The sequence below is a fragment of the Streptomyces flaveolus genome (assembly GCF_000716535.1).
In the GTDB taxonomy this organism is placed as follows: domain Bacteria; phylum Actinomycetota; class Actinomycetes; order Streptomycetales; family Streptomycetaceae; genus Streptomyces; species Streptomyces flaveolus_A.
In genome coordinates, this window is sequence record NZ_JNWV01000047.1 from 1 (window position 1) to 54355 (window position 54355).

At 71.4% G+C, this 54355-nt stretch carries 56 protein-coding genes; 29 read left to right on the top strand and 27 right to left on the bottom strand.

Annotated elements, in window-relative coordinates; all coding sequences use genetic code 11:
• The coding region (locus OO52_RS39180; protein WP_037630635.1) for a hypothetical protein at window positions 1-482 on the bottom strand (482 nt) is incomplete at its 3' end.
• 123 nt (window positions 483-605) lie between these two features.
• Window positions 606-2321, bottom strand: coding sequence for a chitinase (locus OO52_RS39185; RefSeq protein WP_030655474.1), 1716 nt, complete (start codon window positions 2319-2321; stop codon window positions 606-608).
• Between the two features lie 285 nt (window positions 2322-2606).
• Here OO52_RS39185 and OO52_RS39190 point away from each other — a divergent pair, with 285 nt between their 5' ends.
• From OO52_RS39190 to OO52_RS39255, 14 genes are all read left to right on the top strand, one after another.
• On the top strand, window positions 2607-3482 hold the full coding sequence (locus tag OO52_RS39190; protein ID WP_106972144.1) for a hypothetical protein: 876 nt from the start codon (window positions 2607-2609) through the stop codon (window positions 3480-3482).
• A gap of 58 nt (window positions 3483-3540) precedes the next feature.
• Window positions 3541-4245: a Flp pilus assembly protein CpaB gene (gene cpaB / locus OO52_RS39195; RefSeq protein WP_030655480.1), complete on the top strand. Its 705-nt coding sequence runs from the start codon at window positions 3541-3543 to the stop codon at window positions 4243-4245.
• A gap of 9 nt (window positions 4246-4254) precedes the next feature.
• Window positions 4255-5490 (top strand): AAA family ATPase, encoded by a 1236-nt coding sequence (locus OO52_RS39200; RefSeq protein WP_030655482.1) that lies wholly within the window; start codon window positions 4255-4257, stop codon window positions 5488-5490.
• A gap of 7 nt (window positions 5491-5497) precedes the next feature.
• Window positions 5498-5878 carry a TadE family protein gene (locus OO52_RS39205; protein ID WP_030655485.1) on the top strand — a complete coding sequence of 127 codons (381 nt, stop codon included), beginning with the start codon at window positions 5498-5500 and terminating at the stop codon, window positions 5876-5878.
• Window position 5879: 1 nt separating this feature from the next.
• Entirely contained in the window at window positions 5880-6227 is a 348-nt protein-coding gene (locus tag OO52_RS39210) for a TadE/TadG family type IV pilus assembly protein (RefSeq protein WP_030655488.1), read from the top strand.
• A gap of 18 nt (window positions 6228-6245) precedes the next feature.
• Window positions 6246-7583, top strand: a complete 1338-nt coding sequence (locus OO52_RS39215) for a CpaF family protein (RefSeq protein WP_030655493.1) — start codon at window positions 6246-6248, stop codon at window positions 7581-7583.
• A gap of 11 nt (window positions 7584-7594) precedes the next feature.
• Window positions 7595-8539, top strand: coding sequence for a type II secretion system F family protein (locus OO52_RS39220; protein WP_030655496.1), 945 nt, complete (start codon window positions 7595-7597; stop codon window positions 8537-8539).
• 13 nt (window positions 8540-8552) lie between these two features.
• The gene (locus OO52_RS39225; protein WP_030655499.1) at window positions 8553-9440 is read left to right on the top strand and encodes a DUF5936 domain-containing protein; all 888 of its coding nucleotides are present in this window, start codon (window positions 8553-8555) and stop codon (window positions 9438-9440) included.
• An 8-nt stretch (window positions 9441-9448) separates the two neighbouring features.
• A complete protein-coding gene (locus OO52_RS39230) occupies window positions 9449-10981 on the top strand; it encodes a sensor histidine kinase (RefSeq protein WP_030655502.1) in 1533 nt (510 codons plus the stop codon).
• Between the two features lie 10 nt (window positions 10982-10991).
• Complete coding sequence (locus OO52_RS39235) at window positions 10992-11750, top strand: response regulator (RefSeq protein WP_030655504.1); 759 nt, start codon at window positions 10992-10994, stop codon at window positions 11748-11750.
• Window positions 11751-11875: 125 nt separating this feature from the next.
• Complete coding sequence (locus OO52_RS39240; RefSeq protein WP_030655505.1) at window positions 11876-12061, top strand: membrane protein; 186 nt, start codon at window positions 11876-11878, stop codon at window positions 12059-12061.
• Window positions 12061-12654 (top strand): pilus assembly protein TadG-related protein, encoded by a 594-nt coding sequence (locus OO52_RS39245; protein ID WP_030655507.1) that lies wholly within the window; start codon window positions 12061-12063, stop codon window positions 12652-12654. The genes OO52_RS39240 and OO52_RS39245 overlap by 1 nt, the downstream gene beginning before the upstream one ends.
• 34 nt (window positions 12655-12688) lie before the next feature.
• Window positions 12689-13270, top strand: coding sequence for a hypothetical protein (locus OO52_RS39250; protein ID WP_030655510.1), 582 nt, complete (start codon window positions 12689-12691; stop codon window positions 13268-13270).
• Window positions 13271-13277: 7 nt separating this feature from the next.
• Window positions 13278-13901, top strand: a complete 624-nt coding sequence (locus tag OO52_RS39255; protein WP_030655513.1) for an OmpA family protein — start codon at window positions 13278-13280, stop codon at window positions 13899-13901.
• A gap of 12 nt (window positions 13902-13913) precedes the next feature.
• Here OO52_RS39255 and OO52_RS39260 read toward each other — a convergent pair whose 3' ends face one another.
• On the bottom strand, window positions 13914-14321 hold the full coding sequence (locus OO52_RS39260) for a DUF192 domain-containing protein (RefSeq protein ID WP_030655516.1): 408 nt from the start codon (window positions 14319-14321) through the stop codon (window positions 13914-13916).
• Between the two features lie 59 nt (window positions 14322-14380).
• Here OO52_RS39260 and OO52_RS39265 point away from each other — a divergent pair, with 59 nt between their 5' ends.
• From OO52_RS39265 to OO52_RS39295, 7 genes are all read left to right on the top strand, one after another.
• Complete coding sequence (locus OO52_RS39265) at window positions 14381-15289, top strand: LLM class flavin-dependent oxidoreductase (RefSeq protein ID WP_267885036.1); 909 nt, start codon at window positions 14381-14383, stop codon at window positions 15287-15289.
• Between the two features lie 71 nt (window positions 15290-15360).
• Window positions 15361-15888 (top strand): GNAT family N-acetyltransferase, encoded by a 528-nt coding sequence (locus OO52_RS39270; RefSeq protein WP_030655521.1) that lies wholly within the window; start codon window positions 15361-15363, stop codon window positions 15886-15888.
• A gap of 65 nt (window positions 15889-15953) precedes the next feature.
• Window positions 15954-16745 (top strand): class I SAM-dependent methyltransferase, encoded by a 792-nt coding sequence (locus tag OO52_RS39275; protein WP_030655523.1) that lies wholly within the window; start codon window positions 15954-15956, stop codon window positions 16743-16745.
• Between the two features lie 630 nt (window positions 16746-17375).
• The gene (locus OO52_RS39280; RefSeq protein WP_030655526.1) at window positions 17376-18149 is read left to right on the top strand and encodes an isoprenyl transferase; all 774 of its coding nucleotides are present in this window, start codon (window positions 17376-17378) and stop codon (window positions 18147-18149) included.
• A 348-nt stretch (window positions 18150-18497) separates the two neighbouring features.
• Entirely contained in the window at window positions 18498-19823 is a 1326-nt protein-coding gene (locus tag OO52_RS39285; RefSeq protein WP_030655529.1) for a PhoH family protein, read from the top strand.
• 390 nt (window positions 19824-20213) lie between these two features.
• A complete protein-coding gene (locus OO52_RS39290; protein WP_196944386.1) occupies window positions 20214-20930 on the top strand; it encodes a transglycosylase SLT domain-containing protein in 717 nt (238 codons plus the stop codon).
• A 161-nt stretch (window positions 20931-21091) separates the two neighbouring features.
• Window positions 21092-22426: an AI-2E family transporter gene (locus OO52_RS39295; RefSeq protein WP_030655535.1), complete on the top strand. Its 1335-nt coding sequence runs from the start codon at window positions 21092-21094 to the stop codon at window positions 22424-22426.
• Window positions 22427-22450: 24 nt separating this feature from the next.
• On the opposite strand, the gene OO52_RS39300 is transcribed toward OO52_RS39295, so the two are convergent.
• Window positions 22451-22984, bottom strand: coding sequence for an alkyl hydroperoxide reductase (locus OO52_RS39300; protein ID WP_030655538.1), 534 nt, complete (start codon window positions 22982-22984; stop codon window positions 22451-22453).
• A gap of 3 nt (window positions 22985-22987) precedes the next feature.
• Complete coding sequence (locus OO52_RS39305) at window positions 22988-23542, bottom strand: peroxiredoxin (protein WP_030655541.1); 555 nt, start codon at window positions 23540-23542, stop codon at window positions 22988-22990.
• Window positions 23543-23674: 132 nt separating this feature from the next.
• Here OO52_RS39305 and OO52_RS39310 point away from each other — a divergent pair, with 132 nt between their 5' ends.
• Window positions 23675-24622: a LysR substrate-binding domain-containing protein gene (locus tag OO52_RS39310; protein WP_048910595.1), complete on the top strand. Its 948-nt coding sequence runs from the start codon at window positions 23675-23677 to the stop codon at window positions 24620-24622.
• Between the two features lie 68 nt (window positions 24623-24690).
• Here the strand turns inward: OO52_RS39310 and OO52_RS39315 are convergent, their stop codons facing one another.
• From OO52_RS39315 to OO52_RS39335, 5 genes are all read right to left on the bottom strand, one after another.
• The gene (locus tag OO52_RS39315) at window positions 24691-27024 is read right to left on the bottom strand and encodes an ABC transporter permease (RefSeq protein ID WP_030655544.1); all 2334 of its coding nucleotides are present in this window, start codon (window positions 27022-27024) and stop codon (window positions 24691-24693) included.
• On the bottom strand, window positions 27021-27710 hold the full coding sequence (locus OO52_RS39320; protein WP_030655546.1) for an ABC transporter ATP-binding protein: 690 nt from the start codon (window positions 27708-27710) through the stop codon (window positions 27021-27023). Before OO52_RS39320 ends, OO52_RS39315 begins: the two co-directional genes overlap by 4 nt.
• Complete coding sequence (locus OO52_RS39325; RefSeq protein WP_030655549.1) at window positions 27707-28234, bottom strand: PadR family transcriptional regulator; 528 nt, start codon at window positions 28232-28234, stop codon at window positions 27707-27709. The genes OO52_RS39320 and OO52_RS39325 overlap by 4 nt, the downstream gene beginning before the upstream one ends.
• 93 nt (window positions 28235-28327) lie before the next feature.
• Complete coding sequence (locus OO52_RS39330; protein ID WP_030655551.1) at window positions 28328-28573, bottom strand: hypothetical protein; 246 nt, start codon at window positions 28571-28573, stop codon at window positions 28328-28330.
• Window positions 28570-29463, bottom strand: coding sequence for an SPFH domain-containing protein (locus tag OO52_RS39335; protein ID WP_106972146.1), 894 nt, complete (start codon window positions 29461-29463; stop codon window positions 28570-28572). The genes OO52_RS39330 and OO52_RS39335 overlap by 4 nt, the downstream gene beginning before the upstream one ends.
• 257 nt (window positions 29464-29720) lie before the next feature.
• Here OO52_RS39335 and OO52_RS39340 point away from each other — a divergent pair, with 257 nt between their 5' ends.
• The gene (locus tag OO52_RS39340) at window positions 29721-32060 is read left to right on the top strand and encodes a transglycosylase domain-containing protein (RefSeq protein WP_030655558.1); all 2340 of its coding nucleotides are present in this window, start codon (window positions 29721-29723) and stop codon (window positions 32058-32060) included.
• A gap of 78 nt (window positions 32061-32138) precedes the next feature.
• Here OO52_RS39340 and OO52_RS39345 read toward each other — a convergent pair whose 3' ends face one another.
• From OO52_RS39345 to OO52_RS39360, 4 genes are all read right to left on the bottom strand, one after another.
• Window positions 32139-34262, bottom strand: coding sequence for a SpoIIE family protein phosphatase (locus OO52_RS39345; RefSeq protein WP_030655561.1), 2124 nt, complete (start codon window positions 34260-34262; stop codon window positions 32139-32141).
• 325 nt (window positions 34263-34587) lie between these two features.
• Window positions 34588-35277 (bottom strand): cytidylyl-2-hydroxypropylphosphonate hydrolase, encoded by a 690-nt coding sequence (gene fomD / locus OO52_RS39350; RefSeq protein WP_030939804.1) that lies wholly within the window; start codon window positions 35275-35277, stop codon window positions 34588-34590.
• An 83-nt stretch (window positions 35278-35360) separates the two neighbouring features.
• Window positions 35361-36746 (bottom strand): class II fumarate hydratase, encoded by a 1386-nt coding sequence (locus OO52_RS39355; RefSeq protein ID WP_030655564.1) that lies wholly within the window; start codon window positions 36744-36746, stop codon window positions 35361-35363.
• A gap of 344 nt (window positions 36747-37090) precedes the next feature.
• Window positions 37091-38758 carry a fumarate hydratase gene (locus tag OO52_RS39360; RefSeq protein WP_030655566.1) on the bottom strand — a complete coding sequence of 556 codons (1668 nt, stop codon included), beginning with the start codon at window positions 38756-38758 and terminating at the stop codon, window positions 37091-37093.
• A gap of 145 nt (window positions 38759-38903) precedes the next feature.
• Here OO52_RS39360 and OO52_RS39365 point away from each other — a divergent pair, with 145 nt between their 5' ends.
• Window positions 38904-39593 carry a DUF1707 SHOCT-like domain-containing protein gene (locus OO52_RS39365; RefSeq protein WP_030655569.1) on the top strand — a complete coding sequence of 230 codons (690 nt, stop codon included), beginning with the start codon at window positions 38904-38906 and terminating at the stop codon, window positions 39591-39593.
• A 124-nt stretch (window positions 39594-39717) separates the two neighbouring features.
• On the top strand, window positions 39718-40092 hold the full coding sequence (locus OO52_RS39370; RefSeq protein WP_030989593.1) for a WhiB family transcriptional regulator: 375 nt from the start codon (window positions 39718-39720) through the stop codon (window positions 40090-40092).
• A gap of 139 nt (window positions 40093-40231) precedes the next feature.
• Here OO52_RS39370 and glpX read toward each other — a convergent pair whose 3' ends face one another.
• Window positions 40232-41266, bottom strand: a complete 1035-nt coding sequence (glpX, locus tag OO52_RS39375; RefSeq protein ID WP_030655575.1) for a class II fructose-bisphosphatase — start codon at window positions 41264-41266, stop codon at window positions 40232-40234.
• Between the two features lie 127 nt (window positions 41267-41393).
• On the opposite strand from glpX, the gene OO52_RS39380 reads away from it, so the two are divergent.
• On the top strand, window positions 41394-41921 hold the full coding sequence (locus OO52_RS39380) for a DUF4245 domain-containing protein (protein ID WP_030655577.1): 528 nt from the start codon (window positions 41394-41396) through the stop codon (window positions 41919-41921).
• A gap of 88 nt (window positions 41922-42009) precedes the next feature.
• Here the strand turns inward: OO52_RS39380 and OO52_RS39385 are convergent, their stop codons facing one another.
• The 4 genes from OO52_RS39385 to OO52_RS39400 all read right to left on the bottom strand — a co-directional run bounded on the left by OO52_RS39385 (window position 42010) and on the right by OO52_RS39400 (window position 45693).
• The gene (locus OO52_RS39385) at window positions 42010-42600 is read right to left on the bottom strand and encodes a malonic semialdehyde reductase (RefSeq protein ID WP_030655578.1); all 591 of its coding nucleotides are present in this window, start codon (window positions 42598-42600) and stop codon (window positions 42010-42012) included.
• A gap of 134 nt (window positions 42601-42734) precedes the next feature.
• Window positions 42735-42974, bottom strand: coding sequence for an exodeoxyribonuclease VII small subunit (locus OO52_RS39390; RefSeq protein ID WP_030655580.1), 240 nt, complete (start codon window positions 42972-42974; stop codon window positions 42735-42737).
• On the bottom strand, window positions 42971-44179 hold the full coding sequence (gene xseA, locus OO52_RS39395; protein ID WP_030655583.1) for an exodeoxyribonuclease VII large subunit: 1209 nt from the start codon (window positions 44177-44179) through the stop codon (window positions 42971-42973). Before xseA ends, OO52_RS39390 begins: the two co-directional genes overlap by 4 nt.
• A gap of 137 nt (window positions 44180-44316) precedes the next feature.
• Window positions 44317-45693 carry an APC family permease gene (locus OO52_RS39400; protein ID WP_030655584.1) on the bottom strand — a complete coding sequence of 459 codons (1377 nt, stop codon included), beginning with the start codon at window positions 45691-45693 and terminating at the stop codon, window positions 44317-44319.
• 64 nt (window positions 45694-45757) lie between these two features.
• On the opposite strand from OO52_RS39400, the gene OO52_RS39405 reads away from it, so the two are divergent.
• Window positions 45758-46774: a 4-hydroxy-3-methylbut-2-enyl diphosphate reductase gene (locus OO52_RS39405; RefSeq protein WP_106972145.1), complete on the top strand. Its 1017-nt coding sequence runs from the start codon at window positions 45758-45760 to the stop codon at window positions 46772-46774.
• A gap of 29 nt (window positions 46775-46803) precedes the next feature.
• Window positions 46804-47550 (top strand): polyphosphate--glucose phosphotransferase, encoded by a 747-nt coding sequence (gene ppgK / locus OO52_RS39410; protein WP_030655588.1) that lies wholly within the window; start codon window positions 46804-46806, stop codon window positions 47548-47550.
• Between the two features lie 27 nt (window positions 47551-47577).
• Here the strand turns inward: ppgK and OO52_RS39415 are convergent, their stop codons facing one another.
• Window positions 47578-48201, bottom strand: a complete 624-nt coding sequence (locus OO52_RS39415; protein WP_234339910.1) for a DUF6542 domain-containing protein — start codon at window positions 48199-48201, stop codon at window positions 47578-47580.
• Between the two features lie 185 nt (window positions 48202-48386).
• Here OO52_RS39415 and ychF point away from each other — a divergent pair, with 185 nt between their 5' ends.
• Window positions 48387-49475 carry a redox-regulated ATPase YchF gene (ychF, locus tag OO52_RS39420; RefSeq protein WP_030655596.1) on the top strand — a complete coding sequence of 363 codons (1089 nt, stop codon included), beginning with the start codon at window positions 48387-48389 and terminating at the stop codon, window positions 49473-49475.
• Window positions 49476-49699: 224 nt separating this feature from the next.
• Here ychF and OO52_RS46285 read toward each other — a convergent pair whose 3' ends face one another.
• From OO52_RS46285 to OO52_RS48545, 7 genes are all read right to left on the bottom strand, one after another.
• Complete coding sequence (locus tag OO52_RS46285; protein ID WP_030655598.1) at window positions 49700-49939, bottom strand: hypothetical protein; 240 nt, start codon at window positions 49937-49939, stop codon at window positions 49700-49702.
• Entirely contained in the window at window positions 49936-50322 is a 387-nt protein-coding gene (locus tag OO52_RS39425; protein ID WP_030655600.1) for a CPCC family cysteine-rich protein, read from the bottom strand. The genes OO52_RS46285 and OO52_RS39425 overlap by 4 nt, the downstream gene beginning before the upstream one ends.
• 171 nt (window positions 50323-50493) lie before the next feature.
• The gene (locus OO52_RS39430) at window positions 50494-51747 is read right to left on the bottom strand and encodes an MFS transporter (protein WP_051818946.1); all 1254 of its coding nucleotides are present in this window, start codon (window positions 51745-51747) and stop codon (window positions 50494-50496) included.
• The gene (locus OO52_RS39435; protein WP_030655603.1) at window positions 51744-52625 is read right to left on the bottom strand and encodes an alpha/beta hydrolase; all 882 of its coding nucleotides are present in this window, start codon (window positions 52623-52625) and stop codon (window positions 51744-51746) included. The genes OO52_RS39430 and OO52_RS39435 overlap by 4 nt, the downstream gene beginning before the upstream one ends.
• 46 nt (window positions 52626-52671) lie before the next feature.
• Window positions 52672-53256, bottom strand: coding sequence for an NADPH-dependent FMN reductase (locus OO52_RS39440; RefSeq protein ID WP_030655604.1), 585 nt, complete (start codon window positions 53254-53256; stop codon window positions 52672-52674).
• A complete protein-coding gene (locus OO52_RS39445; RefSeq protein ID WP_051818948.1) occupies window positions 53226-54179 on the bottom strand; it encodes a DMT family transporter in 954 nt (317 codons plus the stop codon). Before OO52_RS39445 ends, OO52_RS39440 begins: the two co-directional genes overlap by 31 nt.
• A 4-nt stretch (window positions 54180-54183) precedes the next feature.
• On the bottom strand, window positions 54184-54355 hold a 172-nt coding region (locus OO52_RS48545; protein WP_283936495.1), incomplete at its 5' end, for an acetyl-CoA carboxylase biotin carboxyl carrier protein subunit.

A 54355-nucleotide genomic window follows, 5' to 3' on the forward strand; every position in this document is an offset into this window, starting at 1 on the left:
CGCTCGTTCCCCTCGTCCTCGGCCGCCGCAGCGACGTCCACCGCCACCTCGTCCGGCACGATCCCGCGCACCGGAGGAAAGACCATCCCGTCCTCACCGCCCGCGCAGTCCAACGCCACCCCGCACGGCACCCCGGCCGCCGGGACCGCAGCGTCCAGCAGACGCGCCCCCAGCCACCGCTGGTACGTCCACTCCCGGTCACCCTCACCCCGCGCGACCGCGAAACGCGCCAGCGCCTGCTCGTTCGAGAAGGCGTAGAACCAGCGGACACCACCGAAGTCCGCCGTCAGCGGCGAGTCGTCCTGGCCCAGCGGTACGAGCACCGGAGTACGCCGGAACTCGCCGAGCAGGATCGCGAACTGCGGGCCTCCGGGCTCGGGGTCGTCCGTGGTCCCCGATGGGCCGGGTACGGCCATGTCCGCGTAGTCGTACAGCCGTGACCTGCGCGTACGCCCCCCGTCTTCAGTCATGGACGGGATCATCACACTGCCTGACGGCAGTCGCAAAGCGATGCCCGGCTGACCGATCGAGTCCGGCCGCCCCGCCACGTAAGGCAGCGCCCGGACCGAAACGGCCCGGGCGCTGAAAGTGTCCGATGGGTCAGGTCACGGCAGGGCGTGGACGTGAGGCCCCACCGTGTTCGACCACGCGTTGCCCGCCGTCGCGTCCCAGTTCGTGGACCAGGTCATCGCGCCCCGGAGCGCGGGGTACGTCTTGGACGGCTTGAAGGTGCCGCAGTTCGTGGCCGCCGTCAGGCAGTCCAGGGCGTTGTTGACCACCGTCGGGGAGACGTAGCCGCTGCCCGCCGCGCGGGTGGAGGCGGGGACGCCGAGGCCGACCTGGGACGGGGAGAGGCCGCCCTCGAGCTGGATGCAGGCGAGGGCCGTCAGGAAGTCGACCGTGCCCTGGCTGTAGACCTTGCCGTCGCAGCCCAGCATGGAGCCGCTGTTGTAGTACTGCGTGTTGACGACCGTCAGGATGTCCTTGATGTTCAGGGCCGTCTGGAAGTACGCGTTCGACGTGGACTGCATGTCGATCGTCTGGGGGGCCATCGTGATGATCAGCGAAGAGCCCGCCTTCGACGACAGTGAGCGCAGCGCCTGCGTCATGTACGTCGCGTTGAGGCCGTTCTCCAGGTCGATGTCGACGCCGTCGAAGCCGTAGGTCTGCATCAGGGAGTAGACCGAGTTGGCGAAGTTGCCGGCCGACGTCGCGTCGTTGACCGACACCGAGCCCTTCTCACCGCCGACCGAGATGATGACCTTCTTGCCGGCCGCCTGCTTGGCCTTGATGTCCGCCTTGAACTGGTCGACGGTGTAGCCGTTCAGGCCGGCGGAGTCCAGGCTGAAGGAGACGGCTCCCGGGGTCGACGTCGCGTCGGCGAAGGCCACCGCGATGATGTCGTAGGACGACGGGACGTCCGAGAGTCTCTGGACCGTGGCGCCGTTGTTGAAGTTCTGCCAGTAGCCGGTGACCGCGTGCTTAGGGAGGGAGCCGCCTCCGCCACCCGTGCCGGAGGTCGTCGTGCCCGTCACGGTCGCCGACTTGGCCGACTCGCCCGCCGCGTTGGTCGCCGTGACCTGGAAGGAGTACGACGTGGACGCCGCGAGGCCGGTCACCGTCGCCGACGTGCCGGTCACGGCCGTGACCTTGGTGCCGTTGCGGTAGACGTTGTAGCCCGTCGCGCCCGACACCGCCGACCAGGACAGGGAGACCGAGGAGGACGTCGTACCGGTCACGGAGAGACCGGCCGGGGCCGCGGGGACCGTCGGGGCCGGGTCGCCGCCTCCGCCGCCGTCGGGGCCGTAGACCGAGACGTCGTCGGCGTAGTAGGCCGCCTGGCCGTACCAGCCGTGGGTGTAGACGGTGACCGACGTCGTGGACGCGCCCGTGGTGAACGTCGTCGACAACTGCTTCCAGGACGTCGAGTCCGGGGTCCACGTCGAGACGTCCGTCGTGCCGGTGCCCGTCACGCCGAGGTAGGAGTAGCCGCCCTGGACCCACGCGCTGAGCGTGTACGTCGAGTTGGGCTTGACCGCGACCGCCTGGGTGCACTGGGCGTTGTCCAGGCCGGCCGGCGTCGCCTTCAGGGCCGCGGTGCCCCCGTGCACCGGGGACGTGACCGTCGTGCCGCTGCCGGCCGTACACGTCCAGTTGGCCAGGCCCGACTCGAAGCCCGCGTTCTTCACGTTGTTGACGTCCGCGGCGGACGCCGGCGCGGCCGCGGCGAGGCCCGCGACCGAGAGGGCCAGGGCGGTGGCGGCGGACCACGTCGCGAGCCGCCGTCCGCGGGGTCTGGGTATGCCTGGTGCGCGGTCCACTGGTGCCTCCGTGGGGAGTGGGCGGGGAGGGGAGGAGAGGGGCGGTGGCCACCGCTTGCGCCCTTAAGTTGGTCCAGACCAATCGGGGTGTCAAGAGGTCCAGACCAAAACCGTTTCCAATCGGTGGCTCAACCTGTCCAGGTTTGGCGGGACTTGCTCCGGGAGAGTTCCACACCGGCTTCACAAACGCTGTTCTCCGGTCAGACGCCCGTGGATACAGTGCTCAGGTAGTCACGCAGTGAAGTCGTCCTGGCGCATTGGAGTTACACCGGTGGGCCGACGGGTGTGAAGAGCGGGGAGCTGCGCGTGCCAACTGCCATTGCCGTGACCAGTGCCGACATGGCGCTGCCGGCGCAGGACGAGCGGACCATGCCCGCCGTCGTGCTGACCGGCCTCGACCGCAAGCCGCTGGACCAGGCCCTCACCGAACTCCACGCCCTCGTCGAGCAGTACGGCTATGTGGTCGTCGTCTGCTCACAGGCCACCCCGGAGCCGGTCGTACGGCGGCTGCACACCCTGCGCTCGCTGCTGGAGAGCGACCGCATCGCCCTGTTCCGGCCGGAGTTACCGCCGCTCGGCATCGCCGTCCTGGCCCGTCAGCTGCGCCAGCTCGCCTCCTGCGACCTGAGCCCGGGCGTGCTCGCCTCCGCCGGACGGCTGCTCACCCACTACATCCACGCCGGAGCCGTCCTCGGCTCCGTCGCCAGGCTGGACCGGGTCCCGGTCGGCCTCAAGGCGCACGCCAGGTCCTGGGTGCCGGGCAGCCAGTTCGCCGTCCTCGCCCACCCCGAGCCCCAGCTCGTCAAGGTCGCCCCCGAAGCCACGCTCAAGGGACCCGAGTTCAGCACCTGGCTGCTGGTCGCCAAGGGCCAGTTGCAGAGCGAGTGGGCCGCCGGGCTCGGCACCCGGTGGGGCGTGCACGGGCTGCGCGAGACCCCGCTGCCCGCCGAGTCCCCGGTGTGGTGGGGCACCGGCCGCATGGTCGAGTTCTGCGGCTACCTCGCCGACCTCTCCGTCCTCTACCAACTGGTCACCTCCGTACGGCAGACCAGCTGTCACTGGTGCGGCCTGGACGTCATCGGCGACCGCTGCGTCTTCTGCTCCGCCACCCCGCCCACGTACGAGCCACCCCGCGCCCTGGAACAGCGAACGCCCGCCTGACCTGCGCGAACCTGACCCGTCCCGCTCGACCGATTCCCCCAATGAGGTTGCACGGTTCATGAACTCCCGTCAGCGCCGCGGCGTGATACTCCTGATCCTGTCGGTCCTGTGCGCGCTGGGCGCGTTCGCCGGCGTGCTCTCCGTCATCCACGACGCGAACTCCAAGGTCGGGCCCGAGGTCGCCGCCTACCGGGTCAGGTCCGAGGTGAAGCCGTACACCGCCCTGGACACGGGTCAGTTCGAGAAGATCGAGATGCCGAAGCGGTGGCTGTCCGGCAACGCCGTCACCGACCTCCGGCAGATCCGCGGCAAGATCGCCGTGACCACCCTGCACGCCGGCTCCCTGCTCCAGACCGACATGATCGTGGACCGGCCCGCCCTCCAGCCCGGCCAGCAGGAGGTCGCCATCATGATCGACGCGGCGACCGGCGTGGCGGGGAAGATCACCCCGGGGTCGCGGGTCAACGTCTATGCCACCTTCGAGGGGAAGAAGGAGGGCGACCCGGACCAGTCGAAGATCATCGTGACCAACGCCCGCGTCATCGACGTCGGCCGGATCACCGCCCTCGAACCCGACCGCGACAAGAACCAGCAGGCCACCGAAGCCGTCCCCATCACCTTCGCGCTGTCCACCATCGACGCCCAGCGCGTCACCTACGCCGAGTCCTTCGCCCAGCGCGTACGGCTCGCGCTCGTGGCCCCCGGCAGCGAGACCAGCGTCCCCGACAAGGACCGCACCTACGAACTCGCGACGGACAAGTGAGAGGCGGCCATGCCCACCAGGATCCTCCCGGCCGGCGCGGACCCGGACGCCGTCCGCTCCCTCACCACCCTGCTCAGCCAGCTCCCCGACGCGGAGCCACAGCCCCCGGTGACCGACTCCACCCAGCTGGTCGACACCCTCGCCCGGCTCGCCGCCGAGTCGGTCGACGAACTGCCCGAGGTCGTGGTCGTCCATGAACGGATCGGCCCGGTCCCGGCCCTGGAACTGATCCGCGAAGTCGCCCTCCGCTTCCCGGCCGTCGGCGTCATCCTCGTCACCACCGACGCGAGCCCCGGCCTGTTCGCCGCCGCCATGGACTCCGGCGCCCGCGGCCTGGTCGCGCTCCCGCTGTCGTACGAGGAACTCGCCAACCGCGTGCAGGCCGTCGCCCAGTGGTCGACCGGGGTACGACGGCACCTCGGGCACGGCGCCGAGATGCTCGCCGGGGCCGGCGGCACCGTCGTCACGGTCAGCGGCGCCAAGGGAGGCGTGGGCGCGACACTGACCGCCATCCAGCTCGCCCTCGCCGCCCAGGCCTCCGGCCGCGCCACCGCCCTGGTCGACCTCGACCTCCAGACCGGTGACGTCGCCTCCTACCTGGACATCCAGTTCCGCCGGTCGGTGGCCGACCTGGCCGCCATCACCGACATCTCGCCCCGCGTCCTCGCCGACGCCGTCTTCCGCCACGACACCGGGCTCGCCCTGCTCCTCGCGCCCGGCGAGGGCGAACGCGGCGAGGAGGTCACCGACCGCGCCACCCGCCAGCTCGTCAGCGCCCTGCGCTCCCGCTACGAGATCGTCGTCGTCGACTGCGGCGCCCAGCTCAGCGGGGCGGGCGCGGCGGCCGTCGAGATGGCCGACACCGCGCTGCTGGTCACCACCCCGGACGTCATCGCCGTACGCGCCGCCAAACGGACCGTACGGATGTGGGACCGGCTCCAGATCCGCAAGGCCGAGGAGACGACCGTGGTCGTCAACCGGCACACGCGCAGTACGGAGATCCAGCCCGCGCTCGTGCAGCGCATCACCGGAACGGCGCTGGCGCGCACGGCCGTACCCGCCAACTTCAAGGAGCTGCAAGGGGTCGTGGACGCCGGGCGGGTCCATGAGCTCGACGCCAAGAGCACGGTCAAGCAGGCGCTGTGGGCGCTCGCGGGGGAGCTGGGACTGGTGCAGGCGGCGGAGGGAGCCTCCCATCGCGGGGGCGGACGCGGTTCCGTGAGCCTGCGGCGGCGGAAGGAGTGAGTCCCTGATGAGAAGGCCGGACGGGGACCGGGGGCAGGTGAGCATCGAGTTCCTGGGCATGACCCCGCTGATCGTTCTGACGCTGGTGCTCATGTGGCAGGCCGTGTTGGTGGGATACACCTTCACGCTCGCCGGGAATGCTGCCGACGAGGCGGTGCGGGCGGGGACCGCGGCTCCACCGGGAGGCGCGCGGCAGGCCGCGTGCGCGGAGGCAGGGCTGAAGCACCTGTCGGGAGCGTGGAAGGGGGACGCGTCGGTGCAGTGCAGTCCGTCCGGCTACGTCACGGCCGATGTCTCCCTCAAGGTCCCGGTCCTCTTCCCGGGCGTGATCTCCTTCCCCGCCACCGTGCACGGCCACGCCGGAGCCGTCGAGGAGGTGAAGCACTGAGATGCCGTACCGCCGCCCGAGACGTGACCGTGGCCAAGTGGCCATCGAATACCTGGGTTTCATCCCCGTCCTCCTGATCGTCGGCCTGGCCGGCATCCAGATCGGTGCCGTCGCCTACGCCGCCGAGCAGGCCGGTACGGCGGCCAGGGCGGGGGCACGGGCCGCGTCGCTGCGGCAGGACGTGGGGCAGGCGTGCGCCGGCGCGGTCAGCGGCGGTCTCTCCGTGCAGTGCGGCGAGACCGGGGGAGGGGACGAATCGGTCACCGTCACCGCGACCGTCCACATCCCCACCATCGTCTGGGACCTCGGCTCCGCCACCAAGTCCGCCACCATGCCGCTCGACCACTGACCGAGGAGAAGCGACCCCATGAGCCTGCGGGCACGCATCAGCACCCCGGAGGAGCACGGCAGCCGGGGCGAGGACGGACACCTGGTCGCCTCCTACCGGGCCAAGCTGCTGGAGGAGATCGACCTCGCGGAGATGAGTTCACTGGCCGCCGCCGAACGCCGGGCGCGGCTGGAGCGGGTGCTCGGGCACATCATCAGCCGCGAGGGGCCGGTGCTGTCGACGGTCGAGCGCTCCCAGCTGATCCGCCGGGTCGTGGACGAGGCACTGGGCCTCGGCATCCTGGAGCCGCTGCTGGAGGACGCGTCGATCACGGAGATCATGGTCAACGGCCCAGACGCGATCTTCGTGGAACGCGGCGGCCGGGTGGAACAACTCCCCCTCCGGTTCGTCTCCGCCGACCAGCTGATGCAGACCATCGAGCGGATCGTCTCCACGGTGAACCGGAGGGTCGACGAGTCGAACCCGATGGTGGACGCCCGCCTGCCGTCCGGCGAGCGGGTCAACGTCATCATCCCGCCGCTGTCCCTGACCGGCCCCATCCTCACCATCCGCCGCTTCCCGCGCTCCTTCACCCTCCAGGAGCTCATCGGGTTCGCCTCGCTGGACGAGCACATGGTGTACCTGCTGGCGGGCCTGGTGCAGGCGAAGTTCAACATCATCGTCTCCGGCGCGACCGGCACCGGGAAGACCACCCTGCTGAACGCCCTGTCCGGGCTGATCCCGTCGCACGAGCGCATCATCACCATCGAGGACTCCGCCGAACTCCAGCTCCAGCAGACCCATGTGGTCCGCCTGGAGTCGCGCCCGCCGAACGTGGAGGGCAAGGGGCAGGTCACCATCCGCGACCTGGTCCGCAACTCCCTGCGGATGCGCCCCGACCGGATCGTGGTCGGCGAGGTCCGCGGCGGCGAGTCCCTCGACATGCTCCAGGCGATGTCCACGGGTCACGACGGCTCGCTGGCGACCGTGCACGCCAACAGCGCCGAGGACGCCCTGACCCGGTTGCAGACCCTGGCCTCCATGTCCGACGTCGAGGTGCCCTTCGTCGCCCTGCACGACCAGATCAACAGCGCCGTCGACGTCATCGTCCAGCTCACCCGGTTCGCCGACGGCGCCCGCCGGATCACCGAGATCGCGCTGCTCGACAGCCACGGCGGGGAGCCGTACCGCCTGGCGACCGTGGCCCGCTTCGACGCGCGGCCCATGACGCCGGACGGCCGCGTGTACGGCGAATTCCGGTACTTCCCGCTGCCCCGCCGTACCGCCGACCGCCTCTACATGGCGAGCCAGCCCGTCCCGCAGGCCTTCGGCGTCGCCCGCTCCGCCGACCAGCTCGCCACCCGAGAAGCCAGGTAGGACCCAGGACCATGGAACTGCACACCCTCGTCCAGCTCACCACCGGTGTGACGCTGCTGACCTGCGTCCTGGCGGTGGCCGGCGTGCACGCCTACGCCTCCGGCCGGGCCCGGCGCGCCGCCCTCGTGGACCGCCTCGCGCACACCGGCCCACCGTCCGCGACCGGCCGCACCCGCCGCTTCCGCGACCTGGACCGGCGGCTGCGCCGCACCCGCCTCGGCCGCTGGCTGGAGCGGCGCCTGGCGGCGACCGGCCTGGACGTCACGCCGGGGGAGTTCTTCGCCGCCATGCTCGGGACGGTCGCCGCGCTCTGGCTGATCGGCCAGGCCACCCTGGCCCCCTTCTTCGGACCGCTCGCGGGCCTGCTGGGGATCTGGGCGGCGGTCCAGTTCCTCAACTGGCAGCGGCAGAAGCGCATCGAACGCTTCATCAACCAGCTTCCGGAGCTGGCCCGCATCCTGGCCAACGCCACCCAGGCGGGCCTCGCCCTGCGCACCGCGATCGGCATGGCGGCGGAGGAGCTGGAGGCCCCGGCCGGCGAGGAACTGGCCAAGGTCGCCGACCAGCTCGCCGTCGGCCACTCCCTGGACGACGCGCTCGGCGAGCTGGCCGACCGTCTGCCCTCCCGCGAACTGGTCGTCCTGGTCACCACGCTGGTCCTGTCGAACCGGGCCGGCGGCCAGGTGGTCTCCGCGCTCCGCAACCTGACCGAGACCCTGGAGGAGCGCAAGGAGACCCGGCGCGAGATCCGCACCCAGCTCTCCCAGGTGACCATGACGTCGTACGCCGTGCCCGTCCTCGGGATCGGCGCGCTGTTCCTGATGAACGGCGTCAAGGACGGCGCCCTCGACCGCATGACCGGCTCACCGGTCGGCCAGGCGTGCGTGATCGTCGCGTTCGCCATGTACGCCGTCGGCTTCGTCCTCATCCGCCGCATGAGCCGGATCGACGTCTGAGGGAGGTGACCCGATGGCATACCTGCTCGCCCTGCTGATGGGCCTCGGCGTCTGGGGCGTCTTCGCCGGCGTCCGCATGTACCGCGCGGACGCCAGGCTCCCCGGCGACCTCGCCGTCGCCCTGGAGGTCGGCGCCACCCGCACCGGCGCCGTCGGCTCGGTCGTCGACCGCATGGGCATGCGCTACGCCCCGGCCGTGCTGCGCCTGATGGGCCCGCGCCTGGTGGCCAGATACCGCCGGAAGATCGACCTCGCGGGCAACCCCGGCGGCCTGACCATCGACCGCTACGCGGCCCGCCGCGCGGTCTACGGCGCCCTCGGCGGCGTGGGCTTCCTGGTGTTCCTCCTGCGCGGCCAGTGGTTCGTGGCCGTCCTGCTGCTCCTGTTCGGCGCGTTCTGGACGGAGGTCGGCCTCTGGTCGGCGATCCGGGTCCGCAAGGACGTCATCGAACGCACCCTGCCGGACTTCCTGGACGTGCTGGCGGTGGTGGTCAGCGCGGGGCTCGGCTTCCGGCAGGCGCTGGACCGGGTCGCCTCCCGCTACGAGGGCCCGTGGGCCGACGAACTCCGCATCACCCTGCGCCAGATGGACCTCGGCATGAGCCGCCGCGAGGCCTTCGCGGAGCTGCGGCGGCGCAACGACTCCGAGCAGGTGGCCATGTTCGTCACGGCGTTGCAGCAGGGCGAGGAGCTGGGCGCGCCCATCGTGGACACGCTCGTCTCCCTGGCCAAGGACATGCGCCGCACCGACGCCCAGAACGCCCGTCGCAAGGCCGCCCGGGCGGTGCCGAAGGCCACGCTGATGATCACCACGTTCATGGTCCCGGCGACGATGCTCCTGCTGGGCGCGGGCCTGCTCCTCGGCTCCGGCGTGGACTTCGGCTCGCTCACGGGGGAGTGAGGACGGGCGTGACGGTGACGGGGCCGACCGGGCTGAGGGGGCGTACGGGGCGGAGCGCGCGTGCGGGGGGAGTGCGGCTCGGGGCGTGGGCGCGGCGGGTCGGGCGGAAGCGGGACCCCGGGGCGGGCGGTGCGCGAACCGAGGTCCCGCCGCACCCGGTGGCGTCGACGGCGGCGGCGACGGCGGCACCCCTGACCGAGCCCTCCGAGAAGCTCCAGATCCGGGCCCTCCAGGCCATGTGCCGCCAGGTCTTCGGGTTCCGCCTGGCGATGATCGTCCTGTCGGCCCCCGCCGCCCTCCTCAACGCGGCCCCCGGCCTGGGCGCCCGCCTGGTCGGCGCGGCCGTGGTCGTCACCTTCATGGTGTCCTACGTCCTCTTCCGCGACTGGGAACGCTTCGGACCCCTCCTGCTGCGCCACCCCAGCCTCCTGGCCGCCGACACCCTCTTCGGCTCCTTCCTCCTCATCTCGGCCGGTCCGGACACCACCCTCGCCTACGTCAGCGTCTGCACCCCGCTCCTGGCCGGCCTGGTCTACGGTTGGCGCGGCGCGGCCTGCTTCGCCTCGCTCCAGTCCCTGATCCTGCTGCTGGTCCACGCGACCCTGAAGGCCGACCGCCACGCGCCCGTCGCCGAGGCCCTCCTCCTGCCCGGCCTGTGCGTCATCGCCGGTGCGATGGGCTCGACCCTGCGCAACCTGATGCTCCGCTTCGGCGCCGCGACCCAGGCCCTGACGACGGTCCAGGCCCGCCTCGCGGCCGCGGAGGCGGTGAGCGCGGAACGGGCCCGGCTGGCCCGCGAGATGCACGACTCCGTGGCCAAGACCCTGTACGGGGTGGCCCTGGCGGCGGACGGCCTCGCGGCCACGGCGTCGGCCGACAGCCCCGACCCGGCCCGCATCAGGGAACAGGCGGAACTGGTGTCCCGCTCGGCGCGCAGGGCGGCGGCGGAGTCCCGGGAGCTGCTGACGGACCTGCGCCGGGACCAGCCGGACGCGCCGGACCGGACCCCGCTCTGGCAGGAACTGGCGCACCGTGCGGCGGACTTCACGACGCGCACGGGCCTGAAGGTCACGTGCGCGTGGGAAGGCGCGGAGAGGGACGGTGAGGAGCGGAACGGTGAGGAGCGGAACGGTGAGGCGGGGAATGGCGGACAGGAGGGGGAGGAGTGGGAGCAGGGGCAGGACAAGGCGGGCGACCGCACCGGCCCCCCTTCGCTCCCCGCCCCCCTGGCCCGCCACGTCCTCTCCATCGCCACGGAGGCACTGGAGAACGCCCACCGGCACGCGTCCGCGACCCGCGTGGACATTCGGGCGGCGGTCGACGGCCACCTGCTCCGCCTCACGATCCACGACGACGGCAGCGGCCTCCCCCCGGGCACCACACTCGAAGAGTTGCGCGGTTCGGGCCACTTCGGCCTGATCGGCATGGTCGAACGGGCCGCACAAGCCGGCGCCCGGATCCGCATCGGCAGGGGCACCCACGAACGAGGCACGGAGGTCCGCCTGGAGGTCCCGTTGCCGGCACCGTTCCGAAAGGCTTGAGAGGAGGCACATGCGTCCCCGACGACAACCACAGCCGTTCCCACCGCCGGCGCCGGCGTCCCCGCCGCTGCGGGTGCTGGTCGCCGACGACAACCCCGTCGTCCGCGCCGGTCTGACGGCCCTGCTCTCCGGTCACCCGGACACCACGGTGGTGGCGGAGGCGAGGGACGGGCGGGAGGCGTACGAGGCGGCGGTCCGGCACCGGCCGGACGTCATCCTCCTCGACGTCCGCATGCCCGGAGTCGACGGAATCTCGGCGTTGCCCCACCTGGTGGGGCTGGCGCCCGTCATGATGCTCACCTACAGCCACGAGACGGAGACCGTGCGGGAGGCGCTGCGGCTGGGGGCGGGGGGATATCTGGTGCACGGCGAGTTCACGACGGAGCAGTTGGTGACGGCGGTGCGGGACGTACGGGAGGGGCGCCCGCATGTGACGCCGGGGGCGGCGAGGGCGTTGCTGGCGGAGCTGAGGGGAGATGCAGCTGCACACGCTGCTCCCCAACTCGGCGAATTATCACCAGATTCAGCCCCCCAAAGTCTTTCGCAACTGCAACCGTCTATGGGACAGTCGTTCCGGTCACGGTTCCGGCTGAGCAGCAGGGAGGCGGAGATCATGGACCTCATCGCGTCCGGCATGACCAACCAGCAGATCGCCGCCGCCTGCTTCATCAGCGAGAAGACGGTCAAGAACCACATCAACCGCATCTTCGCCAAGCTCCACACCACGACACGCTCCCAGGCGACGGCGAAGTGGCTGGGGGTGGCTTGATATGACACGAGACCCGAAAACCCCCAACCCCAAATGGGCCTGGGGTTGGGCCCTGGGGCCCTCTGGCGGGTGCCGCTCCGAGCTTTACGTTTCCGGAATCCGAAGCGCAGCCGGAGGGGAGCGTCATGAGCGACTGGATGCTGAAGATCATGGTGGCGATGCAGCGCCGCACCGACGACAAGGGACAGACCGCCGTCGAGTACCTCGGGATCATCGCGGTGGTGGTGGCGATCGTGCTGGCGGTTACGGGTACCAGCATCGGTCAGTCGATCTTGCAGAAGATTCTTGCGAAGATCAACGAAATCACTTGATGCCTCTTCGGAGGCAGCGGGACGACGGGCAGGCCTTTCCCATCTACATCACGGTGGTGGCGGGCCTGCTCTTTCTTGCGTTCGCTTATCTCGCGGTCGGACAAGCCGCGGTGAACCGAAGTGGCGCACAGACGGCGGCCGATGCGGCAGCTCTGGCGGCGGCTCAGGACGTACGCGACCAGCTCGCGGGTCAATGGGTGCAGGACCTGATGGATCCCGCCAAGTGGCAGGACATCCTCCACGGGGACACAGAGATAACCGACCCGTGCGGGCGCGCCGGACAACTCGCCGCGCAGAACGATGCGCATCTCGACCACTGTTATCCGCTCCCACCTCTCAAGTACAAGGCGGAAGTCACGACCAACAAATCCGTTGGTGACTCCGTGGTGCCCACAACGGAAAACATCAAGTCGACGGCTTCTGCCACCGCCGAGATCGAGCCGCTCTGTGAGTTCGAGCCACTGGGTGACGACGCGGAAGACGACACGCTGCCCGAACTCACCTGTGACGGCAAGGTCTGGGACTTGGAACCGGACGACCCGGCAAGGCTGCCCAAACCCGAAGATCTCTTCGACGTCCACCTGGCCGACTGACATGCGAACGACGAGGGAAGAAGGAAGCGGAGCGATGAGCATTCGGTGCACCGTGAAGGCCCGCAAGGGCGTGATCGCACTGACCCTCGTGGTCGGCTTCGCCGTCAGTGTCACCGGCTGCGGTGGTGGCGGGGACGATGCCAAGAAGCCCCAAGCGTCGGCTTCCGTCTCCAAGGGCGGGGGATCGGATCCGAGTACGCAAGAAGGAGAGTCCACGGCTCCGTTGGCCGAGCTCAAGGGCACTGAGGGACTGCTTCTCCGGATCACTTCGGTCCAGCGTGACTCGGGCGGCTTCGTCACGGTGAGCGGCGATCTGAAGAATGACGGAGCGAAGTCCGTCGTCGTGCCGCCGCAGATGAGCGGCGATGAAACAGAGATCGTCAAGCACGGTCTGTCCCTGGGCGGAGCCACTCTCGTCGACCCCGAGGGAAAAAAGCGCTACTACGTACTACGCGACACAGAAGGCCGCCCCCTCACCACGACGGGCCTCGGCACACTCCAGGGAGGACAGTCCCTCCCGGTCTTCATGCAATTCCCCTCCCCACCCACGAACACCACCGAGGTGACCCTTCAGCTGCCCACCTTTGCCAGCGCTACCATCAAGATCTCCGGGTGAGGCCCAAGTGATCACCGCGTCCCGGATTGCGCTCACGGCCGCTGTTGTGCTGCTCGTCGTGAATCTGCCCCCCACCACCGCCCTGGCTGACGACACCGGCCCCAGTGAACCCCCCGGTACCGAACCCTCCGCCGCCGCCCCGGTGAAGGTCGACCCCACGGATCCGGATCTGAAGCTTCCGGAGGGGGCCACGCTGGCCGCGGCCAAGGTGTTGGACATCAAGTCGGTCGTGGAGGACCAGAGCGGGGACGAACGGCGCGAGGACACCAACGCCGACGTGACGTTCGCCCTCCAGGCCGAGGTGCTGTTCGACAAGGACAGCGCCAAACTCGGCGCGGCGGCGAAGGCCCGCATCGCCGGCATCGCCGAGGAGATCAGGAAACAGAACGCCACCCAGGTCCGCGTCTTCGGCTTCACCGACAACCTCGGCTCCTCCGCCCACGGCGACACCCTCTCCAAGCAGCGCGCCAACGCCGTACAGGCCGTACTGGACCAGGACCTGAACACCCCGTCCATCACCTTCGACGTCCGCGGCTACGGCGAGCAGTACCCGATCGCCGACAACTCCACCGAGGCCGGCCGGAAGAAGAACCGCCGGGTCGAGGTGTCCTTTCCCCGTACCCAGCAGTGAGGCAGCATCCGGCTACCCCAGGTCCACCCCCGTCTCCACCTCCACCCGTACTCCCGGCCGCAGCCCCCACCCCGCCATCGCCCCCGCCCCCGCCTCCAGCACGTGCCGTGCCCGCGGGCGCGGCAGGCCCAGGCGGCCGGGGCGCATCGTGCGGACGGCGATGACGGTCAGGCGGCGGTCCAGGTAGGCGACGTCGATCGGGATCCGCATCCCGAACGTGTGTACCCCGCTGGCCGGAGACAGCAGCAGCGCCCCGTCGACCGAGTCCCGGCCCAGGAGCCCCTTGGTCCGTGCCCGGTAGGAGGTCGCGATCTCCAGGGGCACGGGGACGACGACCTGCCCCGCGCCGGAGGCGGAGGCGGGGGCCGGGCCCGCCCGCACGATCAGCCGTCCCCGCCCGTCCCGCCAGCGCCGCCCCATGCCCTACCTCCCGCGCCACGGCCACCCGTGCCGTCAACTCGCCCGGCAACACAAACACGTTGTTCTTTCCCGTCCTCCCCACTAGGAAGGGCTCCATGACAGGACTCGGTGTCGTATTCCGCCCCCAGCTTCCGCCCGAGCGGCTGCGGGCCGTCGCCCGCCTCGCGGATGACGCGGGGCTCGAAGAACTGTGGCTGTGGGAGGACTGCTTCCTGGAGGGCGGGGTGTCCACGGCCGCCGCCGCGCTCGCCTGGACCGAGCGGGTACGGGTCGGCATCGGACTGCTGCCCGTGCCGCTCAGGAACGTGGCCGTCACCGCCATGGAAGCCGCCTCGCTGGAACGCATGTTCCCCGGCCGGGCCATCCTGACCGTGGGGCACGGGGTGCAGGACTGGATGGGCCAGGTCGGCGCCCGGGCCGCCTCCCCGCTCGGCCTCCTCGGCGAACACCTCGACGCCCTGCGCGCCCTGCTGCGCGGGGAACGGCTCAGCGTGCGCGGGCGGTACGTCCAGTTGGACGACGTCGCCCTCGACTGGCCCCCAAAGCGCCCGGTCGACGTCCTCGCGGGCGCCACCGGACCGCGTACGCTCCGGCTCTCCGGCGAGAAGGCCGACGGCACTTTGCTCACCGCCGCCACCTCGGCGGACGGCGTACGGCGGGCCCGGAAGCTCGTGGAGGAGGGGCGGCGGGCGGCCGGACGCGACGGTTCGCACCGGATCGTGGTCTATCTGCTGGCCGCCACGGGCACCGGCGCCGACGCCCGGCTGCGTGCCGAACTGGCCGCCGAGGGATTCGAGTCGGCGGCGGACGTGGGTGTCGCCGGGGACGCGGGCGCGGTCGCCGAGGCGGTACGGCGGCTGGCCGAGGCCGGTGCGGACACCGTCGTCCTGCAGCCGACGGCGGACGAGCCCGACCCGGAGGGCTTCGTGCGCTTCGCCGCGCAGGAGGTCCGGCCGCTGGTGCCCTGAGCGGGACGGGTGGGGCGGGCAGTCGCCGCAGGTCAGGGGCGTTGTCAGTGGCGGGTGTCACACTGCCCTGCATGACCGACCGACGCGAGGTGCAGATGACCGCCAGCCATGAGAGCGTTACGCCCGACTCGGATCTCCCCGTGCGTCTGCGGGCCGTCACGGAGCAGGATCTGGAGGCCCTCTTCGCCTACGAGCACGACCCCGAAGCCGTCCGGCGGTCGAGGTTCACCCCCCGGCCGCGGGAGGCCTTCTTCCGGCACTGGCGGGAGCGGGTGCTCGGCGACCCCGACTGCCTGGTGCGGACGGTCACCGTCGGCGGGGAGCCCGCCGGGAGCGTCGTGTCCTGGACGCAGGACGGGCGGCGGTTCCTCGGCTACTGGCTCGGGCGGCCGTACTGGGGCCGTGGCGTCGGCACGCGGGCGCTCGGCCAGTTCCTGGAGCTGGAGCCGGTTCGTCCGCTGTACGCGGACCCCTTCGCCGGCAACACCGCCTCCGTGCGGCTCCTGGAGAGACACGGCTTCGAGCGGACCGGCACGGTCCGCCACGGGACGGACGAGCACGTCATGCTGGTTCTCGCCGCGGGGTCCGGGCAGAGCTGAGGGGGGTCGGGGCCAGGAGCGGAAAAGAGCAGGAACCGTCGAGGCCCCGCTGGGATCATGGCCGTATGACTGCGCAGCGTTCCTTCGAAGACCTCGTGGCTGAGGGTGCCGCCGTGCCGACCGAGGGGTGGGACTTCTCGTGGTTCGAGGGCCGGGCCACCGAGGAGCGGCCGTCGTGGGGGTACGCCCGGTCGGCGGGGGAGCGGCTGGCCGGCGCCGAGGCCGTGCTGGACGTCCAGACCGGCGGCGGGGAGGTGCTGGACTTCGCGCTGAGCCGGGCGGAGCCGGCCCGGCCGGTGCTGGTCGCGGCCACCGAGGGGTGGCCGCCGAACGTGGCGAAGGCCACCGCCCTGCTGCGGCCCCGGGGGGTCGTGGTGGTCGCCGCGCCGGACGACGCGCCGCTTCCGTTCGCGGACGGGGCGTTCGACCTGGTGCTCAGCCGGCACCCGGTGCGGCCGTACTGGGCGGAGATCGCCCGGGTGCTGCGGCCCGGCGGCACCTACTTCGCCCAGCACGTGGGGCCGGGCAGCGCCTTCGAACTGGTCGAGTTCTTCCTCGGGCCGCGGTCGCAGGAGGCGCGCGGCGGCCGCGACCCCGAGCGGGAGCGGGCCGACGCCGAGGCGGCGGGCCTGGAGGTGGCCGGGCTGCGGGCGGAGCGGCTGCGGATGGAGTTCCATGACGTCGCCGCCGTCGTCCACTTCCTGCGCAAGGTGGTGTGGATGGTCCCGGATTTCACGGTCGAGGCGTACGAGCCGCGACTGCGCGCGCTGCACGAACGGATCCGGAAGGAGGGGCCGTTCGTCGCGCACAGCGCCCGGCATCTCTTCGACGTGCGCAAGCCGGACCGTCGACCGTAGTTTGCCCAGGGTTTCCACATTGTTATCGAGCGCGGTTCACACCGGTCCCGTCGATCACGTAAGTTCAGACCAAGGTTATTCGCGTGAGCAAAGCTGCGCGGGCGGTACCGCGCAGTGGAGGGGGCTGCGCGGTGCCGTGGAGCCGTGCGATCTCCACCCGACGGCGTAGCGGAGGCGTCAAGTCCACCCTTCGCTGACGGCGTCGCCCGTCGGGGGGGACCCGGGGCAACTCGCCGATGAGCCCCCAAGATGGCCTAATCCTTGCGAATCCGTTCGTATCCGACCGGATTTCCCTGGAATTCCGCTGTGAATCGGCCATGAAGCCCCCATGAATCGCGCATTCCGCGGCCACCGGGGCGTTGCCGGATGATTCCGGAGAGTAGTTGTGGCCCGCCAATGCACCCACCATCCCTTACGAAGGGTTATGGTGGAAACCCCCCCTCGGGCCGGTCCGTCTCCCCCCCACGGACCGGCCCGTTTTTCGTCCCCGTTCCGGGAACCCGGTCCGGGAACCTCTCGGCCGCGGTCCGCCGTCCCCGTGAAGGGGCGGGGCCATGACCAACCCCCGAGCAGCGGTAGGCTCAACGGCTCCGGCACCCCATCCCCCGCGCCCAACCCCCGGAGGGTCACGTGAACCTGCGCGACAAGCTGCGCGGCCTGCTCGTCAGGCTCTACGCACGCCGGGTGGAAGGCCACCTGGACCACGCTCAGGTGCCCAAGCACATCGGCGTCATCATGGACGGCAACCGCCGCTGGGCGAAGGCGTCCGGCTCCAGCACCGTCCACGGGCACCGCGCCGGTGCCGAGAAGATCGAGGAGTTCCTCGGCTGGTGCACCGAGACCGACGTCGAGGTCGTCACCCTGTGGCTGCTGTCCACCGACAACTTCGACCGGCCGCAGGAGGAACTCGTCCCCCTGCTCGGCATCATCGAGGACGTCGTCCGGACCCTCGCCACCGACGGCCGCTGGCGGGTGCACCACGTCGGCACGATGGACCTGCTGCCCGCGCAGATGCAGACGGCCCTGAAGGAGGCCGAGGAGGCCACCGCCCACATCGACGGGATACTCGTCAACGTGGCCATCGGCTACGGCGGCCGGCAGGAGATCGCCGACGCCGTGCGCTCCATGCTGCTCGACGCCCAGGACAAGGGCGTGTCCCTGGAGCGCCTCGCCGAGTCCGTCGACATCGACATGATCGGCCGTCACCTGTACACCGGCGACCAGCCCGACCCCGACCTGGTCATCCGCACCAGCGGGGAGCAGCGGCTGTCCGGATTCATGCTCTGGCAGACCGCTCACTCGGAGTACTACTTCTGCGAGGTCTTCTGGCCGGCCTTCCGGAAGGTCGACTTCCTGCGTGCCCTGCGCGACTACGCCGCACGTCACCGCCGCTACGGCGGCTGACCCGCCGGCCCCGCCCCGTCGCCGCCCGGTGACGGGGCGTTGTCGTTTACCCCGATTGGCGGGGATGTAACAAGGAGTTCACCGGCGCGCGGGTGGCCGCATTTGCATGGCGGCGCATCATCGAGGGCATAAGGCAAGCAGGTCGACGCCCGAACCACGGGCGTCGGATCTCAGCGGGCGGCACGGGGTCGCCCGCCCGGGAGGCCCTTTGCACCAGCCCGACCGTGCGGTCACCGCACGGAAGCAGCCGCGGGGGGCCGGTTCACGGCCCGCCGTGCGCGGGGGCCGGACACCGGTCCAGCATCACTTCGTCGCTCCCCGACCTCATCCGAGGGGGTACGTCCTTCCGTGGTGACCAGCACAAAGCGCCACAAGCCCGACCGGCGCACGTATGTTCTCGACACCAGCGTCCTGCTGGCCGACCCGAACGCCCTGGCCCGCTTCGACGAGCACGAGGTCGTGCTCCCCATCGTGGTGGTCACGGAGCTGGAGGCCAAGCGGCACCATCCGGAACTCGGCTACTTCGCCCGCCAGGCACTGCGCCTGCTGGACGACTACCGGGTGAAGCACGGTCGCCTCGACGCCCCCATCCCGATCGGGGAACTGGGCGGGACGGTCCGCGTCGAGCTCAACCACTCGGACCCCAGCGTGCTGCCCACCGGCTACCGCCTGGGGGACAACGACTCGCGCATCCTCGCGGTGGCCCGCAACCTGCAGGCCGAGGGGTTCGACGTCACCGTCGTGTCGAAGGACCTGCCGCTCAGGATCAAGGCGTCCTCGGTCGGCCTCCTCGCCGAGGAGTACCGCGCCGAACTGGCCATCACGGAGAACTCCGGCTGGACAGGGATGACCGAACTCACCCTGCCGGGCGAGCAGGTGGACATCCTCTTCGAGGAAGGGCACGTGTACGTCCCGGAGGCGGCCGACCTCCCCGTGCACACCGGCCTGACCATCCAGTCCGAGCGCGGCAAGGCGCTCGGCCGGGTCACCGCCGAGGGCAACGTCCGGCTGGTGCGCGGCGACCGGGAGGCGTTCGGCATCAAGGGCCGCAGCGCCGAGCAGCGCATCGCGCTCGACCTGCTGCTCGACCCGGACGTGGGCATCGTCTCGATGGGCGGACGGGCCGGCACCGGCAAGTCGGCGCTGGCGCTGTGCGCGGGCCTGGAGGCGGTCCTGGAGCGTCGCCAGCACCAGAAGGTGATGGTCTTCCGGCCGCTGTACGCGGTCGGCGGGCAGGAGCTGGGCTATCTGCCGGGCAGCGAGGCGGAGAAGATGAGCCCGTGGGCCCAGGCCGTCTTCGACACCCTGTCGGCGGTCACCAGCCGGGAGGTCATCGAGGAGGTCACCGCGCGCGGGATGCTGGAGGTCCTCCCGCTCACCCACATCCGCGGGCGCTCGCTGCACGACGCGTTCGTGATCGTGGACGAGGCGCAGTCCCTGGAGAAGAACGTACTGCTGACCGTTCTGTCCCGGATCGGCGCCAATTCGCGGGTCGTTCTCACGCACGACGTGGCACAGCGGGACAATCTCCGCGTAGGCCGCTACGACGGTGTGGTCGCCGTGGTGGAGAAGCTGAAGGGACACCCGCTCTTCGCGCACGTCACGCTGACGCGTTCCGAGAGGTCCCAGATTGCGGCGCTTGTGACCGAAATGCTGGAGGACGGACACATCTGACGCATCTGACATACGGGTGACGGCTGTTGGCGCCGTCCGGCAAAGGCCATGAGCCTAGCCGGGCGGCGCCTTGGCGCGTGGAGTTTTCCTGAAATCCCCAGGGCCAAACAGGATGTGAGCTTTCACACGCAACACAGAATTGCCACGCGGCGTCCGGTTACGGCAGAGTCTCGTTCCTGTCAGGCCCCGCATACGACACAGCTGTACCCCCAGCGGTACGACGCCACCTGAGCACCACCAACTCCATAGAGTTCGTCGTATGCCGCCCGAGCACCACGCGGCGCTCCCTTCGGGGGAGTTGCCCACCGGGCCCGCGCCTCCCGTGACCCCGCAGTTGGGAGGCCAGTGTCAGGGGCACGATCGCGTCCGCCAGGGTCACCGAAGCGGGCGATGCTGGAAGGAAACCGTGTGAGCCGGATTTCGGTCCGGGGATTCGCAGTGGCCTCCGCCACCGCGGTCACCGCTGTCGGAAGCGTCGTCGGCGTTGCCTCGGGCAGCACCGCACAGACCAACGACGCCGAGGCGACGGCAGCCGACACCACGCTCCTCGCCGACATACCCGCCGGTCAGCAGGCACAGGTGCAGACCGCGTCGCTGACGCAGCAGGCCGACGCGCAGGCCATCGCCGCGGACGTCAGCGCCAAGAAGGACGCCGAGGAAGCGGCCCGCAAGGCCGCCGCCGAGACCGCGATCGCCAAGAAGGAGCTCGCCGAGAAGGCGGCCAAGGAGGCGAAGGAGCGCGCCGAGGCGAAGGCCGCGGCCAGCCGTGGGACCGACGTCCGTGACTCCTCCAGCTTCCCGGTCCAGGGCAGCTACTCCGTGGCGCAGATCCAGGCGATGGCCCGTCAGATGGTCGCCGGCGACCAGTTCGGGTGCTTCAGCAACATCGTGAACCACGAGTCGAGCTGGAACTACCGCGCGGTGAACGCCTCCTCCGGTGCCTACGGCCTCTTCCAGGCCCTGCCCGGCTCCAAGATGGCCTCGGCCGGCGCCGACTGGCAGACCAACCCGGCCACCCAGATCAAGTGGGGCCTCAACTACATGAACAGCCGGTACGGCAGCCCGTGCCAGGCCTGGTCGTTCTGGCAGGCCAACCACTGGTACTAGGCGCTCTGCCGGCACCCGCGCCGTTCGCCGGCGCGCTCTCAACCTCGCGCAGCCCCTCCCCGTCCTTAGGGGAGGGGCTTTCGCCCTGTACGGTCGTATGCGAACGACTCCAGGGGGGAGTGGTGGCGAGCACCCGGGGACTCGGGGGAAGAGGACGGATCATGTCGCGAGTGCCAGGCTGGCTCGGCCGGCTGGGGGCCGGTCTCACCGAGATGAGCGAGCGCCTGGACGAGCGCCGCGCCGAGGTGGAGAAGGAGCACGGCGAAGCCGTCGAGCCCGCCGGCCCCGCCGACTCCGGGCCGGCCGGCGCGCCTGCCGCCACGGCCGCGCCCGTCCGCCGGCCCAAGGCGCCGTCCGGTCCCCGTCCCGACCCGGCCGAGGCCGTGCCCTGGGGCGTCCGGGTCGCCGCCGAGGCGGGCTGGCGGCTGCTGGTGCTGGCCGGCACGGTCTGGGTGCTGATGCGCGTCATCAGCGCCATCCAGCTGGTGGTGTTCGCCTTCGTCATCGCCCTGCTGGTCACGGCGCTGCTCCAGCCGACCGTCGCCCGGCTCACCCGGCGCGGGGTGCCGCGCGGCCCGGCCACCGCGCTCACCGCCATCAGCGGCTTCGTCGTCATCGGCCTGATGGGCTGGTTCGTGACCTGGCAGGTCATGGAGAACATCGACACGCTCTCCAACCAGATCCAGAGCGGCATCGACGACCTGCGCAACTGGCTGCTGAAGAGCCCCTTCCACGTCACCGACAAGCAGATCAACCAGATCGCCAAGAACCTCCGCGAGGCGATCGGCGCCAACGCCGACCAGATAACGTCCGCCGGCCTGGAGGGCGTCCAGGTCATCGTGGAGGCCCTCACCGGCATCCTGCTGGTGTTCTTCTCGACGCTGTTCCTGCTCTACGACGGCAAGCGGATCTGGCAGTGGTTCCTGAAGCTGGTGCCCGCCGCCGCCCGCCCGGGTGTGGCCGGCGCCGGCCCGCGCGCCTGGCGCACCCTGACGGCCTACGTGCGCGGCACGGTCCTGGTCGCCCTCATCGACGCCATCTTCATCGGCATCGGCATCTACTTCCTGGACGTGCCGATGGCCGTCCCGCTGGCCGTCTTCATCTTCCTGTTCTCGTTCATCCCGCTGGTCGGCGCGGTCGCCTCCGGCGCGCTCGCGGTGATCGTGGCGCTGGTCACCCAGGGTGTCTTCACCGCCGTCATGACCCTCGTCGTGGTCCTCGCGGTCCAGCAGATCGAGGGGCACGTCCTGCAGCCGTTCATCCTCGGCCGCGCGGTGCGGGTCCACCCGCTGGCGGTCGTCCTGACCGTGGCCGCCGGCGGCATGGTGGCCGGGATCGGCGGCGCGGTGGTGGCCGTGCCGCTGGTGGCGGTGACGAACACGGTGGTGGGGTACCTGCGGCAGTATTCGCAGGAGGTCCAGCAGCAGCACGCTTCCGCCGAGCCCGCGGAAGAGGAAGTGGCACAGGACGCGGAAGACCCCGCCCACCAAGGGTGAGCGGGGTCCCCGGCAGCGGCTGACCTACTCGGAGAGGACCGCCTCGGCGTCCAGCGTGACGCCGACGGCCTGCACCACGGAGGCGATCTTGAACGCCTCCTGGACGGTCTCGCGCTCCACGCCGGCCTTGCGCAGTACCTGCTCGTGCGAGTCCAGGCACATGCCACAGCCGTTGATCGCGGAGACCGCGAACGACCACAGCTCGAAGTCGACCTTCTCCACGCCCGGGTTGCCGATGACGTTCATCCGCAGGCCCGCGCGCAGGGTGCCGTACTCGTGGTCGGACAGCAGGTGCCGGGTGCGGTAGAAGACGTTGTTCATCGCCATGATGGCGGCGGCCGACTTGGCGGCCTGGTACGCCTCCGGCGAGAGGTTCGCCTTCGCCTCCGGCTCCAGCTCCCGCAGCACGATCGGGGAACGGGAGGCGATGGCGGTCGCCAGCACCGTGCCCCACAGCTGCTGGGCCGGCAGCTCCGAGTTGCCGATGACCGAGCCCAGGTTGAGCTTCAGGTCCTTGGCGTAGTCCGGGATACGGGACTTCAGGGAGTCGAGCGACACGGGTCACTCACCAGCCAGCAGCGCGACCGGGTCGAGGGTCTGCTCGCCCTTGGTCCAGTTGCAGGGGCACAGCTCGTCGGTCTGCAGGGCGTCCAGGACCCGCAGGACCTCCTTGGGGTTACGGCCCACGGAACCGGCGGTGACCATCGTGAACTGGATCTCGCGGTTCGGGTCGACGATGAAGACGGCGCGCTGCGCGAAGCCGTCCTCGCCCTCGATGCCGAGGTCGCGCATCAGCTCGTGCTTGGAGTCCGCCATCATCGGGAACGGCAGGTCGGTCAGGTCCGGGTGGTCCTTGCGCCAGGCGTGGTGGACGAACTCGGAGTCACCCGAGAAGCCGAGGATTTGGGCGTCGCGGTCGGCGAACTCGTCGTTCAGCTTCCCGAACGCGGCGATCTCGGTCGGGCACACGAACGTGAAGTCCTTGGGCCAGGCGAAGACCACGAGCCACTTGCCCTCGTAGGACTTGTGGTGGATCTGCTCGAACTCCTTGCCCTTCTCCAGCGAGACGCAGGCGGTCAGTTCGAACTCGGGGAACTTGTCACCGACAGTGAGCACGCGCTCTCCTTGCAGCGAAGAAACTTCCCTTTTGGGGTGTTTCCCATGGGTTGGACGTTGTCGATGTTGGCACAGGGTGCATTGATTAGTGAAATAGCTACACTCGGTCATGTTGATCGGAGGGAGCTATCAGTGACCGTGAGTAACGGCAAGCGCAGGCAGCCGAGCCTGGCGCAGCTGCGGGCGTTCGCCGCCGTGGCCGAGCACCTGCACTTCCGGGACGCGGCGGCGGCCATCGGGATGAGCCAGCCCGCTCTCTCCGGTGCGGTCTCGGCCCTGGAGGAGACCCTCGGCGTGACCCTCCTCGAGCGTACGACCCGCAAGGTGCTGCTCTCGCCCGCGGGGGAGCGGCTGGCCGTGCGGGCCAAGGCGGTGCTGGACGCGGTGGGCGCGCTGCTGGAGGAGGCCGAGGCGGTCCGGGCGCCCTTCACGGGCGTGCTGCGCCTCGGGGTGATCCCCACGGTCGCGCCGTATCTGCTGCCGACCGTGCTGCGGCTCGTCCACGACCGCTACCCGCACCTCGACCTCCAGGTGCACGAGGAGCAGACCGCCAACCTGGTCGACGGCCTGAACTCCGGGCGCCTCGACCTGCTGTTGCTGGCCGTGCCGCTCGGCGTCCCCGGGGTGGTCGAACTCCCCCTCTTCGACGAGGACTTCGTGCTCGTCACCCCGCTCGACCACTGGCTCGGCGGCCGGGAGGGCATCCCGCGCGAGGCGTTGAAGGAGCTGAACCTGCTGCTGCTGGACGAGGGCCACTGCCTGCGCGACCAGGCGCTGGACATCTGCCGGGAGGCCGGCCGCGAGGACGCGCCGGTCACCACCACGGCCGCCGGCCTGTCCACGCTGGTCCAGCTGGTGGCCGGCGGCCTCGGCTGCACGCTGCTCCCGCGCACCGCGCTGAAGCTGGAGACGACCCGCAGCAGTCAGCTGCTGACCGGGTACTTCGCCGAGCCGGCCCCGAGCCGCCGGGTGGCGCTCGCGATGCGCGCGGGGGCGGCGCGCGCGGCGGAGTACGAGGAGCTGGCGGGGGCGCTGCGGGAGGCGCTACGACCGCTGCCCGTACGGGTGCTGGGTGCGTGAGCTCCCCGCAGGAGCGCGGGGAGCTGCGCGGCCGGCCACGACGGCGCCGCGGCCGGCCGACGGCGGACTCACTCCGTACGCAGCCCCTCCGGCCGCATCATCCGTACCAGCGGCGGCAGGCTCAGCACCGTGACCGCGAGGACCACCGCCGCGCCGGCACCGGTCAGGGACAGCACGCTCGCCCAGTCGACGGAGACCGGGGTCGCCGCCAACTTCAGCAGGACCGTACCGAGGGTCAGACCCACCGCCGCGGCCAGCAGCAGACCGAGCGTGATCGGCACGGCCGTCTGCCACAGCACCGACAGGCCGAGCGTGCGGCGCCGGGTGCCGAAGGCGAGCAGCGACGACAGCAGCTTGCGCCGCTCGCGCAACTGCTCGAGCTGGGAGACCAGCAGGCTCGCCCCGATCAGCGCCAGCACGCAGACCGCGCCGATGAACAGGCCGGTGCGCAACGAGGCGTATTTGTTGGACTGTTCGGTCGCCGCCCAGCGCCAGGCACTGGCCAGGCGGTCCACCCGCGCGGCCGTGTTCCGCACGTACTCGTCCGCGTGCGGCACCGACAGGTCGAGGCGGACGTAGACCTGGTGGTACAGCGTCGACCCGGCTCCGGCGGGCAGCGCGGCCGGGGTCAGCAGCAGACCGTTGACGTCCGACCGGAGCGCGTCCTTGCGGGCGGTCACCTGCCGCAGAGCGGCCGGCACCGTCCAGGGGATCTCCCGCCCGCGGTCGCTGCCCGTGTAGGTGGCGTCGATGAAGCCGTGCCGGCCGGGCCGCATGAGGGCCCGCACGGCGGCGTCGTCGTCCGCGCCGGGAAGGGCGAAGACGTCACCGTCCCGGCAGGACGGCAGCTGGGCCAGTTCGCGCAGCGCGGCACAGTCGCCGACGGTGAGGCTCGCCGTGGCGCCGGGGTCGCGGCGCTTGTCGCCGAGCCCGCCGGAGGAGATGGCCATCGACGCCCGTACGCCCTTGGTGTGGGCGAACTCGCGGGCTGCCACCGGCAGCCGGGACCGGTCCGACAGGTCGATCTCCATCGACGCCCGGTTCGGGTCGCGGCCGGTGTCCTTGGTGTACTGGCCCTCCACGCCCGAGAACAGCATCTGCAGCGCGATCGCCCCGGCGACCGCCACCGCGATGCCGTTGACCATGCGGGCGGCCGTACCGCTGCTCAACTGAAGCCGTCGTACGGCCAGTTGCCAGGAGACCGCGCCCGCGCCGAGCCGGGCGACGAACGCCTCCACCAGCCAGGGCAGCAGCGCGGTGACGCCGACCAGGAGCAGCAGCACGCCACCGGTGACCAGGTACTGGTTGAAGTCGCCGTGGGCGCGGCCGTTGCCGATCATCGGGTACAGCATCGCGAGGCCCGCCAGCGGCAGCAGCAGCCGCCACCACAGGCGCCGCCGGGCCTGCTTGGCCGTGCGCACCACGCCCAGCGGTTCCACGACCACCCCGCGCATCGCGAGCAGGGTCACCAGCACCGCGGCCGCCGGGACCGCCACCGCGACCAGCGCGACCAGCGCGGGGGAGGGATCGAGGTAGCTGGGGAAGAAGCTTTCCCCCCTGACCTCGACCGATCCCGCGGCCTGTCGTCCGATCAGGAAGAACACCGCGCCGACGGCCAGTCCGAGCAGCGACCCGGCCAGCGCCTCGCCCGCCGCGATCCGGCGGGTCATCCGGCTGTCGGAGCCGACCAGCCGCAGCGCGGCCAGCCTGCGGTCGCGCCGCTCGCCGCCGAACCGCACGGCCGCGGCGATGAAGACGGCGACCGGCGTCAGCAGGGCGACGAACACGACGAGCGTCATCAGGATGAGCACCGGGTCGGCCCGCTCGGTCGTCGGGTGCGGATCGCCGAACGCGGTCAGCCGCACCACCCGGTAATTGCTCTTGGTCACCTTCAGACCCTCGGCACCGGCGTAGTAGGCCAGCTCGTGCGAGCCGATCAGCCCGGGCTCGCCGATCGTGCCGGTGATCCGGAACGGAAGCCGCTCGCGCAGGAGCTTCGCCCCGTCCGAGGAGAGCAGTTCCTTCAGCGCGGGCGAGACCACCATCTCGCCCTTCGCCGGGAAACGGTCGACACCGGGCGGGAGCGGCGCCCGCGCGCCCTCGGGTTCCAGCAGCCGGCCCCGGATGTCCTTGGAGTGCCACTCGGTGTCGGTCGTGCCGACCAGCACGGTGTTCTCGCCCCTGGGCGGCACGGCCGCGCCGTAGGTGAGGTCCTGGCGGGCCTCTTCGCGCTGGTGCCGGGCCGTCAGGACGTTGGGCAGCGCCGTCGTCAGCAGCAGCAGGGCCACACCCAGGCCGACGCCGACCGCCGTCAGCAGCATCCGGATCCAGCCCTCGCGGCCGCCGGTGACGGCGAACCGGGCCCCCATGCCCAGGTCTCTGCACCACTGCCGGACGTTCATATCGCCCGCTCCATGTCGCGGGACCTGCCGTCGCGTACGACGATCTCGCGGTCGGAGTAGGCGGCCACCCGGGCCTCGTGCGTGACCAGGACCACGGCGGCGTTGGTGGAGCGGGCCGCGTCGGTCAGCAGCTCCATCACGCGTTCGCCGTTGAGGGAGTCGAGCGCGCCGGTCGGCTCGTCGGCGAACAGCACCCGGGGCCCGGTGACCAGCGCCCGCGCCACCGCGACCCGCTGGCCCTGGCCGCCGGAGACCTCGCCGGGCCGCTTGCCCTTGAGGTCGTCCACCTCCAGGCGTTCCATCCAGGTCAGCGCGGCCCGCTCGGCCTCCTTGCGGGACGTGCCGTTCAGGCGCAGCGGCAGCGCCACGTTCTCCACGCAGGTCAGCTCCGGGACGAGCTGCCCGAACTGGAAGACGAAGCCGAACTCGCTGCGCCGCAGGGCGCTGCGCCCGGCGTCGCTCATGCCGGCCAGTTCGCGGCCGTCGTAGGTGATGGAGCCGGAGTCGGGCGGCACGATGCCGGCCAGACAGTGCAGCAGGGTGGACTTGCCGGAGCCGGAGGGGCCCATGACGGCGACGACCTCGCCGGGGTGGATGGAGAACTCCGCGCCGTCGAGGGCGACCGTGGGGCCGTAGGACTTGCGCAGGTTCTCGGCGGCGAGCAGGGAGCCGGGCGGTGGAGTCACTTGGCCGCCACCTCCGCGCGGAGCTTGTCGAGGCGCGCGGCCGTCAGCTCCAGCCAGCGCAGGTCGGCCTCCAGGTGGAACAGGGCGTGGTCGCAGATCAGCTGGTCCGCGAGGTCGCCCTTGCGCTTGCGGTCGGTCAGGATCCGCATGCTGCGCAGGTGTTCGGCCCGCTGGGTGTCGAGGACGTCGGTCGCGTCGCGGTGGGTGAGGAGGGCGAGGACGACCTTGGTGTAGAGGGTCGACTGGAGGTACTCCTCCGGCTTCTCCGGGGTGGCGAGCCAGCGCTCGACGTCGGTGACGCCGGCGTCGGTGATGGCGTACCGCTTGCGCTCGGGGCCGCCGCCGGCCTCGATCCCGTCGACTTCCACGAGGCCGTGCTTCAGCAGCCGGGACATCGTGGAGTAGACCTGGCCGTAGTGCAGCGGCCGGTCGTGACCGAACTTCTCGTCGAAGGCCCGCTTGAGGTCGTAGCCGTGGCGCGGGCCGGACTCCAGGAGCCCCAAAAGGGTGTGACCGATGGACATGGCAGCACTCTACACACGGTGTATACGCGGCATGTATACACGCCGTGCAGGGATCATGGCGGGCGGTACGGCCCCGCAGGTGGGGGCCGATTGTCACGGTTCCGATACAGGCGGCCGGCCCCGTCGCGGCAGCGGTCCGGTGTCCTTCGGCAGCCGCCCCGCCTCCGCGAGGGCGCGCCGCAGCAGGAACTCGATCTGCGCGTTCGCCGACCGCAGCTCGTCCCCGGCCCACCGGGCCAGCGCCTCGTACACCAGCGGGTCCAGCCGCAGCAGCACCTGCTTGCGCTGCTGCGGCCGGCGCTTCGGCGGCTGCGAAGGGTCCGTCAACGGGTCCGTCACTGGTAGAGCGTTCCTGTGTTGAGGACCGGCTGCGGGGCCCGGTCGCCGCACAGCACCACCATCAGGTTCGACACCATCGCCGCCTTCCGCTCCTCGTCCAGTTCCACGATGTCCGCGTCCGCGATCCGGGCCAGTGCCGCCTCGACCATCCCGACCGCGCCGTCCACGATCTGCCGGCGGGCCGCGACGACCGCCCCCGCCTGCTGCCGCTGGAGCATCGCCGAGGCGATCTCGGGAGCGTACGCGAGATGTGTGAAGCGGGACTCGATGATCCGCACCCCGGCCGCCTCCACCCGCGCCTGCAGCTCGACGGCCAGCTTCTCGGTGATCTCCTCGGCGTTGCCGCGCAGCGACAGGCCGTCCTCGTCATGGGCGTCGTACGGGTACTCGATGGCGATGTGCCGCACGGCCGTCTCGGTCTGCGTGGCGACGAACTCGGCGAAGTCGTCCACCTCGAAGGTGGCCTGCGCGGTGTCCTGGACCTTCCACACCACGACCGCGGCCAGCTCGATGGGGTTGCCGTAGGCGTCGTTGACCTTCAGCACGGCGGTCTCGTGGTTGCGCACCCGGGTGGAGATCCGGGTCCGGGAGGTGAAGGGGTTCACCCAGCGCAGGCCGTCCTGCCGGATCGTGCCCCGGTAGCGCCCGAAGAGCTGGACGACGCGGGCCTCGCCCGGCGCGACCGTGTTCAGGCCGCGCATCGCGATGACGGACGCCAGCAGGACGGCGACGCCGGCGGCGACGAGCCCGCCCTGGGCGCCGCCGGAAGGAGCCGCCCCGGAGGCCGCGAACAGCGCGACGGCGGCGCCGAGCCCGATCAGGCCGAGCAGCAGGGCGAGTCCGCCGCCGATGCTGTGGGCGGTGAACTCCCGCACCCGTGGCGCGGGCATCTCGGGGACGTCGGCGGTGGCGGCCGGCTCGGATATGGACACAGGGGACCCCCGGTTGTCGTAGTACCTAGCTCCGTTCTAGCTAAGTGATAACACTTTAAGCCCCCGAGCAACCCTGGACCAGTGACAGCCGTCGGTTCCGGTGGGGCGGGTGCTGATTGTCACGTCCGTAAAAGAACGGATCGGACGCCCTTTGTCATATAGAGGGGTGTTAGCTTTCGGAGCTGACCCCGAGACGGAAGCGAGCGTAGGGACCCATGGGACGAGCGGAAGAGAGACGAGCGCGACAGCGCGGCGGCCACCGCGCGGCGCCCAAGCGCCGCCGCTCCGCGCCCGCGCCCCCGGCGGGCACCGCGCCCGGCGCGTCCGGCGGCAGGCCCGCGTCCGGCAAGCCCGCCAAGAGCCTCATACGCCGGATCTTCGGCTGGAAGAAGATCCTCGGAACGTTCTTCGGCGTGTGCCTGCTCGGCATCCTGGGCTTCATCGGCCTGTACCTGTACGTGGACGTCCCCCAGGGCAACGCCGCCGCCCAGCAGCAGAGCAACGTCTACAAGTTCAGTGACGGAACGATTCTGGCCCGCAAGGGCGAGGTCAACCGCGAGATCGTCGACCTGTCGAAGGTGCCGCGCAAGGTCCAGCTCACCTTCGTCGCCGCCGAGAACAAGAGCTTCTACCACGACTCCGGCGTCGACCTGCGCGGTACCGCCCGCGGCCTGATCAACACGCTGTCCGGCAAGGGCAAGCAGGGCGGCTCCACGATCACCCAGCAGTACGTCAAGAACTACTACCTGAACCAGGACCAGACCGTCACGCGCAAGCTGAAGGAGCTGGTCATCTCCCTCAAGGTGGACCGCGAGAAGTCCAAGGACGACATCCTCGCCGGCTACATCAACACCAGCTACTACGGCCGCAACGCCTACGGCATCCAGGCCGCCGCCCAGGCCTACTACGGCGTCGACGCCGAGGACCTCGACGTCGCGCAGGGCGCCTACCTCGCCGCCCTGCTCCAGGCGCCGAGCCAGTACGACTGGGCCGTCGCGACCAAGACCGGCAAGCGGCTGGTCACGCAGCGCTGGAACTACGTCCTGGACAACATGGTCGAGGAGGGCTGGCTCTCCAAGAGCGACCGGGACGCCCTGCACTTCCCGTACCCGAAGGAGCCCAAGGGCGCCCCTGGCCTCGGCGGGCAGAAGGGCTACCTGGTCGAACTCGCCAACCAGCAGCTCGAGCGGCAGCTCATGGCGCAGGAGGGCCTGACCCAGTCCCAGGCGGAGAACGCCGTCGTCGACAAGGGCTGGACCATCACCCTCAACATCGACCGGAAGAAGCAGGCCGCGCTGGAGAAGGCCGTCAAGACCCAGCTGACCGGCAAGCTCGACCCGAAGAAGCGCAAGGTCGACGGCGCCATCCAGGCCGGAGCCGTCTCGGTCGACCCCAAGACGGGCCGGATCGTCGCGCTCTACGGCGGCCAGGACTACTACAAGCACTACTTCGACAACGCGACCCGCCCGGACTACCAGCCGGCGTCCACGTTCAAGCCGGTCATCCTCGCCGCCGCCCTGGAGCAGAACGCCACCACCCAGGACGGCAAGCCGATCACCGCGAGCACCGTCTACGACGGCACCAGCCGCCGCCAGGTCGTGGACCACGGAACCAAGGTCGGCTTCGCCCCGCCGAACGAGGACGACGTCGACTACGACAAGATCACCGTCCAGCAGGCGATGAACAAGTCCGTCAACTCCGTCTTCGCGCAGATGGGCGTCGACGTCGGCATGGACAAGGTCATGAGCACGGCGGGCAAGCTCGGCATGAACACCAAGGGCATGCAGGCCGTGCCCGCCCAGACCCTCGGCTCCATGGGCGCCAGCCCCCTGGAGATGGCCGGGATCTACGCCACCTTCGCCAACCACGGCTACAAGGTGACCCCGACGATCATCAAGTCGGCGGAGAACAAGGGCCGTACGGTCGACATGCCGAACCCGGTCGGCGGCTCGGTGATCAGCCGTACGGCCGCCGACACGGTCACCTCCGTGCTCACCGGCGTGGTCGACGACGGCACGGCCAAGCAGTCCGTGGCGAACAACCCGCTGCGCGACGGCCAGCAGGTGGCGGGCAAGACCGGTACCTCCGACGAGAACAAGTCGGCCTGGTTCACCGGCTACACCCCCGACCTGGTCACCTCCGTCGGCCTGTTCGGCGAGGACCCGAAGACCAAGGCCCACGTCTCCATGAAGGGCGCGACCGGCCTGCTCCCGCCGCCCGGCCGGATCAACGGCGGCGGCTACCCGGCGCAGATCTGGGCCACGTACACCTTCGGCGTCACGGACAGGGCGAAGTTCGACCTGAACACCACGCAGGGCGCGGCCGTCGAGCCGACCGAGACGCCGACCTGGACGCACACCCCGACCCAGACGCCGACCCAGACGCCGACCAGCGCTCCGCCGACGTCCGAGTCGCCGACCCAGACGCCCTCGCAGACGCCGACCCAGACCCCCAGCCAGACGCCCACCCAGACCCCGACCCAGACCCCGACGAGCCGGCCGCCGACGACTTCGATCAGCCCGGAGAACCCGCTCGACCCGGAGAACGTGCCGTAGCCCGACGACGGGACACGACAGCGAAGGGCGCCCGGTCCCACCGGGCGCCCTTTCGCATGCCGCGGGTCCGGCGGCCGTTCAGCCGCGGTTCAGCTCGAACCACACCACCTTGCCGGTGCTCAGCCGGGTCGCGCCCCAGCGCCGGGCCAGCCTGTTGACCAGGTACAGGCCGCGTCCGCCCTCGTCCGTGGCCCGCGCCTGCCGCAGGCGCGGAAGCTGCGGCACGTCGTCGCCGACCTCGCAGCGCAGCACGTCCGTGCGCAGCAGCCGCAGCGTCACGGGCCGCGACGCGTACCGCACGGCGTTCGTGACGACCTCGCTGACCAGCAGCTCCACCGAGTCCGACAGGTCCTCCAGGTCCCAGCGGGCGAGCGCGCGCCGGGCCAGCCGGCGGGCCTGGCCCGGGGCGGAGTCCTCCGGCTCCAGGGTCCAGTAGGCGACATCGCTCGGCGCGATCCCGTCGAAGCGGGCGGCGAGCAGCGCGATGTCGTCGTCCCGGTCGCCCGGGCCGAGCATGTCGAGCACCTCGTCGCACAGCGCTTCCAGCGGCGGCGGATGGTCCGGGCCTGTCAGCCGCGCGGTGGCGGCCAGCTTCTCCCGCAGCTGCTCTATACCGGTCCACACGTCCCGCAGCCGGGACTCCACCAGGCCGTCGGTGTACAGCAGCAGGGTGCCTCCGGCGGGCGCCTCCAGCTCCACCGCCTCGAAGTCGACCCCGCCGACACCGATCGGCGCGCCCGACGGCACCCGCAGCACCTCGGCCCGCCCGCCCAGGTGCAGCAGCACGGGCGGCGGATGGCCGGCGTTGGCGATCGTGATGCGGTGCGTCACCGGGTCGTAGACCGCGTACAGGCAGGTCGCCATGCGGTCGGTGCCCAGGCGCTGCGCCTGCTCGTCCAGGTGGTGGAGCACCTCCTGCGGCGGCAGGTCGAGCCCGGCCAGCGTCTGCGCGGTGGTGCGCAGCTGGCCCATGATCGCCGCCGAGGTCATCGAGTGACCCATCACATCGCCGACGACCAGCGCCACCCGGCTGCCGGGCAGCGGGATCGCGTCGTACCAGTCGCCGCCGACCCGCGCGGTCTCCGCAGCCGGCAGATAGCGGGAGGCCAGCCGGACGCCGGTCGGCCGGGGCAGGGTCTCGGGCAGCATGGTGCGCTGCAACTCGTCGGCGATGTAGGCCTCGCGGCCGTACAGCACCGCCTTGTCGATGCCGAGCGCGCTGTGCGTGGCGAGCTGCGCGGCCACCAGCAGATCGTCCGCCTCGAACGCGAGCCGGTCCGGGCGGCGCAGGAAGAGGGCCGCGCCGATCACCCGGCGCCGGCCGCGCAGCGGCGCGAGGATCGCGTGCCGCTCGCCCGGTACGACCGCCTCACCGCCCTCGCCGAGCAGCTCGGGCAGCGCGTCCCGGGCGGCGGGCGCGTCGGCGAACACCGGGCGCACCCCGCGCAGCACCTCGTTCAGCGCGCCGCCCGGCCGCACCTCGCACAGCTCGGTGGTGAGCGCCGACAGGCCCGACAGCACGGACGGCTCCGGCTCCGGCTCGAACGCCGGCGGCAGCAGCACCCCGTCGGTGTCCCGCTCCTGAGGTATCCGGTCGGTGCGGCGCAGCCGCAGCACCACCGGCCCGCTGGGCCGCTCGTCGCCGACCGGCAGCGGCTCGCGCAGGTAGACCAGGATCGCGTCGGAGAACGTCGGCACGGTGGCCCGGCACAGCCCCATGACGATCTCGTCGAGGTCGAGCCCGCGGGCGATCCGCCGGGTGGCCGCGCCCACGAACCTGAGCCGGTCCCCGTCGCGCCGCATGGGCATCGGCCGCCCCGGTGGCAGACCCTGCCCGGTGCGGCGCTCCTGACCGCCCGGCGACCGTTCCGGCTCGGCGCCGGGCTGTGCCGGGATGGCCTCCGGCGCGGGGCGCGGGCGGTGGGCGTCGGGTTCGGTGCCGGCGGGCTGGGCGTGCTCGGGGCCGTTGACTGAGGGCTCCTTCCCCTGGCCGGCTGCGGGCTCCCTGCCCTTGCCACAGGGTGTGGCGGTGCCCGGTCCGGACGGTGTTCCGTCGGCCCGGGCCTGTACGGGTAAGGCCGGGTTGCCGAGCTGCGTCGGAGACTTCTGGGACTGCTGCTGGGTACGCAGGAGCGCCCCGCGGGCCTCCGCGGGGTCGACGCCCGGCTGGGGGCGTTCGAAGGAGGTGGGCTGCTCCGTCACGCGTGTCGCATCCATCCGTCCGGGGCTGTGCGCCGGGTGCGCCGGGCGCGCAGTTGGTCCCGCCGAAGTCCCGATACCCGCAATACGTGCCCCAGGAACGGAATTCCGGCCGGGTCGCAGGCGGTCGCTGTGCCGGTGGCGAGATCCGCGCGGCCGGCGGCCCGGTCGCCGCGTGCCCTCGTGGTGGTGCCCTGGTACCCCTCGCTCACGTCCTGCCGCCCCTCGGTGACGATCGGTCAAGCCCGGCGCATGCCCCAGCAGTTGTTCTTCTACGCCCTTGCGGAGGACGATCCTACGTTTCTTGCCTGGGGGCGCATCAAGGGTCTCATGAGGATACGCGCGCGGGTGTGCGGTCCCAGTCCTCGGGGAGGGAGGGTACCGTCCAGGTCGGGTCCGGGCGCCAGCGCGGCCAGCCGTCCGTGAACGGCGGACCCCACGCGCGGATCACCTCCACCGCCTCCCGGCCGGCCGCCCGCACCTGCTCGGCGGTCGCCGCGTCCATCAGCCCGTCCCGCTGGGCCTGCGCGAACTCGTCCTCGTCGCGCCAGTGCCAACTCCGGTCCGGGTGCACGGAGATGTCCAGGAAGTGGTCCTCGGAGTCCACCCCGCCCGCCCATCGGGCCAGCGGCTGCTCCAGGTTCACGTACCAGTTCTTGAACCGCCAGCCCGGCTCCCAGAACAGCCACACCGACCAGGGCCGGCCGGGCTGGGCCAGCTTCAGCACGCCCGTGCCGAACCAGCGGTCCCGCTGGACCGTGCGCGGCTTGGTGTACCGGGACTCCAGCGGCTCCAGGTGCACGGGCGTGCCGTCGGCCAGGACCGGCTTCACGCACTCGGTGCCGGGGGCCAGCCACACCGCCAGCAGGTCCGCGTCGTCGCGTACGACGGTGACGGGCCGGGCGATGTGGTACTGGTCGCCGCCGTTGGCCCGGTAGCGCCACAGGATGTGCGTCCCCGGGGTCCAGTAGGTCGCCGGTCCCGCCGCCACTCGTGTCATCGCTCCGTCGTCCGTCATGCACAGATATTAGGTGCCACGGGCATGCGACGCTGCGGCGCGGGTCACGGCGGCCCCGGGTGGCCGGAATGGTTCGCTCCCGGTTACGGGCGCGTCATCCGCAGGACATCCAGCGCCTCGTCGAGCTGTTCCAGTGTCAGGTCGCCGCGCTCCACGTACCCGCTCTCCAGGACGACTTGGCGGATCGTCTTGCGCTCGGCGAGGGACTTCTTGGCGACCTTCGCGGCCTCCTCGTAGCCGATGTACTTGTTCAGCGGGGTCACCACCGACGGGGACGACTCGGCGTACTCACGGGCGCGTTCGCGGTCGGCGGTGATGCCGTCGACGGTCCGGTCGGCCAGCAGCCGCGAGACGTTGGCGAGCAGCCGGACCGACTCCAGCACGTTCTTGGCGATGACCGGGAGCATGACGTTCAGTTCGAAGTTGCCGGCGGCGCCCGCGGTGGCGATGGTGGCGTCGTTCCCGACGACCTGCGCGGCGACCATCAGCACGGCCTCCGGGACCACCGGGTTGACCTTGCCCGGCATGATCGAGGAGCCGGGCTGGAGGTCGGGCAGCCGGATCTCGGCGAGACCGGTGCGCGGCCCGGAGGACATCCAGCGCAGATCGTTGGCGATCTTCGTCAGGCCGACCGCGATGGTCCGCAGCTGCCCGCTGGTCTCCACGATGCCGTCCCGGGCGCCCTGCGCCTCGAAGTGGTCGCGGGCCTCGGTCAGCGGCAGCCCGGTGACCCGGGCGACCTCCTCGATGACGGCGGCGGAGAACCCGGGCGGGGTGTTGATGCCGGTGCCGACGGCCGTGCCGCCCAGCGGGAGCTCGGCGAGGCGCGGGAGGGAGGCCCTGAGCCGCTCGACGCCGTACCGCACCTGGGCCGCGTACCCGCCGAACTCCTGCCCGAGCGTCACCGGCGTGGCGTCCATCAGGTGCGTGCGCCCCGACTTCACCACGTCCGCGAACTCCTCGGACTTGCGCTCCAGGGAGGCGGCGAGGTGCTCCAGGGCGGGGATCAGGTCATGGGTGACGGCCGCGGTGGCCGCGATGTGGATGGACGACGGGAAGACGTCGTTGGACGACTGCGAGGCGTTCACGTGGTCGTTGGGATGCACGTCCCGGCCGAGCCGCTCGGTCGCCAGCGTCGCGATGACCTCGTTGGTGTTCATGTTGGACGAGGTGCCCGAGCCCGTCTGGAACACGTCCACCGGGAAGTGCTCGTCCCACTTCCCCGCGGCCACCTCGCCGGCCGCGTCCTGGATCGCCTCCGCGACCTCCTTGTCCAGCACGCCCAGCTCGGCGTTCACCTTCGCCGCCGCCGCCTTGATGCGGGCCAGCGCCTCGATGTGCGCCCGCTCGATGCGCTGTCCGGAGACCGGGAAGTTCTCCACGGCACGCTGCGTCTGCGCCCGCCACTTGGCATGGGCCGGGACCCGGACCTCGCCCATGGAGTCATGTTCGATGCGGTATTCGCTCATGCACGGTACAGCGGTCGCGGGGACCGGAATGTTCCGGGGACTGGGCCGCACGGGTGGTCGGTCCGCTGATCGTGCGTCACCACCCGCTCCCGCCGCCGTGGTCCCTCGCCCCGGTCCGGGACCGGCCCCGGGGGCGACGGCGGGAGTGGCTCAGGCCAGACCGGGACCCCCCACCGGAAAGTTGGTCCGTTTGTTCGTCCGGCGGTACAGCCGCATGCCAAGCCGAGCGGCCCGGGGCCGGTTTCGGGCCGCCGATCGGCGGGTGTCCAGGAGGCGGGGCCCCCTGGGGACGTGGCGGGCAGGGGCGGCGGGGGCGGAATCCGTCCCCGCCGCCACCTGAGCCGTTACGCCAGACCAGGTCCGCGCACGGGGATCGACGTGAACGTCGGCTGCGGGGCCGGGTCGGTGAAGAAGTCGTTCCCCTTGTCGTCCACCACGATGAACGCCGGGAAGTCCTCGACCTCGATCTTCCAGACCGCCTCCATGCCCAGCTCCTCGTACTCCAGGACCTCCACCTTCTTGATGCAGTCCTGGGCGAGACGGGCGGCCGGGCCGCCGATGGAGCCGAGGTAGAAACCGCCGTGGGCGGCGCACGCGTCGGTGACCTGCTTGCTGCGGTTGCCCTTGGCGAGCATCACCTTGGAGCCGCCCGCCGCCTGGAACTGCTCCACGTAGGAGTCCATGCGGCCGGCGGTGGTCGGGCCGAAGGAACCGGACGCGTAGCCCTCGGGCGTCTTCGCCGGGCCGGCGTAGTACACCGGGTGGTCCTTCAGGTACTGCGGCATCTCCTCGCCCGCGTCCAGCCGCTCCTTGATCTTGGCGTGCGCGATGTCCCGGGCCACGACCAGCGGACCGGTCAGCGACAGCCGCGTCTTGACCGGGTACCTGGTCAGCTCGGCGAGGATCGTGTCCATCGGCTGGTTGAGGTCGATCTTGACGACGTCGCCCTCTTCCAGGTGCTCGTCCGTGGTGTCCGGCAGGAAGCGCGCCGGGTCGGTCTCGAGCTGCTCCAGGAAGACGCCCTCGGCGGTGATCTTCGCGACCGCCTGGCGGTCGGCGGAGCAGGAGACGGCGATGGCGACCGGGCAGGACGCGCCGTGCCGGGGCAGACGGACCACGCGGACGTCGTGGCAGAAGTACTTGCCGCCGAACTGCGCGCCGATACCGATCTTCTGGGTCAGCTCGAAGACCTTCTCCTCCAGCTCCTTGTCCCGGAAGCCGTGGCCCAGCGGCGAGCCCTCGGCCGGCATGTTGTCCAGGTAGTGCGCGGAGGCGTACTTCGCGGTCTTCAGCGCGTACTCGGCGCTGGTGCCGCCGACGACGATCGCCAGGTGGTACGGCGGGCAGGCGGCCGTACCCAGCGAGCGGATCTTCTCCTCCAGGAACTTCATCATGGAGGCCTCGTTCAGGACGGCCTTCGTCTCCTGGTACAGGAAGGACTTGTTGGCGCTGCCGCCGCCCTTCGCCATGAACAGGAACTTGTAGGCGCCGCCGTCGGTGGCGTACAGCTCGATCTGGGCCGGCAGGTTGGAGCCGGTGTTCTTCTCCTCCCACATGGTGAGCGGAGCCATCTGCGAGTAGCGCAGGTTCAGCTTGGTGTAGGCGTCGTAGATGCCGTGGGACAGGTGCTTCTCGTCCTCGCCGGCCGTGAGCACGTTCTGGCCGCGCTTGCCCATGACGATCGCCGTGCCGGTGTCCTGGCACATGGGCAGCACGCCGGCCGCCGCGATGTTCGCGTTCTTCAGCAGGTCGAGCGCGACGAACTTGTCGTTGCTCGACGCCTCCGGGTCGTCGATGATCCGGCGGAGCTGGGCGAGGTGGGCCGGGCGCAGGTAGTGCTGGATGTCGTGGATGGCCTCCTCGGCCAGCTTGCGCAGCGCCTCCGGCTCCACCTTGAGGAACGTCCGCCCGTCGGGCCCCTCGACCGTGGAGACGCCCTCGGAGGTCACCAACCGGTACGGGGTGGTGTCCTCGCCCTGGGGGAGCAGATCGGTGTACTCGAACTCAGGCATCTCAGCCCATTCCTCACTCTGACGGACGGCCGCCCGCCGACGCTGGCGGGCCTCCTCAGCGTAGAACCTGCCGCCGACGGCGAACCTGTGAGGTAAGGCTCAGTCAGGGGTGTCGCGATCTATCGTGTTTGGGTACGCTGCCGTCGTGGACCTTCAGAAGCAGACCGCACCCACACCCGCCACCGAGCTGCGCGCCTCCGACGCCGACCGCGACCGGATCGCCGACATCCTCCGCGAGGCCCTGGCCGAGGGCCGGCTGACCGCCGACGAGCACGCCGAGCGCGTGGACGGGGTGCTGCACGCCAAGACGGTGGGTGAGTTGGAGGTCTTCATCCGGGACCTGCCCGCCGCCCACCAGCGCCCCACCGCCCCCGCCTACACGCCGGTGCCGCCCCGGCCCACCCCGGGCGCGATCCCGGTGGAGGCCGACGCGAACGTGGTGGCGGTGTTCAGCAGCGCCATGCGCCGCGGCCGCTGGCGGGCCGGACGCCGGCTGCACGCCTACGCGGTCTTCGGCAGCGTGGAGATCGACCTCAGCGAGGCGATCTTCGAGTACCAGCAGGTGGTCATCAAGGCGGTCTCCGTCTTCGGCGACGTCCAGATCCGCGTCCCGGAGAACATCTCGCTGCGCGGCACCGGCGGCGGCGTACTCGGCAACTTCGAGGTGAGCCCGCTGGACTCGGTCGACTCCGCGGCACCGGTGGTCTACGTCGACGGCTGGGCCGTCCTCGGCAACGTCGAGGCGCGGCCCAAGAGGGGCAAGCTCGTGGCGGACATCCTGGAACGCGTCCACGACAAGGTGGACCGCAAGCTGCGCAAACACCTGGGGCACTGACGCCGGGGGGCGTGAGCGACGCGCCGCGCGCCCGCGGAGGGGAACGCTGTGCATAGGCGCGCGCACAGCGGGTAGGCCTTGCTGCATCGTCTCTCGCTCGCGAAGCCGTCGTCAGGAGTAGACCGTGCTGCAACCGCCGCATTCGTCCCTGCAGGTCGCTGCCGTTCCGGCCCAGCGGGTGCCAGCGCGAGACAGGGACCAAGACGCCCCCTGGCACACCGAGGCGGTGTGCCGGCGCGACGAGGCCGGCCTGTTCTTCGCCCCGTCGAAGGAACCGACCGCCGCCCGGCTGTCCCGGGAAGAGGCGGCCAAGCGGGTCTGCTCCCGCTGTCCGGTCATGGTCGAGTGCCGCGAACACGCCCTCCTCCAGCCCGAGCCCTACGGCGTCTGGGGCGGCCTCACGGCGGCCGAACGCCGGGTGGTCCTGGCGAGGCGCCGCCGCAGGGACCTGGAGCTGAAGAAGGCGGCGCGGGCATCGGCCGACCGCATGGCGGGCTGAAACACGGGGACCCCGGGGACAAGGAGCGCCCTCTCCGCACCGAGGGCGCTTCCCCGCCGGGGGCGCGGGGACCCGCGCGAGCGACCACGGACGACCCGCAGCCGCCGACGGTCCGTGCGCCCCCTCCGAGCAGGCGCCCCTACTTGGCCCGGTCGAAGTCGATCGCGCTGTAGGCGCGCAGCTTGCTCAGCCGGTGCTCGGAGAAGATCCTCCGCACCGTCCCCGACTTGGACCGCATCACGATCGACTCGGTCAGCGCGGTCTCCGACCGGTACCGGACCCCGCGCAGCAGCTCGCCGTCGGTGATCCCGGTGGCGACGAAGAACACGTTCTCCCCGGACACCAGGTCGTCCGTCGTGAGCACCCGGTCCAGATCGTGCCCCGCGTCGATGGCCCGCTGCCGCTCCTCGTCGTCCTTCGGCCACAGCTTGCCCTGGATGGTCCCGCCCAGGCACTTCACGGCACAGGCCGAGATGATGCCCTCCGGGGTGCCGCCGATGCCGAGCAGCAGGTCGACGCCGGTGCCCTCGCGCAGCGCGTACACCGAGCCGGCCACGTCGCCGTCGGAGATCAGCTTGATGCGCGCGCCGGCGTCCCGGACCTCGCGGATCAGACCCTCGTGCCGCGGCCGGTCCAGGATGACGACGGTCACGTCCTCCGGCGAGGACCGCTTGGCCTTGGCGATCCGCCGGATGTTCACCTCGACGGGCGCGTTGATGTCGACGAAGTCCGCCGCGTCGGGGCCGGTGACCAGCTTGTCCATGTAGAACACGGCGGACGGGTCGAACATCGCGCCGCGCTCGGCGGCGGCGAGGACGGCGATCGCGTTCGGCATGCCCTTGGCCGTCAGCGTGGTGCCGTCGATCGGGTCGACGGCGATGTCGACCTCGGGACCGGTGCCGTCGCCCACGTGCTCCCCGTTGAAGAGCATCGGGGCCTCGTCCTTCTCGCCCTCGCCGATGACGACCACGCCGTTCATCGACACGGTGGAGACGAGGGTCCGCATGGCGCGCACCGCGGCACCGTCGGCGCCGTTCTTGTCGCCGCGCCCGACCCAGCGGCCCGCGGCCATCGCGGCGGCTTCGGTCACCCGGACGAGTTCCAGGGCGAGGTTCCGGTCCGGAGCCTCGGAGGGAACGTCCAGCTCGGACGGCAGGTGGTGGTTTTCGGTCATCGGAGCGCACCTTTCTGATACGACGACGGCCGGATGAGGGTCTTGGACCCGACTCTATCGTTAGGCAGACAAAATGAGCAGGGGACCCCACGGATGAGCGCTTGGGGCACCTGCGACGATAGGGGGCGTGGCAGGTTCGAACGGCAGGCAGAAGACGGCCCGGGACATGATTCTCTCCCTGGCCCTGATCAGCATCGCGGGGTTGGTCGTCTACTTCATCGCCATCCCGCACGACGATCACGCTCCCGACCTCAAGCGGGTCGACTACCGGGTCGAACTGGTCACGGCCCGCCGGGCGGCGAGCTACCCGGTGGCCGCGCCCGAGGGCCTGCCGAGCACCTGGAAGGCGACCTCCGTGCGCTTCCAGGGCGAGAAGTCCGACCGCTGGCACCTCGGCTTCCAGACCCCGGACGGCCAGTACGTCCAGGTCGAGCAGTCCACGCAGAAGCCCGCCGACTTCATCGACGAGGCCAGCCAGGGCGCGTCGGCGACCAAGCGGACCGAGGAGATCGACGGCCGTACCTGGACCCGCTACAGCGGCGGCCGGTACGACGCCCTGGTGCTCAAGGACCCGCCCGGCTCCACGACGGTGGTGGCCGGCACCGGCTCCTTCGAGGAGCTGCGGACGATGGCGGCGGCGCTGACGATGGAGTGATCCGTCCGGACCCGCACGTGTGAAGACGCGCGAGGACATGCGAAGAGGCCCCCGGCGGTGCTGGGGGCCTCTCTCGTGCTCACGTGGCTCAGACGGTCGTGACGACGTCCTCGTAGGCCAGGCGCGGGGAGCGCGGGTACCAGGCGTCCGGGCCCGGCTTGCCGATGTTGACGACCATCAGCGGGGTGTGGTCGTCGTCCAGGAACTCCTTGCGGACGCCCTCGTGGTCGAAGCCGGTCATCGGGCCGGCGGCGAGGCCGGCGGCGCGGACGCCGACGATGAAGTAGGCGGCCTGGAGCGCGGCGTTCAGCGTGGCGGAGCCCTCGCGGGACGCGCGCTCGGCGAACAGGAGGTCCTTGGCCTGCGGGAAGGCCGGGAACAGGACCGGCAGCTCCTCGTGGAACTCGTTGTCCGCGGAGAGGATCGCGACCAGCGGGGCGGTGGCGGTCTTGGCCCGGTTGCCCTCGGCCATGTGCTTCACCAGGCGCTCGCGGGCCTCGGCCGAGCGGACCAGGGTGATGCGCAGCGGGGTCTGGTTGAAGGCGGTGGGGCCGTACTTGACCAGGTCGTAGATCGCCTGCACCTGCTCCTCGGTCACCGGCTCGTCGGTGAAGGTGTTCGCGGTACGGGCCTCGCGGAACAGCAGGTCCTGGGCGGCGGGGTCAAGAACGAGAGACATGGTGACTTTCCTCGGGGGCGCGTCCGGCCCGGAGTACCGGACCGGCTGACGTCACCGACCCTACGACAGATGAGGTTTAACCTTCAACTAAATCGGGGGTCTGGTGACTCGCTTCACAAGCCGGCGCCGCCCCCCTACTCGCCGCCCTTCTCCGCCTCCGCTTCCCCTTCCTCCTCCTCGGCCAGCGCCGCGTCCAGCCGAGCCCGGGCCCCCTCCAGCCAGCGCCGGCACACCTTGGCCAGCTCCTCGCCGCGCTCCCACAGCGCCAGGGACTCCTCCAGCGACGTACCGCCCGCCTCCAGCCGCCGTACGACCTCGATCAGCTCGTCGCGCGCCTGCTCGTACGACAGCGCCTCGTCCACCCTGCTCGTCATTCGCTCACCTTCACTGTGAATTCACCGTCGGCGACGCGGGCGCGCAGCGCCTCGCCCGCCGTCACCTCGGCCGGATCGCGCACCACGTGCCCGTCCGTCCGTTGCAGCACCGCGTAACCGCGCTGGAGCGTCGCCGCGGGGGAGAGGGCCACCACGCGCGCGTGCGTGTGCGTCAGCTCCGATTCCGCGCGGTCCAGCAGGTGCCCCAGGGTCCGCCGGCCCCGGTCCAGGAGCGCGGCCACGTGGTCGGCCCGCTCGTCGATCATCCGGTGCGGATCCTCTATCGAGGGCCGCGCCAGCGCGTGCGCGAGGCCCCGCTCCTCGCGCTCCACGAACGCGTTCACGCAGCGCCGCGCCCGGTCCCGCAGCATCCGCACCCGCTCCAGCTCCTCGCCGACGTCCGGCACCACCTTCTTCGCCGCGTCGGTCGGCGTGGAGGCCCGCAGGTCGGCGACGTGGTCCAGCAGCGGATTGTCCGGCTCGTGCCCGATCGCGGACACCACGGGCGTACGGCACTCGGCCACGGCCCGCACGAGCTGCTCGTCGGAGAAGGGCAGCAGGTCCTCCACGCTGCCGCCACCGCGCGCGACGATGATCACGTCCACCTCGTCGATCGCGTCGAGCTCCTTCACCGCCTGCACGACCTGCGGGACCGCGTGCACGCCCTGCACCGGGACGTTGCGCACCTCGAAGCGGACGGCGGGCCAGCGGTGCCGGGCGTTCTCCAGCACGTCCCGCTCCGCGGCGGAGGCCCGGCCGCACACCAGCCCGATGAGCTGCGGCAGGAACGGCAGCGGCTTCTTCCGCTCCGGCGCGAACAGGCCCTCCGCCGCCAGGGCCTTCTTCAGCTGCTCCAGCCGGGCCAGCAGCTCGCCGACGCCGACGGGCCTTATCTCGGCGGCGCGCAGGGACAGCTGGCCGCGCGGGGCGTACCACTCGGGCTTCGCCAGGACGACGACACGGGCGCCCTCGCCGACGACGTCCGCGACCGTGTCGAAGACCTGGCGGTAGCAGGTAACGCTCACGGAGATGTCGTACGACGGGTCGCGCAGCGTGAGGAACACGACGCCGGCGCCGGGACGGCGGGACAGCTGCGTGATCTGCCCCTCGACCCACACCGCGCCGAGCCGGTCGATCCAGCCGCCGATCAGCCGGGAGACCTCGCCCACGGGGAGCGGGGTCTGGGGGGAGGTGTTCACAGCCATGGCGTTGAGCGTAGTGGCCGCCACCGACAGTCCGGCCGCGCGCCGTAGAGCCGCGGACCGTTTCCGACCGCGATTCCGCCGTGGCCGCTCGCGCGGTTCCCCGGGCCCCTCCGGGTGCGCTGCCGCCCCGTGCCGGCTCAGCCGTCCACAAGCTCCGCCCGGCCCCGCCGGCCCCGCTGGGCCGCCAGCACCAGCAAGCCGATCACCAGCCAGGCGGCGCCGACGATCTGGGCCAAGCCCGCCGCCTCCGCGACGACCGCCACCGTGATCGCCGCGCCGGCCACCGGGACCAGCACATGCCGCCGCCAGCTCCACCGTCCGTGCCGCACCACGAAGTACCCCACCACGCTCGCGTGCAGCAGCGTGAACGCGGACAGGGCCCCGATGTCGACCACCGACACCAGCTTGTCCAGGCCGTCGTCCCGCCGCGCCGCCCACCCGGCCGCGACCAGCGTGATCACCGCCGCGCACAGCAGGGCCACCCTCGGCACACCGGCGTCCGTCCGGGACAGGGCCCGCGGCAGCCTCCGGTCGCGGCCCATCGCGAACAGCAGCCGCCCGGCCGCCGCCTGCCCGGCCAGCGCCGCGAACGCCGCCCCGACCGCCTTGCTCGCGGCCACCAGATCGTGCAGCCACGCCCCGACGGCGGAGTCCACCGCGTCGTAGAACGCCGAACCCTGTGCCCCGGGATCGCCTGCGAGCCGCGCGGACGTCGCCGGCTCCAGCAGCGCGACCAGATACGTCTGCGCCACGAACAGCACCCCGGCCAGCGCCAGGCAGAACAGCAGCGCCCGCGCCACCTTCGCCGAGCCCCCGGTGACCTCCTCGGCGAACGCGGCGATGGCGTCGAAGCCCAGGTAGGACAGGACCGCCACGGACACCGCGCCGATCACCGCCGACAGCGCGAACGCGCCCTGCGTGCCGTCCCCGGACAGCGGCGACAGCAGCCCCCGCTGCGCCCCGTCCCGCGCCAGCACCACGACCGCCGACACCACGAACACCAGCAGGACCGCGATCTCCAGGGCCAGCACGAGGAAGCCCACGCGCGCGGCGGCCCGTACGCCCCACAGGTTCAGGAGCGTGGTGACGACCACGGCGAGCGCCGTCCACACCCACCGGGACACCTCGGGGACCAGCGCGTTCATCGCGATGCCGGAGAAGAGGTAGGCCACCGCCGGGATGAGCACGTAGTCGAGCATCGCCATCCAGCCCGCGACGAACCCGGCCCCTTCCCCGAGCCCCGCGCGCGCGTAGGCGAACACCGACCCGGCCTGCGGCACGACCCGCACCATCTGCGCGTAGCTGAACGCGGTGAACGCCATGGCGACCGTGGCCACCACGTACACCAGCGCCACCGCGCCGTGCGACTTCGCGTCGAGCGTGCCGAACACCCCGACCGGGGCCATCGGCGCGATGAACAGCAGCCCGTAGACCACGAGGTCCCGGAAGCCGAGGCTGCGCCGCAACCGCGGGTGCGCGCCGGTCGCGGAGGCTGTCGTTCCGGTGTCGGACATACGCACAAGTCTTCCCCGAGCGGCCGTGGGCACGCGATCTCGGCGCCCCGGACGCGGCCTTACGATGGGACGCATGACCGCTTCCTCTGGCCGCCGTGTCCTGCTCGCCGCCCCCCGGGGCTACTGCGCCGGCGTGGACCGCGCCGTGATCGCCGTCGAGAAGGCCCTGGAACAGTACGGGGCCCCGATCTACGTCCGGCACGAGATCGTCCACAACAAGTACGTCGTGCAGACCCTGGAGAAGAAGGGCGCGATCTTCGTCGAGCGCACGGAGGAGGTGCCGCCCGGCAACATCGTGATGTTCTCGGCGCACGGCGTCGCCCCCGTCGTGCACGAGGAGGCCCGCCAGGGCAGGCTCGCCACCATCGACGCCACCTGCCCCCTGGTCACGAAGGTCCACAAGGAAGCCGTCCGGTACGCGGGCGAGGACTACGACATCCTCCTGATCGGCCACGAGGGCCACGAGGAGGTCATCGGCACCTCCGGCGAGGCCCCCGACCACATCCAGCTCGTCGACGGCCCCGCGGACGTCGACCAAATCGAGGTCCGCGACCCGTCCAAGGTCGTCTGGCTCTCCCAGACCACCCTCTCCGTGGACGAGACCATGGAGACCGTCGACGCCCTGAAGACCAAGTTCCCCGGGCTCGTCTCCCCGCCCAGCGACGACATCTGCTATGCCACGCAGAACCGGCAGCTCGCCGTGAAGCAGATGGGCGCCGAGGCCGAGCTGGTCATCGTCGTCGGCTCCCGCAACTCCTCCAACTCCAAGCGGCTGGTCGAGGTCGCCAAGCTCGCCGGCGCCCGCGAGGCCTATCTGGTGGACTTCGCCGACGAGATCGACGAGGCCTGGCTGGAGGGCGTGACGACCGTCGGGGTCACCTCCGGCGCCTCCGTGCCCGACGTGCTGGTCGAGCAGGTCCTCCAGTGGCTCGCCGAGCGCGGTTACGGCGACGTGGAGATCGTCAAGGCGGCCGAGGAGTCGATCACCTTCTCGCTGCCCAAGGAACTCCGCCGCGACCTGCGCGAGGAGGCGGCGGCCCTGGTCGCCGAGCGTGGCGGAAGCGGCACCTCCGAGGCGTGACCGTCAGTGGGGCGTCGTAACGTGGAGCCATGCAGATCTTCGGCGTGGACATCGGCGGATCCGGCATCAAGGGCGCCCCTGTGGATCTGGACCGGGGCGACCTGGCCCAGGAGCGCTGCAAGGTGCTCACCCCGCACCCGGCGACGCCCGACGGCGTGGCGGACGGGGTCAAACAGGTGGTGGACCACTTCGGGTGGACGGGTCCGGTCGGCCTGACCTTCCCCGGGGTGGTCACCGGCGGCGCCACGGTCCGTACGGCGGCGAACGTCGACAAGAGCTGGATCGACACGGACGCGCGCGCGTTGTTCAGCGGCCGGCTCGGCGGTCTGCCGGTGACCGTGGTCAACGACGCGGACGCGGCGGGCGTCGCCGAGATGGAGTTCGGCGCCGGCCGGGGCCGCAAGGGCACGGTCATCCTGCTCACCTTCGGCACGGGCATCGGCAGCGCCGTCTTCGTGGACGGCGTCCTGCTCACCAACACCGAGCTGGGCCACCTGGAGCTGGACGGCCACGACGCCGAGAAGCGCGCCTCCAGCAAGGTCAAGGAGGACCACGACCTGAGCTGGGAGCAGTGGGCGCACCGCGTGCAGAAGTACCTGGCCCACGTGGAGATGCTGTTCTCGCCGGAGCTGTTCATCATCGGCGGCGGGGTCAGCCGCAAGGCGAACAAGTTCCTGCACCTCATCGAGGGCGTCAAGGCCGAGATCGTCCCCGCCCAGCTGCAGAACAACGCGGGGATCGTGGGCGCGGCGATGAGAGCGGCCCAGCGCGCCTAGTCGCCGGGGGCGGGGCCGGCACCGGCGTCAGCCGCGGCGCCGGCGCCGCCGTACCCACCGCACCCGGCGGACGAGCGTGATCAGCCCGGCGGCGAGGGTTCCGGCGTACAGCCAGCCCGCCTGGGTGGCGAGCCCGGTGACCAGCCCCATCAGGCGGCCGAGCAGCCCCCCGCCGCCCTCGGCGACGGGCAGCAGCCCGACGGCGAACGCGATCGGTACGACGACGGGCGCGGTCAGCACGTCCCCGCCGCGCACCCACAGTGCGGTCAGCACGCACACCGGCAGGAACAGCACGCCGTAGACCGTCGGGGACGCGCCGAACAGCAGCTCGTCCAGCCAGCCGAGCAGGAACATGGCCGCCAGGCAGAACAGGCCGCCGCCGAGCCCGGTCAGCCGCGGGTTGGGCAGCCGTGGGTCGGCCAGCCGAGGGTTGTTCAGACGCCCGCCCGCCGCACCGGGCCGCGCTCCCCGCACCGGCCGCACGGCCCGTCCGTCACCCGGCGCCGGCCGCCGTCCGCCGCCGAGCCCGCGTCCGCCGCCGGGCTCGCGCTCACCGTCCGTCCCGCGGCGTCCCTGCGCCGGCAGCGGGGCCGACGAGGGCGTGCCGCGTCGCGGTCCGTCGTTCGAGGGTCGCGATCCGTGTTGCTCCACAGGGACCAACCTAGGTCTGTTTATGTGCCGAATCGGCCGCGAGACACGCCGACGGCCAGAGCTTGGCCGGGCGATCACCGCTCCCGTGAGGCGGCCGCGCGGGACGCCGTAAACTGGTGGATCGGCCAGTGTCGGTCTCTGGCCCCTGGCAGCCCCTGGCCCACTCAACTACGGGAAGTCGCAACGTGTCGCTCACGATCGGAATCGTCGGCCTGCCCAATGTCGGCAAGTCGACCCTGTTCAACGCCCTGACCAAGAACGACGTGCTGGCGGCCAACTACCCGTTCGCCACGATCGAGCCGAACGTCGGCGTCGTCGGCGTGCCCGACGCCCGCCTCGCCCGGCTCGCCTCGATCTTCAAGTCGGAGCGCATCCTTCCGGCCACGGTCGACTTCGTCGACATCGCCGGCATCGTGCGCGGCGCCTCGGAGGGCGAGGGCCTGGGCAACAAGTTCCTGGCGAACATCCGCGAGTCCGACGCGATCTGCCAGGTCATCCGCGCCTTCAAGGACGAGAACGTCGTCCACGTCGACGGCAAGGTCTCGCCGAAGGACGACATCGAGACGATCAACACCGAGCTGATCCTCGCCGACCTCCAGACCATCGAGAAGGTGCTGCCCCGCCTCCAGAAGGAGTCGCGGATCAAGAAGGACATCGCGCCCAAGGTCAAGGCCGTCGAGGAGGCCAAGGAGATCCTGGAGAAGGGTGACACGCTCTTCGCGCACGGCATCGTCCAGGGCAGCGAGCGCGCCGAGCTCCTGCACGACCTGCACCTGCTCACCACCAAGCCCTTCCTCTACGTCTTCAACGTCGACGAGGACGAGCTGGTGGACGAGGAGTTCAAGAACGAGCAGCGCGCCCTGGTCGCCCCCGCCGAGGCGATCTTCCTCAACGCCAAGCTGGAGGCCGACCTCGCCGAGCTGGACGAGGAGGAGGCCCTGGAGCTCCTGCAGTCCGTCGGCCAGGACGAGCCCGGCCTCGCCACCCTCGCCCGCGTCGGCTTCGACACCCTCGGCCTGCAGACCTACCTGACGGCCGGCCCCAAGGAGTCCCGCGCCTGGACCATCAAGAAGGGCGCGACGGCCCCCGAGGCGGCCGGTGTCATCCACACCGACTTCCAGAAGGGCTTCATCAAGGCCGAGGTCATCTCCTTCCACGACCTGGTCGAGGCCGGCTCGGTCGCCGAGGCCCGCGCCAAGGGCAAGGCCCGCATGGAGGGCAAGGACTACGTGATGCAGGACGGGGACGTGGTGGAGTTCCGCTTCAACGTCTGAGCGGATGAAATAACCCACGTCGGTGACATGGCAAACATGCAGGTCAGAAGGGGTCGACTCCTCCGGGGGGCGGCCCCTTCGTCCATGCCGTGCTGGATCGGTGCTGGATTACCTGACGCTCAGTCACCCTCGCTCGACCCTACCGGTGGGATCAGTGTGACCTGGTTGCAGGTAGCTGAGTGAGCAGGCCCGAGGTCTGTCCGTGCCGGATCTCTGCTGGATGTTCAGGCGCGCTGGATCAGGTGTCGTAAACGGTGGAGCGACGCCCGACGTTCCAGGCAGGCGCAGTAGGCGCGGCGCAGGGGCTCGATGGCGCCGTCGATCTCCAGGGTTGCCAGGGCCATGGCCGCCCATTCGGCGGGTATGGCGTCGGCGCCGGTCCGGATCAGCTCCGCGCGGGCCTCGTAGGACTCGTCGGCCTTGCCGTCGAGCTGCCGGACGAGTGTCTCGATGTGGGAGGTCACGACGCGGAGTGGTCCCGGCGCCAGAAGGTGGGCAGCCACCAGCAGAGCACCGAGTGGTCGTCGGGCCACGGGGCGCGGTTCTCGGCCGGCCAGTCCTCGAAGGAGTCGCGTGTCAGGTCGATGGGGCGCCAGGCGGGGTCGAGTGGCTCGTCCTCGGTCGGCGGGCGGACGTACCGGCGGCCGTGCTCGTCGCAGGCGCCGAAGTCCTGGTAGTTGCGTTGGGCCTCGATCAGGGAGACCTTGTTCGCGCCGCCTGCCATGGTCGGCCAGCGGAACTGGACCCCGTCGTCCTCCCAGAAGCAGACGGGGCAGATCTCGTACGAGCCGGGCATCGCGTCCAGCACGCGGTGCCCGCAGCAGGGACAGGGGTAGGAGTCGCTCACCCGCGTAGTCTCGTTGCAGGTCCCGCCGGTGTGCCATGGATTTCTCCGCCTCGGCGTCCCCGGCCAGTTCGCAGGACAGCCGTGAACGACCGTCGGGAGTCAACGGATGCCAAACACGTGACTCCGGGGCCGGATCTTCCACTCCGGCCCCTTCCTGTCTCCGTCGGCGGCTCAGGGAGACGGGCGAGAGGTGCGGTTCGCCGTGTCCAGGGCCAGCGCGGTGAGCCCGGCCGTGAGCGAGACCAGCGCGCCGAGCAGGAGGGCCGTGCGGGCGCCGTGGCGGGCCGCGATCCAGCCGGTCAGTGTGGCGCCCAGCGGGGTGGAGCCCTGGAGGAGCAGGGTGTACAGGGCCAGGACGCGGCCCCGGTGGCTCGGTGCCGAGCCCAGCTGGAGACGGTGGTTGACGGCCTGGGTGAAGTACAGCGTGGTGTACCCCGTGACGACCAGCAGGGCCAGGGCGACGGTCCGGCCGGGGGCGAGCGCCGTCAGGGACTCCGCGGTGCCGAAGGCGACGGCCGCGCCGGCCACCAGCCGGGCCGAGGGTCGGGTACGGCGACCCGTGCCGGCCAGCGCGCACAGCAGCGACCCGACGGCGACGGCCGAGGTGAACAGGCCGAAGGAGCCGGCGCCCGCGTGGAAGACGGTCTTGGCGAGCAGCGGCAGGGTCAGCTGGAAGTTCATGCCGGCCACGGCGACGAGGGCCAGCAGCCCGAGGGTGAGCATCAGGTCGGGACGGGCGGCGGCATAACGCAGGGCGCCGACGGTCCGGTCCTGCTGCGGGCCGCTGCCGGTCCGGCGCAGGTCCGCCGGGCGCATCAGGGCGAGCGCGGCCACGGTGGCCAGGTAGCTGACCGCGTTGACCAGCAGCACCGGACCGGCCCCGAGCCAGGTGAGCGCCAGACCGCCCAGGGCGGGACCGCAGATCCGGGCGATGTTGAAGTAGGCGGCGCTCAGCGCCGAGGCGTTCGGCAGCAGCTCCGGGCCCACCATCTCCTGTACGAACGACATCCGGGCCGGCGTCTCGATCGCGTTGACGACGCCGAGGCAGCAGGCGGCGGCGCACACGTGCCACACCCGCACGGCGCCCGCCAGCACCAGCGGGGCCAGGGCCAGGGACAGCGCGCCCGCGGTGAGGTTCGCCGTGAGGAGGATCCTGCGCTTGTCGTGGCGGTCGGCGAGACGGCCGCCGTACAGGGTGAGCAGCAGCATGGGCAGGAACTGCAGAGCGGTGACCAGCCCCAGCACGGTGGGTGAGTCGTCGCTGAGGGAGAGCACCAGCCAGTCCTGGGTGACGACCATCATCCAGGTGCCCATGACGGAGACGAGCTGGCCGGTGAAGAACAGCCGGAAGTTGCGGACCCGCAGGGACCGGGCGACCGCGCCGCCGCGGGACGCCGGCCGGGTCGCCGTGGCCTGCCGTGTCACGCCGTGGCCAGTTCACGCCGGGCGAGCAGTTCCTCCGCGAAGGCAAGGGCGCGCAGATGATAGGAGCGGGCGCCCCAGCCGAGGCTGATGTTGTGCCCGGCGTCCGGGTGGTGGTGCACGCTCACCGTGGTCGACCGCAGATGCGCGGCCATCTCCGCCAGCGTGTCGGGATCGCAGCGCCACCAGCCCTCGTACTCGGCGAAGGTCAGCCGTACGGGCACCCGCACCCGGGCGGCGATGCCGGGGAAGAGCTCCGCCCACTGCCGCAGCTCGCGCTCCTCCGCCGCGGGCATGGGCGCCACCAGGGGCCGGCTGAAGCGGAAGCTGTTCGGGGGGTAGAGCCGCAGCGGACCCCAGTGCCGTTTCCACGCGTTGCGGCCGTGCGGGGCGGGGTCGTCCGGCAGGTCGGCGGCGTAACGGTGGCCGCAGCCCGAGACGTCCAGCCCGATGAGCCGTCCGCGCACGTCGTCGGCCGCCGCGGTGAGCGCCACCTTGCCGCCGAAGGAGTGCGCCACCAGCAGGAAGCCCGCGCCGGTCGGGAAGCGCCGGGAGTAGTCGTCCAGGGCCGCGTGCAGCGTGGCCGACTGCTCGGTGAGGCACTGGCCGTGCGGCACTTCGAGGACGGAGCTGCCGTACCCCGGGCGGTCCAGGCTGAGCACCGAGAAGCCGAGGCTCGCGCCCAGCCGCAGCAGGGACAGGCTCGGATGGGCCTGCCCGTCGAAGTACCCGGCGGTCATGCCTCCGCCGTGCACGGCGACCACCACCGCCCGGGGCGGCCGCTCGGCCGGCTCGATGTGCAGCCCGGACAGGGGGATGCCGTCCCCGTCGAGGAGGATCTCCGCGACGCCCGACGTCCTGGGTCTGGGGATACGTTCCATGCCGTTACCTTTACCTTTGCCTTCGGCCTTTCCTGCCTTTCGTTGCTCAGACCGTGTACGGGCGGCGGTGTCGGGCCTGGCGGAGCGCGACCGCCCACCACACCAGCCGGCCGAACATGGTCTTCGCCGCCGCCTCGGCACCAGGTACGTCCCGCGGGCTGCCGTCCGCGTCGAAGTGGGTGCGGACGTCCGCGAAGCTGACGCCGTCCCGCAGGGTGGCCACATGCAGCTCGGCGAAGGTCTGGCGCAGCTGCTCCACGGCGCGCAGGCCCCGGGACCGGCCGCCGTAGGAGACGAACGAGACCGGTTTGCCGCGCCATTGCGTCGGATGCCAGTCGATGACGCTCTTCAGGCTGGCGGGGCAGCCGTGGTTGTACTCGGCGGTGACGACGACGTACGCGTCCGCCGCCTCGATCCGTGCCGCGACCTCGTCGAGCCGCTGCCGCGCCGCGGCCGCCCGCGCCGGGGAGACGACGGCCGGCAGGTCCGCCTCCACCGCGTCGATGACGTCCACCCGGAACGCGCCGTACTGCCGGGCCTGCCGGGCCAGCCAGTGGGTGACGAGCGGGCCGGACGCGCTCTCCGGCGGACTGCTGGTGATCACTGCGAGACGCAGGGGGTCTTCGGACACGGCCGGCCTCTTTCGAACTCGAATACGGGGGACTCGCCTGCTCGGACGGGTGGGTGGGACACGGCGGAGACCGCGACGGGGGCGGCCGTACGGCGGCCGGCGGTGCCGGGCGCGGCACGCTCGCCGGCCAGCATCAGCAGGCCCACGGTCGCCATGCCGGCCGCCGAGGCCACGCAGAACAGGCCGGCCGTGCCGTAGCGGAAGCCGTCGTCCAGCGCGGTGACACCGATCAGGGCGGCGACGGCCGGGTTGACCAGGGTCGCCGTGACCAGCGGGACGACGAGTCCGCCGCCGCGGTAAGAGGCCTGCGAGGCGGCCAGGCCCGCCACCGCCATGAGGGCCGTCAGCGCCACGCCGGCCGCCTCGGCTCGCGGGGCCAGCACGCCCCAGCCGTCGACGACCGCCTTGGTGTGCACCGAGGCGATGCCGAAGGCGACACCGGCCGCCGTGGCGAGCACCGCGCTGCGCCCGGCCGCCCGGCGCACCCGGGCGGCGAGACCGGCCAGCGCCGTGAGCCCCGCGCAGCCCAGCGCGGCGATCAGGACCTGGTCCCGGCCGGACGGTACGACGCCCGGTCCGGCCTCGACCAGCGAGCCGAGCCCGGCCAGTCCGGCGGAGACCAGCCCCGCACCGGCCCACACGGTCCGCCCCGCCGCCCGGCGTTCACGGCCGAACGCGGCGACGGCCAGGGCGAAGACGATGGTCAGCACGCCCAGTGGCTGCACCAGAGTCAACGGGCCCCAGCGCAGGGCGAGCACGTGCAGCAGCGCGCCACCGCCGTTCAGCGTCAGCGACGCCCACCACGGACCGGAGCGCAGGGCCCCGGCCGTCCGCCGTGCGGTGGCGGCGGCGCGCTCCTGGAGGCGGGCCGCCAACGCATAGGACAGCGCCGAGACCAGGCACAGCAACACGGACAGCGCCATCGGTTCAGTCCCTGATCTCGCAGATGGCGGCGCCCGAGGAGACGGAGGCACCGACCGTGGCGCCGAGATCCTTGACGGTGCCGGCTTTGTGGGCGTTGAGGGGCTGTTCCATCTTCATGGCTTCCAGGACGACGACCAGGTCGCCTTCCTTGACCTCCTGGCCCTCCTCGACGGCG

Bases quoted from the DNA above. Each gene is read 5' to 3' on its own strand.
- glpX (WP_030655575.1), bottom strand. From the start codon at position 41,266: ATGACCGAAAACCACCACCTGCCGTCCGAGCTGGACGTTCCCTCCGAG.
- OO52_RS39220 (WP_030655496.1), top strand. From the start codon at position 7,595: ATGGAACTGCACACCCTCGTCCAGCTCACCACCGGTGTGACGCTGCTG.
- OO52_RS39290 (WP_196944386.1), top strand. From the start codon at position 20,214: ATGCTGGAAGGAAACCGTGTGAGCCGGATTTCGGTCCGGGGATTCGCA.
- OO52_RS39355 (WP_030655564.1), bottom strand. From the start codon at position 36,746: ATGAGCGAATACCGCATCGAACATGACTCCATGGGCGAGGTCCGGGTC.
- OO52_RS39335 (WP_106972146.1), bottom strand. From the start codon at position 29,463: ATGCCCGCGCCACGGGTGCGGGAGTTCACCGCCCACAGCATCGGCGGC.
- OO52_RS39210 (WP_030655488.1), top strand. From the start codon at position 5,880: ATGCCGTACCGCCGCCCGAGACGTGACCGTGGCCAAGTGGCCATCGAA.
- OO52_RS39390 (WP_030655580.1), bottom strand. From the start codon at position 42,974: ATGACGAGCAGGGTGGACGAGGCGCTGTCGTACGAGCAGGCGCGCGAC.
- OO52_RS39340 (WP_030655558.1), top strand. From the start codon at position 29,721: ATGGGACGAGCGGAAGAGAGACGAGCGCGACAGCGCGGCGGCCACCGC.
- OO52_RS39435 (WP_030655603.1), bottom strand. From the start codon at position 52,625: ATGGAACGTATCCCCAGACCCAGGACGTCGGGCGTCGCGGAGATCCTC.
- OO52_RS39205 (WP_030655485.1), top strand. From the start codon at position 5,498: ATGAGAAGGCCGGACGGGGACCGGGGGCAGGTGAGCATCGAGTTCCTG.
- OO52_RS39225 (WP_030655499.1), top strand. From the start codon at position 8,553: ATGGCATACCTGCTCGCCCTGCTGATGGGCCTCGGCGTCTGGGGCGTC.
- OO52_RS39270 (WP_030655521.1), top strand. From the start codon at position 15,361: ATGACCGACCGACGCGAGGTGCAGATGACCGCCAGCCATGAGAGCGTT.
- OO52_RS39400 (WP_030655584.1), bottom strand. From the start codon at position 45,693: ATGTCCGACACCGGAACGACAGCCTCCGCGACCGGCGCGCACCCGCGG.
- OO52_RS39260 (WP_030655516.1), bottom strand. From the start codon at position 14,321: ATGGGGCGGCGCTGGCGGGACGGGCGGGGACGGCTGATCGTGCGGGCG.
- OO52_RS39325 (WP_030655549.1), bottom strand. From the start codon at position 28,234: ATGTCCATCGGTCACACCCTTTTGGGGCTCCTGGAGTCCGGCCCGCGC.
- OO52_RS39240 (WP_030655505.1), top strand. From the start codon at position 11,876: ATGAGCGACTGGATGCTGAAGATCATGGTGGCGATGCAGCGCCGCACC.
- OO52_RS39385 (WP_030655578.1), bottom strand. From the start codon at position 42,600: ATGTCTCTCGTTCTTGACCCCGCCGCCCAGGACCTGCTGTTCCGCGAG.
- OO52_RS39245 (WP_030655507.1), top strand. From the start codon at position 12,061: ATGCCTCTTCGGAGGCAGCGGGACGACGGGCAGGCCTTTCCCATCTAC.
- OO52_RS39235 (WP_030655504.1), top strand. From the start codon at position 10,992: ATGCGTCCCCGACGACAACCACAGCCGTTCCCACCGCCGGCGCCGGCG.
- ppgK (WP_030655588.1), top strand. From the start codon at position 46,804: ATGCAGATCTTCGGCGTGGACATCGGCGGATCCGGCATCAAGGGCGCC.
- OO52_RS39250 (WP_030655510.1), top strand. From the start codon at position 12,689: ATGAGCATTCGGTGCACCGTGAAGGCCCGCAAGGGCGTGATCGCACTG.
- OO52_RS39295 (WP_030655535.1), top strand. From the start codon at position 21,092: ATGTCGCGAGTGCCAGGCTGGCTCGGCCGGCTGGGGGCCGGTCTCACC.
- OO52_RS39405 (WP_106972145.1), top strand. From the start codon at position 45,758: ATGGGACGCATGACCGCTTCCTCTGGCCGCCGTGTCCTGCTCGCCGCC.
- cpaB (WP_030655480.1), top strand. From the start codon at position 3,541: ATGAACTCCCGTCAGCGCCGCGGCGTGATACTCCTGATCCTGTCGGTC.
- OO52_RS39315 (WP_030655544.1), bottom strand. From the start codon at position 27,024: ATGAACGTCCGGCAGTGGTGCAGAGACCTGGGCATGGGGGCCCGGTTC.
- xseA (WP_030655583.1), bottom strand. From the start codon at position 44,179: ATGGCTGTGAACACCTCCCCCCAGACCCCGCTCCCCGTGGGCGAGGTC.
- OO52_RS39360 (WP_030655566.1), bottom strand. From the start codon at position 38,758: ATGCCTGAGTTCGAGTACACCGATCTGCTCCCCCAGGGCGAGGACACC.
- fomD (WP_030939804.1), bottom strand. From the start codon at position 35,277: ATGACGGACGACGGAGCGATGACACGAGTGGCGGCGGGACCGGCGACC.
- OO52_RS39215 (WP_030655493.1), top strand. From the start codon at position 6,246: ATGAGCCTGCGGGCACGCATCAGCACCCCGGAGGAGCACGGCAGCCGG.
- OO52_RS39445 (WP_051818948.1), bottom strand. From the start codon at position 54,179: ATGGCGCTGTCCGTGTTGCTGTGCCTGGTCTCGGCGCTGTCCTATGCG.
- OO52_RS39200 (WP_030655482.1), top strand. From the start codon at position 4,255: ATGCCCACCAGGATCCTCCCGGCCGGCGCGGACCCGGACGCCGTCCGC.
- OO52_RS39275 (WP_030655523.1), top strand. From the start codon at position 15,954: ATGACTGCGCAGCGTTCCTTCGAAGACCTCGTGGCTGAGGGTGCCGCC.